General features: G+C 63.7%; 52 protein-coding genes and 2 tRNA genes (2 of these 54 only partly in view). 28 read left to right on the forward strand and 26 right to left on the reverse strand.

The genetic code is table 11. From position 1 onward, the window contains the following. From xerC to hslU, 6 genes are all read left to right on the forward strand, one after another. On the forward strand, window positions 1-605 hold the 3' portion of the coding sequence (xerC, locus tag AC1ECK_RS03125) for a tyrosine recombinase XerC (protein WP_480315771.1). 319 nt of this gene lie to the left of the window's left edge; 605 of the gene's 924 nt are visible here — the last part of the coding sequence; the start codon falls outside the window, past its left edge; the stop codon is at window positions 603-605. Window positions 606-693: 88 nt separating this feature from the next. Beyond that, the gene (locus tag AC1ECK_RS03130; RefSeq protein ID WP_480315773.1) at window positions 694-1896 is read left to right on the forward strand and encodes a class I SAM-dependent rRNA methyltransferase; all 1203 of its coding nucleotides are present in this window, start codon (window positions 694-696) and stop codon (window positions 1894-1896) included. Window positions 1897-2062: 166 nt separating this feature from the next. Beyond that, complete coding sequence (locus tag AC1ECK_RS03135; protein WP_480315775.1) at window positions 2063-3151, forward strand: CobW family GTP-binding protein; 1089 nt, start codon at window positions 2063-2065, stop codon at window positions 3149-3151. Window positions 3152-3861: 710 nt separating this feature from the next. After that, window positions 3862-4281 carry an RNA polymerase-binding protein DksA gene (gene dksA, locus AC1ECK_RS03140; protein ID WP_090680821.1) on the forward strand — a complete coding sequence of 140 codons (420 nt, stop codon included), beginning with the start codon at window positions 3862-3864 and terminating at the stop codon, window positions 4279-4281. Between the two features lie 572 nt (window positions 4282-4853). Beyond that, window positions 4854-5390 carry an ATP-dependent protease subunit HslV gene (gene hslV, locus AC1ECK_RS03145; RefSeq protein WP_074301083.1) on the forward strand — a complete coding sequence of 179 codons (537 nt, stop codon included), beginning with the start codon at window positions 4854-4856 and terminating at the stop codon, window positions 5388-5390. Between the two features lie 9 nt (window positions 5391-5399). After that, a complete protein-coding gene (hslU, locus tag AC1ECK_RS03150) occupies window positions 5400-6746 on the forward strand; it encodes an ATP-dependent protease ATPase subunit HslU (RefSeq protein WP_480315777.1) in 1347 nt (448 codons plus the stop codon). 82 nt (window positions 6747-6828) lie between these two features. Here the strand turns inward: hslU and AC1ECK_RS03155 are convergent, their stop codons facing one another. Both AC1ECK_RS03155 and AC1ECK_RS03160 read right to left on the reverse strand, forming a co-directional pair. Then, complete coding sequence (locus AC1ECK_RS03155; RefSeq protein WP_090680827.1) at window positions 6829-7371, reverse strand: response regulator transcription factor; 543 nt, start codon at window positions 7369-7371, stop codon at window positions 6829-6831. Continuing rightward, window positions 7368-8678 (reverse strand): ATP-binding protein, encoded by a 1311-nt coding sequence (locus AC1ECK_RS03160; protein WP_480315779.1) that lies wholly within the window; start codon window positions 8676-8678, stop codon window positions 7368-7370. The genes AC1ECK_RS03155 and AC1ECK_RS03160 overlap by 4 nt, the downstream gene beginning before the upstream one ends. A 99-nt stretch (window positions 8679-8777) precedes the next feature. On the opposite strand from AC1ECK_RS03160, the gene AC1ECK_RS03165 reads away from it, so the two are divergent. Next, complete coding sequence (locus AC1ECK_RS03165; protein WP_480315781.1) at window positions 8778-10424, forward strand: tetratricopeptide repeat protein; 1647 nt, start codon at window positions 8778-8780, stop codon at window positions 10422-10424. 15 nt (window positions 10425-10439) lie between these two features. On the opposite strand, the gene AC1ECK_RS03170 is transcribed toward AC1ECK_RS03165, so the two are convergent. After that, on the reverse strand, window positions 10440-10670 hold the full coding sequence (locus AC1ECK_RS03170; protein ID WP_480315783.1) for a cysteine-rich CWC family protein: 231 nt from the start codon (window positions 10668-10670) through the stop codon (window positions 10440-10442). Window positions 10671-10984: 314 nt separating this feature from the next. On the opposite strand from AC1ECK_RS03170, the gene argB reads away from it, so the two are divergent. The 7 genes from argB to AC1ECK_RS03205 all read left to right on the forward strand — a co-directional run bounded on the left by argB (window position 10985) and on the right by AC1ECK_RS03205 (window position 18276). Then, window positions 10985-11884: an acetylglutamate kinase gene (gene argB, locus AC1ECK_RS03175; RefSeq protein WP_480315785.1), complete on the forward strand. Its 900-nt coding sequence runs from the start codon at window positions 10985-10987 to the stop codon at window positions 11882-11884. 222 nt (window positions 11885-12106) lie between these two features. Next, window positions 12107-12907, forward strand: a complete 801-nt coding sequence (locus tag AC1ECK_RS03180; RefSeq protein WP_480315787.1) for a pyrimidine 5'-nucleotidase — start codon at window positions 12107-12109, stop codon at window positions 12905-12907. After that, window positions 12874-13572 (forward strand): nucleoid occlusion factor SlmA, encoded by a 699-nt coding sequence (slmA, locus tag AC1ECK_RS03185; RefSeq protein ID WP_480315789.1) that lies wholly within the window; start codon window positions 12874-12876, stop codon window positions 13570-13572. The genes AC1ECK_RS03180 and slmA overlap by 34 nt, the downstream gene beginning before the upstream one ends. Before the next feature lie 303 nt (window positions 13573-13875). Beyond that, entirely contained in the window at window positions 13876-15021 is a 1146-nt protein-coding gene (gene metX, locus AC1ECK_RS03190; RefSeq protein ID WP_480315791.1) for a homoserine O-succinyltransferase MetX, read from the forward strand. Further along, on the forward strand, window positions 15018-15626 hold the full coding sequence (metW, locus tag AC1ECK_RS03195; protein WP_480315793.1) for a methionine biosynthesis protein MetW: 609 nt from the start codon (window positions 15018-15020) through the stop codon (window positions 15624-15626). The genes metX and metW overlap by 4 nt, the downstream gene beginning before the upstream one ends. 14 nt (window positions 15627-15640) lie before the next feature. Next, on the forward strand, window positions 15641-17035 hold the full coding sequence (locus tag AC1ECK_RS03200; RefSeq protein ID WP_480315795.1) for an AmpG family muropeptide MFS transporter: 1395 nt from the start codon (window positions 15641-15643) through the stop codon (window positions 17033-17035). Next, window positions 17032-18276, forward strand: a complete 1245-nt coding sequence (locus tag AC1ECK_RS03205) for a M48 family metallopeptidase (protein WP_480315797.1) — start codon at window positions 17032-17034, stop codon at window positions 18274-18276. Before AC1ECK_RS03200 ends, AC1ECK_RS03205 begins: the two co-directional genes overlap by 4 nt. A 15-nt stretch (window positions 18277-18291) precedes the next feature. On the opposite strand, the gene AC1ECK_RS03210 is transcribed toward AC1ECK_RS03205, so the two are convergent. From AC1ECK_RS03210 to gatC, 5 genes are all read right to left on the reverse strand, one after another. Further along, window positions 18292-19071 carry an exodeoxyribonuclease III gene (locus tag AC1ECK_RS03210; protein ID WP_480315799.1) on the reverse strand — a complete coding sequence of 260 codons (780 nt, stop codon included), beginning with the start codon at window positions 19069-19071 and terminating at the stop codon, window positions 18292-18294. Window positions 19072-19166: 95 nt separating this feature from the next. Further along, complete coding sequence (locus tag AC1ECK_RS03215; protein ID WP_480315801.1) at window positions 19167-20003, reverse strand: PPK2 family polyphosphate kinase; 837 nt, start codon at window positions 20001-20003, stop codon at window positions 19167-19169. A 170-nt stretch (window positions 20004-20173) separates the two neighbouring features. Beyond that, the gene (gene gatB / locus AC1ECK_RS03220; protein ID WP_480315803.1) at window positions 20174-21649 is read right to left on the reverse strand and encodes an Asp-tRNA(Asn)/Glu-tRNA(Gln) amidotransferase subunit GatB; all 1476 of its coding nucleotides are present in this window, start codon (window positions 21647-21649) and stop codon (window positions 20174-20176) included. A 4-nt stretch (window positions 21650-21653) separates the two neighbouring features. Further along, a complete protein-coding gene (gene gatA, locus AC1ECK_RS03225) occupies window positions 21654-23141 on the reverse strand; it encodes an Asp-tRNA(Asn)/Glu-tRNA(Gln) amidotransferase subunit GatA (RefSeq protein WP_480315805.1) in 1488 nt (495 codons plus the stop codon). Window positions 23142-23200: 59 nt separating this feature from the next. Continuing rightward, window positions 23201-23500: an Asp-tRNA(Asn)/Glu-tRNA(Gln) amidotransferase subunit GatC gene (gene gatC / locus AC1ECK_RS03230; RefSeq protein WP_480315807.1), complete on the reverse strand. Its 300-nt coding sequence runs from the start codon at window positions 23498-23500 to the stop codon at window positions 23201-23203. A gap of 378 nt (window positions 23501-23878) precedes the next feature. Here gatC and AC1ECK_RS03235 point away from each other — a divergent pair, with 378 nt between their 5' ends. The 5 genes from AC1ECK_RS03235 (at window position 23879) to rodA (ending at window position 30477) form a co-directional block, all read left to right on the forward strand. Beyond that, window positions 23879-24922, forward strand: coding sequence for a rod shape-determining protein (locus AC1ECK_RS03235; protein WP_004189550.1), 1044 nt, complete (start codon window positions 23879-23881; stop codon window positions 24920-24922). A 152-nt stretch (window positions 24923-25074) separates the two neighbouring features. Beyond that, window positions 25075-26262: a rod shape-determining protein MreC gene (mreC, locus tag AC1ECK_RS03240; protein WP_480315809.1), complete on the forward strand. Its 1188-nt coding sequence runs from the start codon at window positions 25075-25077 to the stop codon at window positions 26260-26262. Beyond that, the gene (gene mreD / locus AC1ECK_RS03245) at window positions 26259-26771 is read left to right on the forward strand and encodes a rod shape-determining protein MreD (protein ID WP_480315811.1); all 513 of its coding nucleotides are present in this window, start codon (window positions 26259-26261) and stop codon (window positions 26769-26771) included. Before mreC ends, mreD begins: the two co-directional genes overlap by 4 nt. Window positions 26772-26918: 147 nt before the next feature. Beyond that, window positions 26919-29318, forward strand: coding sequence for a penicillin-binding protein 2 (mrdA, locus tag AC1ECK_RS03250; protein WP_480315814.1), 2400 nt, complete (start codon window positions 26919-26921; stop codon window positions 29316-29318). Window positions 29319-29328: 10 nt separating this feature from the next. After that, window positions 29329-30477 carry a rod shape-determining protein RodA gene (rodA, locus tag AC1ECK_RS03255; RefSeq protein ID WP_480315816.1) on the forward strand — a complete coding sequence of 383 codons (1149 nt, stop codon included), beginning with the start codon at window positions 29329-29331 and terminating at the stop codon, window positions 30475-30477. A 136-nt stretch (window positions 30478-30613) separates the two neighbouring features. Here rodA and AC1ECK_RS03260 read toward each other — a convergent pair whose 3' ends face one another. The 14 genes from AC1ECK_RS03260 to def all read right to left on the reverse strand — a co-directional run bounded on the left by AC1ECK_RS03260 (window position 30614) and on the right by def (window position 43447). Continuing rightward, on the reverse strand, window positions 30614-31321 hold the full coding sequence (locus AC1ECK_RS03260; RefSeq protein ID WP_480315818.1) for a tetratricopeptide repeat protein: 708 nt from the start codon (window positions 31319-31321) through the stop codon (window positions 30614-30616). Further along, on the reverse strand, window positions 31318-32100 hold the full coding sequence (locus tag AC1ECK_RS03265; protein ID WP_480315820.1) for an HpcH/HpaI aldolase family protein: 783 nt from the start codon (window positions 32098-32100) through the stop codon (window positions 31318-31320). Before AC1ECK_RS03265 ends, AC1ECK_RS03260 begins: the two co-directional genes overlap by 4 nt. 179 nt (window positions 32101-32279) lie before the next feature. Beyond that, complete coding sequence (gene queD / locus AC1ECK_RS03270; protein ID WP_480316459.1) at window positions 32280-32723, reverse strand: 6-carboxytetrahydropterin synthase QueD; 444 nt, start codon at window positions 32721-32723, stop codon at window positions 32280-32282. A gap of 9 nt (window positions 32724-32732) precedes the next feature. After that, complete coding sequence (queE, locus tag AC1ECK_RS03275) at window positions 32733-33365, reverse strand: 7-carboxy-7-deazaguanine synthase (protein WP_480315822.1); 633 nt, start codon at window positions 33363-33365, stop codon at window positions 32733-32735. A gap of 84 nt (window positions 33366-33449) precedes the next feature. After that, a complete protein-coding gene (queC, locus tag AC1ECK_RS03280; protein ID WP_480315824.1) occupies window positions 33450-34184 on the reverse strand; it encodes a 7-cyano-7-deazaguanine synthase QueC in 735 nt (244 codons plus the stop codon). Between the two features lie 388 nt (window positions 34185-34572). After that, window positions 34573-34648, reverse strand: a tRNA-Phe gene (locus AC1ECK_RS03285). A 97-nt stretch (window positions 34649-34745) separates the two neighbouring features. After that, complete coding sequence (gene esaR / locus AC1ECK_RS03290) at window positions 34746-35435, reverse strand: response regulator transcription factor EsaR (RefSeq protein WP_480315826.1); 690 nt, start codon at window positions 35433-35435, stop codon at window positions 34746-34748. Continuing rightward, complete coding sequence (locus tag AC1ECK_RS03295; protein ID WP_480315828.1) at window positions 35436-37853, reverse strand: sensor histidine kinase; 2418 nt, start codon at window positions 37851-37853, stop codon at window positions 35436-35438. After that, window positions 37843-38433 carry a DUF4390 domain-containing protein gene (locus AC1ECK_RS03300; protein ID WP_480315830.1) on the reverse strand — a complete coding sequence of 197 codons (591 nt, stop codon included), beginning with the start codon at window positions 38431-38433 and terminating at the stop codon, window positions 37843-37845. Before AC1ECK_RS03300 ends, AC1ECK_RS03295 begins: the two co-directional genes overlap by 11 nt. Next, window positions 38430-39857 carry a 16S rRNA (cytosine(967)-C(5))-methyltransferase RsmB gene (gene rsmB / locus AC1ECK_RS03305; protein ID WP_480315832.1) on the reverse strand — a complete coding sequence of 476 codons (1428 nt, stop codon included), beginning with the start codon at window positions 39855-39857 and terminating at the stop codon, window positions 38430-38432. Before rsmB ends, AC1ECK_RS03300 begins: the two co-directional genes overlap by 4 nt. 275 nt (window positions 39858-40132) lie before the next feature. Beyond that, entirely contained in the window at window positions 40133-40990 is an 858-nt protein-coding gene (gene htpX, locus AC1ECK_RS03310; RefSeq protein WP_480315834.1) for a zinc metalloprotease HtpX, read from the reverse strand. Window positions 40991-41095: 105 nt separating this feature from the next. After that, window positions 41096-41749, reverse strand: coding sequence for a LysE family translocator (locus AC1ECK_RS03315; protein ID WP_480315836.1), 654 nt, complete (start codon window positions 41747-41749; stop codon window positions 41096-41098). Window positions 41750-41928: 179 nt separating this feature from the next. Continuing rightward, the gene (gene fmt / locus AC1ECK_RS03320) at window positions 41929-42912 is read right to left on the reverse strand and encodes a methionyl-tRNA formyltransferase (RefSeq protein WP_480315838.1); all 984 of its coding nucleotides are present in this window, start codon (window positions 42910-42912) and stop codon (window positions 41929-41931) included. Between the two features lie 31 nt (window positions 42913-42943). After that, entirely contained in the window at window positions 42944-43447 is a 504-nt protein-coding gene (gene def / locus AC1ECK_RS03325; protein ID WP_480315840.1) for a peptide deformylase, read from the reverse strand. Between the two features lie 246 nt (window positions 43448-43693). On the opposite strand from def, the gene dprA reads away from it, so the two are divergent. The 3 genes from dprA (at window position 43694) to AC1ECK_RS03340 (ending at window position 48224) form a co-directional block, all read left to right on the forward strand. Next, window positions 43694-44878: a DNA-processing protein DprA gene (gene dprA / locus AC1ECK_RS03330; protein WP_480315842.1), complete on the forward strand. Its 1185-nt coding sequence runs from the start codon at window positions 43694-43696 to the stop codon at window positions 44876-44878. Between the two features lie 79 nt (window positions 44879-44957). Further along, entirely contained in the window at window positions 44958-45335 is a 378-nt protein-coding gene (locus AC1ECK_RS03335) for a thioredoxin family protein (RefSeq protein WP_480315844.1), read from the forward strand. Window positions 45336-45563: 228 nt separating this feature from the next. Further along, entirely contained in the window at window positions 45564-48224 is a 2661-nt protein-coding gene (locus tag AC1ECK_RS03340; protein WP_480315846.1) for a DNA topoisomerase III, read from the forward strand. Window positions 48225-48383: 159 nt separating this feature from the next. Here AC1ECK_RS03340 and AC1ECK_RS03345 read toward each other — a convergent pair whose 3' ends face one another. Both AC1ECK_RS03345 and AC1ECK_RS03350 read right to left on the reverse strand, forming a co-directional pair. Continuing rightward, window positions 48384-49481 carry a LysR family transcriptional regulator gene (locus AC1ECK_RS03345; RefSeq protein WP_480315848.1) on the reverse strand — a complete coding sequence of 366 codons (1098 nt, stop codon included), beginning with the start codon at window positions 49479-49481 and terminating at the stop codon, window positions 48384-48386. Between the two features lie 351 nt (window positions 49482-49832). Continuing rightward, complete coding sequence (locus AC1ECK_RS03350; RefSeq protein ID WP_480315850.1) at window positions 49833-51689, reverse strand: phosphoenolpyruvate carboxykinase (GTP); 1857 nt, start codon at window positions 51687-51689, stop codon at window positions 49833-49835. Between the two features lie 376 nt (window positions 51690-52065). Between AC1ECK_RS03350 and AC1ECK_RS03355 the strand changes: the two genes are divergently transcribed. Then, window positions 52066-53079, forward strand: coding sequence for a D-2-hydroxyacid dehydrogenase family protein (locus AC1ECK_RS03355; protein WP_480315852.1), 1014 nt, complete (start codon window positions 52066-52068; stop codon window positions 53077-53079). Between the two features lie 64 nt (window positions 53080-53143). On the opposite strand, the gene AC1ECK_RS03360 is transcribed toward AC1ECK_RS03355, so the two are convergent. Both AC1ECK_RS03360 and AC1ECK_RS03365 read right to left on the reverse strand, forming a co-directional pair. After that, a complete protein-coding gene (locus tag AC1ECK_RS03360; RefSeq protein WP_480315854.1) occupies window positions 53144-54010 on the reverse strand; it encodes a patatin-like phospholipase family protein in 867 nt (288 codons plus the stop codon). A 33-nt stretch (window positions 54011-54043) separates the two neighbouring features. Continuing rightward, window positions 54044-54448: a PaaI family thioesterase gene (locus AC1ECK_RS03365; RefSeq protein ID WP_074263033.1), complete on the reverse strand. Its 405-nt coding sequence runs from the start codon at window positions 54446-54448 to the stop codon at window positions 54044-54046. Between the two features lie 199 nt (window positions 54449-54647). Here AC1ECK_RS03365 and AC1ECK_RS03370 point away from each other — a divergent pair. The 5 genes from AC1ECK_RS03370 to AC1ECK_RS03390 all read left to right on the forward strand — a co-directional run. Continuing rightward, window positions 54648-54723, forward strand: a tRNA-Lys gene (locus tag AC1ECK_RS03370). A gap of 171 nt (window positions 54724-54894) precedes the next feature. Continuing rightward, window positions 54895-55857 carry a hypothetical protein gene (locus AC1ECK_RS03375; protein ID WP_480315857.1) on the forward strand — a complete coding sequence of 321 codons (963 nt, stop codon included), beginning with the start codon at window positions 54895-54897 and terminating at the stop codon, window positions 55855-55857. Between the two features lie 497 nt (window positions 55858-56354). Then, on the forward strand, window positions 56355-56636 hold the full coding sequence (locus AC1ECK_RS03380) for a CppA family protein (RefSeq protein WP_480315859.1): 282 nt from the start codon (window positions 56355-56357) through the stop codon (window positions 56634-56636). Between the two features lie 38 nt (window positions 56637-56674). After that, window positions 56675-57088: a DUF2471 domain-containing protein gene (locus AC1ECK_RS03385; RefSeq protein ID WP_480315861.1), complete on the forward strand. Its 414-nt coding sequence runs from the start codon at window positions 56675-56677 to the stop codon at window positions 57086-57088. Window positions 57089-57171: 83 nt separating this feature from the next. Then, on the forward strand, window positions 57172-57671 hold the 5' portion of the coding sequence (locus AC1ECK_RS03390) for a PadR family transcriptional regulator (protein ID WP_480315864.1). It continues 160 nt past the right edge of the window; the window shows 500 of its 660 coding nt (coding positions 1-500); it begins with the start codon at window positions 57172-57174; the stop codon falls past the right edge of the window.

The following is a 57671-nucleotide window of genomic DNA, read 5'->3' on the forward strand; positions in this document are numbered from 1 at the left end:
CCAAGGCGCTCTCGGTCGACGACGCCAACCGGTTGATGGAAGCGCCTGCCGCCGGCAACACCGAAGGGCTGCGCGACCACGCGATCCTCGAGCTGTTCTACTCGTCGGGCTTGCGCCTCGCCGAACTGGTCGGCCTCGATGCGCGCTTTGCCGAGGCCGACGGCTACCGTTCTGCCGGCTGGCTCAAGCTCGAATCCGCCGAAGTCGAGGTGCTCGGCAAGGGCAACCGGCGCCGCGTCGTGCCCGTCGGCAGCAAGGCGCTCGACGCCCTCCACGCCTGGCTCGCGGTGCGCGGCGAATTCGTGAAGCACGACCCGCATCCACTGTTTCTGTCGGCGCGCGGCAAGCGGATGTCGCCGAACGTGGTGCGCGAGCGCGTCAAGCGCATGGCGCTCAGCGCCGGCATTCCCGCCAACGTGCACCCGCACGTGCTGCGCCACTCGTTTGCCACCCACGTGCTCCAATCGAGCGGCGATCTGCGCGCGGTGCAGGAACTGCTCGGGCACGCCAGCATCACCGCCACTCAGGTGTACACCGCGCTCGATTTCCAGCATCTGGCGCACGTCTACGATCAGGCGCATCCGCGCGCCAAGAAACGCAACTAAGACGGCTGTTCCAGGCTTGTTAGTGCCTGCTGTCTCCGGTTTCGCCGCTTTACGCGGCACATTGTTCTGCTGAATACCTCACGAAGTCATGAATACCGTTACGCTCAAACCGTCGAAAGAAAAGTCGCTGCTGCGCCGCCACCCGTGGGTCTACGCGACCGCCATCGAGCGCGTGGACGGCAAGCCGGCCGCCGGCGCCACCGTGCTGGTGCGCTCGCACGACGGCCGCTTTCTCGCCCGTGCAGCCTACAGTCCGCATTCGCAGATCCGGGCGCGGGTGTGGAGCTTCGACGAAGCCGAGCCGATCGATCACGCGTTCTTCAAGCGCCGCGTGCAGCGCGCCGTCGAGCACCGCCGGGCGATGGTGCAGAACACCGGCGCGGTACGGCTGATCTTCGGCGAAGCGGACGGCCTGCCGGGCCTGATCGTCGATCACTATGTCGCCGACGAGGCCGGTCAGCGCAGCCAGTTGGTGTGCCAGTTCATGGCGGCAGGCGTCGAAGCGTGGAAAGAGGCGATCGTCGCGGCATTGACCGCGGCAACCGGCTGCCCGAACGTTTATGAGCGCTCGGACGTGTCGATCCGCGAAAAGGAAGGCCTCGAGCAGATCACCGGCGTACTGGCGGGCGAGCCGCCGTCCGATCCGCTGATCGCTAGCGAAAACGGCGTGCGCTACCACGTGGATGTGCGCAACGGTCACAAGACCGGCTTTTACGTCGACCAGCGCGACAACCGGGCTCTCGTGCAGCAGTTGGCACAGGACCGCGACGTGCTGAACTGCTTCTGCTACACCGGCGGCTTCTCGCTGGCTGCGCTCAAGGGCGGAGCCAGGCGGGTCGTCTCGATCGACTCGTCCGGGGAAGCGCTGGCGCTGGCGCAGCAGAACGTCGCCGCCAACGGCTTCGACCCGCAGCGCGCCAGCTGGCTCGACGCCGACGCGTTCAAGACGCTGCGCCGGTTGCACGAAGAAGGTGAGCGATTCGACCTGATCGTACTGGATCCGCCGAAATTCGCGCCCTCGCGCGAACACGTGGACCGCGCCGCGCGCGCCTACAAGGACATCAACCTGACCGGCCTCAAGCTGCTGCGCCCGGGCGGGCTGCTCTTCAGCTACTCGTGCTCGGGCGCGATCGACGCCGAACTGTTCCAGAAGATCGTCGCCGGCGCGGCGGCCGATGCGCGCGTCGACGCCCGTATCCTCAAGCGCCTCGGTGCCGGAGTCGACCATCCGCTGCTCACCGCTTTCCCCGAAGGCGAGTATCTGAAAGGCCTATTGTTGCAAATTGCCTGATCGCCCATAGTTTGGGGATATTTCCCATGCGGGGGTCGGCGCGGCGGCCCGCTGCCAGCAGCGGCCCGGCAGATATGTTTCAATAACCGACCGGCTCGAACGGCGCGGCGCACGCGCGTCGGCTTCGATTCAAGCATTCCGATTCACGCACCAACAGGCGACCACCATGATTCCCGTCACTATCCTGACCGGCTTCCTCGGCAGCGGTAAAACCACTCTGCTCAAGCGCATCCTGAACGAACCGCACGGCATGAAAATCGCCGTGATCGAGAACGAGTTCGGCGAAGAGAACATCGACAACGAGATCCTCGTGCAGGACTCGAACGAACAGATCATCCAGATGAGCAACGGCTGCATCTGCTGCACGATCCGTGGCGATCTGGCGCGCGTGCTCGGCGATCTGGCGGCGAAAAAGCGCGCCGGCGAACTGGATTTCGACCGCGTGGTGATCGAAACCACCGGCCTCGCGAACCCCGGCCCGGTGGCCCAGACGTTCTTCATGGATAACGAGATCGCCGACGAATTCCTGCTCGACGCGATCATCACCCTGGTCGACGCGAAGCACGCCAATCATCAGTTGGACGAGCACGAAGTGGTGCAGCGCCAGGTCGGCTTTGCGGACCGCCTGTTCATCACCAAGGGCGATCTGGTGGACGCAGCCGCCACGGACGACCTGCGCCACCGCCTGCTGCACATGAATCCGCGCGCGGCGATCAAGGCCGTGAATTTCGGCGACGCCGAGATCAAGGAGATCTTCGACCTGCGCGGCTTCAACCTGAACGCCAAGCTCGAGATCGACCCGGACTTCCTCGCCGAAGACGAGCACGCGCACAGCCACGCTCATGCGCACGACGAGCACGGCCACACCCATGACGATCACGCGAACTGCGACCACGATCATGGCCACTGCGACCATGAAGGCCACGACCACGGCCACCATCACCACGCGCATCACGACGACAAGATCAAATCGTTCGTGTTCCGCAGCGAGCGGCCGTTCGATCCGAACAAACTCGAGGACTTCCTCGGCGGCATCCTTCAGATCTACGGCGAACGGCTGCTGCGCTACAAGGGCGTGCTGTATATGAAGGGCGTCGACCGCAAAGTGGTGTTCCAGGGCGTGCACCAGATGATGGGCAGCGATCTGGCCGCCAAATGGCAGCCGGTGGAAAAGAAGAACAGCAAGATGGTGTTCATCGGCATTGAACTGCCGCAAGACCTGATTACCGACGGGCTGACCGCCTGCCTCGTCTGAGCGCAAGCCGGGCCGGCGCCCCGTGCGCGGGCCGTCAGTAGCCTTTAAGTGGGCCGTTGGCAGAGCGTCAACGGTCCCGCCTGCAAGCGCAGGCGGACCGCAAAGCGGGTGAAAACAGGACTGCCAAGGGCCGGGAACGAAGAATGCTGGCGCAGCGAATATGCTCCGGCCCCGATCGGAAACCCACCGCCAGCACACCACGTGTGAAAAACGCGTGAAAACCCTTGTTGCAGGAATCGTGCGCGGCCATCGCTTTTTAGCCGTTCGCGCGTTATATTTTCAGGATATTGGTGTGCCGCGGCCCGAAATAATCCCGGTTGCGGTGGCGGATTGTGATTCAGTTACAATACGTGCCCACTGGAGAATGAGAACGATTGCCCGGTCAGCGCGTATCCCGCGCCGGGCCTGACACGGCACCGGAAAATCTTGTCCGGGGAGCAGCACGCCGACAAGCTGGCTGGCGCACCGCCTTGGAAGGCGCGCCGCCGGTAAGCAATGCCTCAGGAGCATTTGAAGACCGTTTCCAGAGGAGTTCGGCCCCGCATCGACGCCAGGGCGTGCAGCGCTCAGGCGTCTGACGCTACGGCGTCACGACAGTCCATCGTCCGTGTTCGCCAGCGCTCGTTGAGCGTCTTGCAGCGCCTTTGCGGGCAACACGAAAGTGCGGGCAACATGTACGAGTTTTGCCTCACATTGAAGAAGCAAGCCAGATGACGACGAAACGACTCTTGACCGAAGCCGAAATCCTGAAGATGAGCGACAAGGATTACATGAATGAGGATCAGCTCGCTTTCTTCAAGAACAAGCTTGAACAGCTGCAGGCGGAAATTCTCCGCAATGCCGGCCAGACGACCGAAAACCTGCGCGAAACCGTGATCGTGCCGGACCCGGCCGATCGCGCGACGATCGAGGAAGAGCATGCGCTGGAACTGCGCACGCGCGACCGCGAACGCAAGCTGCTGAAGAAGGTGCAGCAATCGCTCGCGCGCATCGAGTCGGGTGAATACGGCTGGTGCGAAGAAACCGGCGAGCCGATCGGCATTCCGCGTATGCTGGCCCGGCCCACGGCAACCCTGTCGCTCGAAGCGCAGGAACGCCGCGAACTGCGCCAGAAGCTGTTCGGCGACTGACCGCCTGCGGCGCGGCCCAAGGCCCGCCCTGACACGCTGCTTCGTTCAGAGGCGCACGGTGAACTGTGCGCCTTTTTCTTTGCCTCACCTGCCGCCGTGCCCGACGTTTATATAGTTGTGCCGGCGTTTCTCCTGACCTTCTCCGGCGCCGCACACACGCCTCGCAGCCCTTGAATCCAGCGCCCAGTGCCCGCGCTCCAGTCGCCTGGGCGGCCTGACACCTGCATCTTTTACCGCTCCTCCGGGCACCGCCTACGCCGTGCGGCAAGTGCGCTCACGGCAAGCCGTTTCTTTGCTTCGGTTCGGCTTGCCGCCCCATATCCCGCCCCGGCCGCACTTTTCGGGTGTTTTTCGGCCCTATGCCATCCGGCTAGCTCTTGATATGACAGCGCACGCCCTAAAATAAACCGGACATGCGTTGCACGAGCGCGCGGGCCGCTTTCAGCCGGCTATCGGTCGCGCGCCGTCCGCTCTATCGGATTCAGGCGGTGGCGCAGCGGCGCCGCCCGACGCATCGGCGCGACGGCGCACAAGCGCTGCCGCGTCCTACCCGTTTTGCAAAAGGAACGCATATGGAGCAATTTCACGGCACGACGATCGTTTCCGTGCGCCGCGGCGACAAGGTAGCCCTCGGCGGCGACGGTCAGGTCACGCTGGGCAACATCGTCATGAAGGGCGGCGCCAAAAAAGTCCGGCGTATCTACAACGGCCAGGTGCTGGTCGGCTTCGCCGGCGGCACGGCCGATGCCTTTTCGTTGCTCGACCGTTTCGAAGCCAAGCTCGAAAAACATCAGGGCAATCTGACCCGCTCGGCGGTCGAGCTTGCCAAAGACTGGCGCACCGACCGCATGCTGCGCCGGCTCGAAGCCATGCTGATCGCCGCGGACGCGCACACCACCCTCGTGATTACCGGCAACGGCGACGTACTGGACCCGGAAGGCGGCATCTGTGCGATCGGCTCGGGCGGCGCCTATGCGCAGGCGGCAGCCAAGGCACTGGCCGACAACACCGAATTGTCGCCGCGCGAGATCGTCGAGAAGTCACTGCAGATCGCCGGCGACATGTGCATCTATACGAACCACAACCGCGTTATCGAGACGATCGAGTAAGGACCCACGATGAGCACCATGACCCCTGCCGAGATCGTCTCGGAACTCGACAAGCACATCATCGGCCAAGGCCGCGCCAAGAAAGCGGTCGCGGTGGCGCTGCGCAACCGCTGGCGCCGCCAGCAGGTCGGCGAGCCGCTGCGCCAGGAAATCACCCCGAAGAACATTCTGATGATCGGGCCGACGGGTGTCGGCAAGACGGAAATCGCCCGGCGTCTGGCCAAGCTGGCCGATGCGCCGTTCATCAAGATCGAAGCCACCAAGTTCACCGAAGTGGGCTACGTGGGCCGCGATGTGGACAGCATCGTGCGCGACCTGATCGAAATCTCGGTCAAGCAAACCCGCGAAACGGAAATGCGCAAGGTACGCACCAAGGCTGAAGATCAGGCGGAAGACCGGATTCTCGACATCCTGCTGCCGAGCGCGCGGCCGGTCGGTTTCGGCGCCAGCTCGAGCGCCGCCGACACCGCGGACGAAGGCAGCACGACCCGCCAGACCTTCCGCAAGCGTCTGCGCGAAGGCCTGCTCGACGACAAGGAAATCGAACTGGACGTCGAGCTGCCGCAAGTCGGCATGGACATCATGGGGCCGCCGGGCATGGAAGACATGACCGAACAGATCCGCTCCATGTTCGCCAACCTCGGCGGCGGCAAGAAGACGCGCCGCAAGCTGAAGGTCAAGGAAGCGCTGAAGCTGCTGACGGATGAAGAAGCAGCCAAGATGCTCAACGACGAGGAAGTGAAAACCAAGGCGGTGCAGAACGTCGAGCAGAACGGCATTGTGTTCCTCGACGAAATCGACAAGATCGCTTCGCGCAGCGAAGCGGGCGGCGGCGAGGTGTCGCGCCAGGGGGTGCAGCGCGACCTGCTGCCGCTGGTCGAAGGCACGACGATCAACACCAAGTACGGCATGGTGAAGACCGATCACATCCTGTTCATCGCCAGCGGCGCCTTCCACCTCGCCAAGCCGAGCGACCTGATTCCTGAACTGCAGGGGCGTTTCCCGATTCGCGTCGAACTGGATTCACTGTCGGTCAACGATTTCGAATCGATTCTGGTGTCGACCGACGCAAGCCTCGTCAAGCAATATCAGGCGCTGCTCGCGACCGAAGACGTGCACCTCGACTTCGCCGACGACGGCATTCGCCGTCTTGCCGAAATCGCCTTCTCGGTCAACGAGAAGACGGAAAACATCGGCGCGCGGCGCCTGTACACGGTGATCGAGAAGCTGCTTGAAGAAGTGTCGTTTGCGGCCGGCAATCATGCGGGCACGAACGTCAAGATCGATGCAGCGTATGTGGACCGCGCGTTGAACGAAGTCGCGGACGACGAAGACCTGTCGCGGTACGTGCTGTAACTGCGCCACGCGGTGCGCTGCGACGTGGTTTGTCGCAGCGCTTTGCGTACGGATTGGCGCGCGGTGTTTGCCGCGCTGACGTTTATTGCTTCACCGGCCGCTTGGCCAGCTTGCGCTGCAGCGTGCGCCGATGCATGTTCAATGCACGAGCCGTCGCGGAAATATTGCCGCCGTGCTCGGCCAGCACACGCTGAATGTGCTCCCATTCGAGCCGCGCCACGGATAGCGGCGTGGGATGCTCGAGCGCCTCTTCCGCCTGCAGCGCGCTCGCTTCGCTTTGCAGTGCCGAGAGAATCGTCTCCACGTTGGCCGGTTTCGCCAGATAGTTATCGGCGCCGTCCTTCACCGCCTGCACCGCCGTCGCAATGCTCGCGTAGCCGGTCAGCACCAGCATCCGTGCGTCCGGTTGCAGTTCGCGCAGCGGCGCCACCAGCGTGAGCCCCGAATCGTTGCCCAGGTGCAAATCCACCGTGATCTGCCCGAACTTCTGCTGATTCGCGAGCTTGATCGCTTCCTCCGCGTTGTGTGCTTCGGCCACCGTATAACCGCGCCGCGTCAGACCGCGCGCGAGGATGCCGGAGAACACTTCGTCGTCGTCGATCACCAGAAAATTCATGTCGCTCATGCCTGTTTCTCCGTATTGGATGACGCGGCGCCGCTACGGCCCGCGCCGGATGATTGACGGCCCGCCACGGGTAGCCGCAGCACCGCGCGGGTGCCGCGGGGCCGGGTCTCCTTGACGTCGGTCAGCTCGATCGAGCCGCCGAGCCGCGCCGCCGCCGAAAACGCCAGGTACAAGCCGACGCCATGACCACCCTGGGTGCTGTCGACCGGCATCGCGCCGAGCGAGCCACGCAACGACGCTGGAATGCCGGGTCCAGCGTCGCAAACTTCGAATTCGATACGATCGCCCTCGCGCGTCAGCGTAGCCGCGAGCGTGACATGATCGCGACTGGCCCGCGCTGCGTTGTCGAGCAGGATCGTGAGAATCTGGCTAACCGCGACGGTATCGTCAAGATCGGGTTCGGCGGGCGGCGTGCCGAGCCGCTCGAGCTTGACATACGGATGGCGCAGACGCCATTGCTGGGCAAACGACTCGAGCCATTCGCCGACCGGCTGGCGGCTGCCCGGCTCCGACGCCCGCGAACGCAGCCGGGCGAGCGCCGAGGTGCAGAGCGACATCTGCTGTTCGAGCAGTTCGAGATCGGCGCTGTAGGGCGCGAGGCCCTTGTCGGTACGCGCGGCGTCGCGCAACTCTTCGGAGAGCATCGCAATGGTCGACAGCGGCGTGCCGATTTCGTGCGCGACGGTCGCCGCCTGCACCCCGAGGGCCACCGCCCGCTCGTCGCGCAAGAGGCGCTGCTGGGCATCGCCGAGCGCCGCGTCGCGCTGGCGCAGTGCGCGCGACATACGTGCGACGAACCACGCAATCAGACCGACGCTGACCGTGAAGTTCACCCACATGCCGGCGCGGTAGTAGTCGAACAGGTTCGCGGGATTATCGAGATTAAGCGGCACCGAGTCGAAACCGAGCAGCGCGTAGCACACCACCGCGAACGCAGCGAGCCACAGCATCAGATGCCACGGCAACACGGCCGCCGCGATGGCCAGCGAAGGCAGGTAAAGCGAGACAAATGGATTGGTCGTGCCGCCCGAGAGGAACAGCAAGGCCGACAAGGCGCCGAGATCGACCCACAGTTGGCCGAACAGTTCGAGATTGGATTCGGGCCGCTGGCGCGAGACGCGCAGCCAGGTGAGACAGTTAAAGAGGGTTTCGAGGCCGATGACGAGCAACATGGCCGGCAGCGGCAGGTGTACGCCGACAAAGGTCTGCACGACCGCAATCGTGACCAGTTGGCCGATAATCGCGAGACAGCGCAGCCAGAACAGATGTCCCAGGTTGACCCGGCCAGTGTTGGTTATACGATGCATGACGCCAGTTTACCTGTTCGGAGTTCTCCGAGACACTGCGTTGGGGTTCGACGGTACCATCGACCGCTTGACAAAAATCGCCACCGCCAGGACAGATTTGTGCTGCCTCTGATTTCCGACCCCGGCCACCCTGCGTGGCCCGCCTTCCTGACGTTTTTACAGCGCGCGGCGCAGGCCCAGCAAAACGGCCAGGCCGAAGCGCGCGCCATCTGGCTCGAGGCCGCCGGCCACCTGCAGGACTTCGGCGACGAAGCCATCGGCCAGCTCACCATCGCTCTGCTCGAACAGCGCCGCCACGACGACGCCATCGCAGTCGCCGCCATTATTGCCCAACTCCATCCCGAGGATGCCGCCGCCAGCTTCCGGCTAGGGTACGCGCTGCAAATGGCGAACCGCCACCGCGACGCGCTCGCACCGTATCGGCACGCCCTCGCCCTCGATCCGCATTTGCCGCAACTGCGCACCAATCTGGCCGGCGCGCTCGCGCTCAGCGGCGGCGACGTGACCGAGCAGGTTACGTTGCTGGAAAGCGCCCTCGCCGACGACCCGCACGACAGTAATGGCTGGACCAATCTCGCCCAGGCGAGCCGTTTCGCGATGAATCTGCCGCGCGCGCTGGAAGCGGGCGCCCGGGCCGTCGAACTGGCGCCCGGCAGCCCACTGGCGCTGAACAACTATGCGCTGGCGCTCAAGGAAGCACAACGCTGGGACGAAGCCGTCCAGCTTGCCCAGGCCGCCTGCGAACGCGCTCCCGGCGACCCGGCGATGCGCTCCAATCTGGCGATGCTGCATCTCGTGCGCGGCGACTACGCGCATGGGTGGCCCGCTCACGAGGCGCGCTGGCAAGGATCGCTGGAACTCGGCGGCAACCGGCCCGCCATGCCGGCGCCGCAATGGCAGGGCGAGCCGCTCGCCGGCAAGACCCTGCTGGTCTGGGGTGAGCAGGGCATGGGCGACCTGCTGCAATGCTGCCGCTATATTCCGTTGCTGGCCGAGCGGGTTCATGCGCAAGGTGGCCGCATCCTCTGGAACTCGTTCCCGCAGATGGGCGAATTGCTCGCGCGCAGCCTGGGCAGCCACGTGGACGGCTACTCGGCCGGCGGCGGTGTCGAAACGCTGCCGCCGTTCGACTATGAAATCCCGCTGATGAGCGTGCCGCTGGTGCTCGGCACGCTCGGCGACACCCTTTCCGGCACGGTGCCTTACCTGCATGCGGACGCCGCCGCCAGCGCAGCCTGGCGCGAACGGCTCATCGTGGACAAACCGCACCAGAAGCAGCTCAAGGTCGGACTGGCATGGACCGGCAGCCTCAATCATCAGCGCAATCCGTTCCGCGCGGTAGGCTGGGAACGCTATGCAGCGGCCTTTGCCGGCATCGACGGCACGGCGTTCTATTCCCTGCAGCCGGGCGCCGCCGCAGAGGTGGCCGCCGCGCAAGCTGCCGGACTGACGATCGTCGATTACACGGCCGAACTGTCGAGCTTCGACGACACCGCGGCCTTCGTCAGCGCGCTCGATCTGGTCATTACCGTCTGCACGTCGGTCGCCCATCTGAGCGGAGCAATCGGTCAGCGCACCTGGGTGCTGCTCGACGTCAATCCGCACTGGACATGGCTGCTCGAACGGCGCGACAGCCCTTGGTATCCAGGCGCGACGCTGTACCGGCAACGCGAGTTCGGCGACTGGAATCCGGTGCTGGATGAGGTGGCGCGGGATCTGGATACGCTAGCCGGCCAGCACCGATAGAAAGCGCTCCGGCGCTCAGCCCTCCTGACCACCCGCAGCGCCTCGCACCCGCGCACGGGCAATTTCCGCCGCGAGACACTCCGGGCACAGACAGCGGCCGCCCGGTTCCAGCCGGTCGGCGGGCAGGGCGGGCATGGACTTGCACCAGCAGTCGAACGGTTGCCCATGCATCGCGCAGTCGAAAGCGCTGCCGCAGCGCGGACAGCGCGCACTCTTTGCATGCGCCTGGGGAGCGGGTGGATTCATGGCGATCCAGAATGAACTACCGGATATCCGGTCAGGAAATGATGCCACGCTAGGCAAGGCGCTTGAAAGCCCCACCCTGCTGCGCCCACCGCCCACGCCACCGCAGTTGCTGCCGCAGCCCGAAAATTTAAGCGCAAATTCCTCCGCAAAAACCCCCTCAACCGGGGCATCAGTGGCGTGCGCGCAACGTCGATTGCGCACTGCGGCAGCATCGCGGCGTACACCGCCAGAACAAGCGTCGAAAACCCTGTTGCAGCGCGCCAGTCCTGTACAATTCGCCGTGTTTCAACTGTCCTGTGCCAGAGCCTGCCGCCATGTCCGAGATTCCCGACCTTTCGCAGATCGCGCCCACCCTGAAGGCTGAAATTCTGGCCGAGGCGCTGCCCTACATTCGCCAGTATCACGGTAAGACCGTGGTCATCAAATACGGCGGCAACGCGATGACCGAAGAGCGTCTGAAGCAAGGCTTCGCGCGCGACGTGATTCTGCTGAAGCTGGTCGGCATCAATCCGGTCATCGTGCACGGCGGCGGTCCGCAGATCGACCAGGCGCTCAAGAAGATCGGCAAGCAAGGCACCTTCATCCAGGGCATGCGCGTCACCGACGAAGAGACGATGGAAGTCGTCGAATGGGTGCTCGGCGGCGAAGTGCAGCAGGACATCGTCACGCTGATCAATCACTTCGGCGGCCACGCCGTGGGCCTGACCGGCAAGGACGGCGGCCTGATCCACGCGCGCAAGCTGCTGATGCCGGATCGCGACATGCCGGGCCAGTACGTGGACATCGGCCAGGTTGGCGAAGTCGAGTCGATCAATCCGGCGGTCGTGAAGGCGCTGCAGGACGACGCGTTCATTCCGGTGATCTCGCCGATCGGCTTCGGTGAAGACGGCCTGTCGTACAACATCAACGCGGATCTGGTCGCGGGCAAGCTGGCGGTCGTGCTGAACGCCGAGAAGCTCGTGATGATGACCAACATCCCCGGCGTGATGGACAAGGAAGGCAATCTGCTGACCGATCTGTCCGCCCGCGAAATCGACGCCCTGTTCGCAGACGGCACGATCTCCGGCGGCATGCTGCCGAAGATCTCCTCCGCGCTGGACGCGGCCAAGAGCGGTGTGCGCTCGGTGCACATCATCGACGGCCGCATCGAACACTCGGTGCTGCTGGAAATCCTGACCGAACAGCCGTTCGGCACGATGATCCGCTCGCACTGAGCATGCAGCGGCAGGCAGCGCGTCCCGCGGATGAGCTGCCTGTTTTCTTTGCGGTTTCTCCTCGGCTCGCGGCATCCGCCCAAGCCTTGGGCGCTTGGCCTCGCATCCGCCGTGGCGCCGCACGCTTTCCTTTTTCTCACGCCGCACGCATGATGGACTGCAGGCACCCGCCCGTTCATTTCATGCAGCGCCGGCACGAACCCGGTTTGGTTTCCCGTCACCATGCGCACCTTCCCGTCCAGACACGCTAAACGCCGCCGGCCCCACGTTGCAGGCGGCAGTCCGGTATGGCTGTTCGATCTGGACAACACGCTGCACCACGCGTCGCACTCGATTTTCCCCGCGATCAACGAGGCAATGACGCAGTACATCATCGACACGCTCGAGGTGAACCTCGACGAGGCGAACCGCCTGCGCGTCGGCTACACCCAGCGCTACGGCGCGGCGCTGCTCGGTCTGGCGCGTCATCATCCGGTCGACCCGCACGACTTCCTGAAGGTCGTACACACGTTCGCCGATCTGCCTTCGATGGTGCACGGCGAGCGCGGTCTCGCACGCCTCGTCGCCGCCTTGCCGGGCCGCAAAATCGTGCTGACCAACGCGCCCGAAGCATACGCACGGGAGGTGCTGGCCGAGCTGCGCATCGAGCGGCTGTTCGAACGTGTGATCGCCATCGAACACATGCGCGATCGCCGCGGCTGGCGCGCCAAGCCCGACGCCGGCATGCTGCGCCGGGCGATGCGCGACGCCCACGTGCCGCTCGCCGACGCCATCCTCGTAGAAGACACGCGCTCGCATCTGAAAAACTACCGCCGGCTGGGGATTCGCACGGTGTGGATCGTCGGCCACCTGCCGAGCCGGGCCGGCGCAGACGGCGCGCCGGGCCGCTTGCCGGGCACCGGCCGGCCGCACTATGTCGACCGGCGGATCCGTTCGTTAAAATCGCTGAGATTGGGCACCCGCTCAGTGCGACCGAAGGGACGACACACATGCAACCGGATCACAAGCATGACGAGGCCGTAGCCGAAGACCTGCCAGCCACGGGCAGTACCAGTACCCGCGCCACTCGCCTGAAACCGGGCGAGCGCCGCGTGCATATCCTGCAGACGCTCGCCAGCATGCTGGAAGCGCCGAAGAACGAGAAGATCACCACAGCGGCGCTCGCCGCGCGGCTCGGCGTATCGGAGGCCGCGCTATACCGGCATTTCGCCAGCAAGGCGCAAATGTTCGAAGCGCTGATCGAATTCATCGAGCAGTCCATCTTCGGGCTCATCAACCAGATCGCCACGAAAGAGCCCAACGGCGTGCTGCAGGCCCGCACGATAGCCTTGATGCTGCTCAACTTCTCCGCGAAAAATCCCGGCATGACCCGCGTGCTGACATGCGAGGCGCTAGTGGGCGAACACGAACGGCTGACCGAGCGCGTCAACCAGTTGCTCGAGCGCGTCGAAGCGTCGCTCAAGCAGTGCCTGCGCCTCGGCCTGATGGACGCCAACGTGCAGGCCAGCGCCAATCCTCCGCACGCGCAAGGCAGCGCCGTGCCGCTGCCGGCGGACTACGATCCCGGCGTGCGGGCCAATCTTTTGCTCAGCTATATCGTCGGCCGCTGGCACCGGTATGTGCGAAGCGGCTTTGCGCGCAATCCGGCCGAACACGCCGACGCCCAGTTGCGATTGATCCTTCAGTAATTCAGTAGTCCACTGGAGTCATGCGGCATCGCCTGACTCTACGCTGCGCGCCGGCGCATCGCGAGCGCCGCGACCGACGCTGCCACACAGAATTTTCCGCTATACTTTGCGCCTGACTGTTGTTGCCAAAGCCAATGGTCATGGACGCGCCGATTTGCTGACTCGATTGCGGGCGCGCGAACCTTCCGGAAGCTGTTCCGGCGGTTCACTATAAATGCGGCTAAAGAGGTCGTCAGCCGCGCACACAGTCGCTCTCCGTGCCTTGCCGACACCATTTAGCCGCCCCTGTTGAAGGCGGAATGAATGGAATCGATCGGTATCGTCGCTCCCCAGAAAATGCATTTCTCCGAGCCGCTGCTCATGCAGAACGGCAGCTCGTTGGCCGGTTTCGACCTGATGGTCGAAACCTACGGCACGCTCAACGCCGCGCGCAGCAATGCCGTGCTGGTCTGCCACGCGCTCAATGCCTCGCACCATGTGGCGGGGGTCTACGCGGACGACCCGAAGAACGTCGGCTGGTGGGACAACATGGTCGGCCCCGGCAAGGCGCTCGACACGAACCGATTCTTCGTCATCGGCGTCAATAACCTCGGCTCGTGTTTCGGCTCGACCGGCCCGATGAGCCTCAATCCGGCCACCGGCGTTCCCTATGGCGCGAGCTTTCCGGTGGTGACGGTCGAAGACTGGGTGAACGCCCAGGCGCGCGTCGCCGACGCCTTCGGTATCGAACGTTTCGCGGCCGTGATGGGCGGCAGCCTCGGCGGCATGCAGGCGCTCGCGTGGAGCATGATGTATCCGCAGCGCGTCGGCCATTGCATCGTGGTGGCGTCCACGCCGAAGCTTTCCGCGCAGAACATTGCCTTCAACGAGGTCGCGCGTTCGGCGATCCTGTCCGACCCGGACTTCCACGGCGGCAACTACTATGCGCACGGCGTGAAGCCGAAGCGCGGGCTGCGTGTGGCGCGCATGATCGGCCACATCACGTATCTCTCGGACGACGACATGGCCGAAAAATTCGGCCGCTCGCTGCGCCGGGCGGAAGGCGCCGTCGACGCGTACAACTTCAATTTCGACGTCGAATTCGAGGTGGAGTCGTATCTGCGCTATCAGGGCGACAAATTCGCCGACTACTTCGACGCCAATACTTATCTGTTGATCACGCGCGCGCTCGACTACTTCGATCCGGCCAAGGCCTTCGACGGCGACCTGACCGCGGCGGTGGCGCACACCACGGCGAAATACCTGATCGCCAGCTTCACGACCGACTGGCGCTTCGCGCCGGCGCGCTCGCGCGAACTGGTGAAGGCGCTGCTCGACCACAAACGCACGGTTACGTACGCGGAAATCGACGCGCCGCACGGTCACGACGCCTTCCTGCTCGACGACGCGCGCTATCACAACCTGATGCGCGCCTATTACGAACGCATTGCCAACGAGGTGAACGCATGAACCAGCGCGCTCTCGATTATCTTGCGCTGCGGCCCGACTTCCGCGCCATCGCCCGCTGGGTCGAACCGCGCGCGACGGTGCTCGATCTGGGCTGTGGAGATGGCTCGTTGCTGTCGACCCTGACCGAGGAACTCGAAGTCACGGGCTACGGCATCGAGATCAACGACGCCGGCGTGCTCGCCGCCACCCAGAACGGCGTCAACGTGATCCAGCAGAACCTCGAAGACGGCCTACGGCTTTTCGAAGACGGCAGCTTCGACTTCGCGATCCTGTCGCAGACGCTGCAGACCATTCACCAGACAGCGGCGATCCTGCGCGAAACGGTGCGGGTCGGCAGGGAATGCATCGTGTCGTTCCCGAATTTCGGCTACTGGGTGCACCGGCTCTCCGTGTTGCGCGGCCGTATGCCCGTGTCGAAATCGCTGCCTTATCAGTGGCACAACACGCCGAACGTGCGGGTGCTGACGATCAAGGACTTCGAGGCGCTGGCGCCCGAAGTGGGCATCGAAATTCTCGACCGGGTCGTGCTGCACGGCGGTCAGGCGGTGCAGTGGGGCGCGAACTGGCGTGGTAGTCTTGCGGTCTATCGCGTCAAGAAAAGCTAACGCCACACATCCAAATGTCGAACCCGCCGCACGAGGCGCCCGCACTTACCGCTCACGTCGAACACGCTGGCTGGCGTGCGTTTCTCAATACGCATATGCTGATCTGCGTCTTTCTCGGCTTTACGTCGGGATTGCCGCTGTTCACGCTCGTCTACCTGGTGCAGGCGTGGTTGCGCTCCGAGGGCGTCAATCTGAAGGAAATCGGCCTGTTCGCGCTGATCCAGTTTCCCTATACGTGGAAATTCGTCTGGGCGCCGCTCATGGACCGCTACGTGCCGCGCCTGCCGGGCTGGCGGCCGGGCCGCCGGCGCGGCTGGATGCTGGTCACGCAGATTCTGGTGGCGGGCGCGATCGCCGCGCTCGGTTTCGTCTCGCCGCGCGATTCGATCTGGACGGTCGCCGCGCTTACCGCGCTGGTGGCCTTCTTCGGCGCGAGTCAGGACATCTCCATTGATGCCTACCGGCGCGAGTTGCTCGCCGATACCGAGCAGGGGCTCGGCAACGCGGTGCACGTCAACGCGTACAAGATTGCTGCGCTGGTGCCGGGTTCACTGGCGCTGATCCTGTCCGATCATCTGCCGTGGACCACCGTGTTCATCGTCACGGCTGCGTTCATGGTGCCGGGCATGCTCATGACGCTCGTCGTGCGCGAACCGAAGGTGCACGGCGCGCCGCCGCGCAACCTGCGCGAAGCGATCGTCGAACCGTTCCGCGAATTCATCCTGCGCGACGGCTGGCGCGGTGCGCTGTTCGTGCTCGGCTTTATCTTCCTGTACAAGCTCGGCGATACGATGGCGACCAACCTGTCGACCTCGTTCTTTCTCGACATCGGCTACTCGCGCACGCAGATCGGCGTGATCGCCAAGACCACCGCGTTCGGCGCCAGCCTCGCCGGCGGCATCGTCGGCGGCATCTGGATGATGCGCATCGGCATCGGCCGCGGGCTGTGGGTGTTCGGCATCCTGCAGATGCTCTCGACGCTCGGCTTCGCGTGGCTCGCGCACCTCGGCCCGGCGTCGCCCGGGCTCACCGCGATCTACGATTTCGCCGTGTTCATGAGTCATGCCGTAACGAAGCTGCTCTCCGTGTTCGGCGTCGACTGGACGGTCCAACTCGATCCACGCTCGGTGGCCCTGGCACTCGTCTACGGCCTCGAAACCTTTGCGACCGGCCTGACGATGGCCGCATTTACCGCCTACATCGCCAGCACGACCGATCCGCGCTACACCGCCACCCAGTTCGCGCTCTTCACCAGCCTCGCTTCGGTGCCGCGCACGCTGGCCTCGGCGGCGAGCGGTTATGTGGTCGCGCAGATCGGCTGGTTTGATTATTTCCTCGCCTGCACCGCGCTGGCGCTGCCCGGCATGCTGCTGTTGCTGCGGATCGCGCCGTGGAGAATCCGCTCGTGAACGGGTCCGCTGTGCGCCGTGCGCTCCGTGCCACGCTTGCGCTGCTCTGCGCCGGCATCAGCACGCTGGCGACGCCGTGGAGCGCTTACGCCGGCGCGCTGCCGGCGGTCGCGGCCAGTACCGTTGTGCCGGCCAGCGCGCCTGCGGCGAAATCGGCGCCGGGCGCCGCTCTACCGGAAAGTCCGGCGGCCACGGCAACGGCCTCCAGCGTCACGGAAAGCCCGAACGCCAGCGCGCTAGGCTCGGGCACCAGCAGCACGGGCACGGCAAGCGCTGCGCGTGGACCATCGACCCCATCAGCGGCATCGGCTGCCTCCGCCCCCGCGGCAACCTCGGCTCCCGCGGCCGCTCCAACTACCGCGAAACAACCCGCTCGAACCGGTACGCCCAGCGCCACCGACAACCGCCCGCCGCCGTACACGCCGCCCGCCCAGCAACTGCGCTTCGGCAGCTACGCCGTATTCCGCAATCTGATTCCGTCGCAGCAACTGGAGGCCCAGGCCGCCGACGAGTTCGAGCAGATCGTCTACGGCGCCCAGCACGCCAACCGTCTCTATCCCGACAGCGACGCCCGCGTGATCCGCGTGCATACGATCCTCGACAAGCTGATCCCGTATTCGCTGAAGTGGAACGAGCGGGCAAAAAACTGGAAGTGGCAGATTGCGGTGGTCCGCTCGCCGGACATCCGCATGTACTGCCTGCCGGGCGGCAAGATCGTGATTTATAGCGGCATCCTCGATCGCGTGCGTCTGAACGACAACGAACTCGGCATGCTGCTCGGCCACGAGATCGCGCATGCGCTGCGCGAGCACGCGCGCGAACGGCTCGGCGAGCAGCAGGCGGGACAACTCGACTCGTCCGGCACGATTCCGCAGCTATTCGGGCTGGCCGATCTGGGCGTGGCGCCGCTTGGCATCGGCTCGCAACTGCTCGAGATGAAATACACGCCCACCGACGAAACCGAAGCCGACGTGATAGGCAGCGATATCGCCTCGCGCGCCGGCTACGATCCGCGCGCCGCGATCACGCTGTGGGACAAACTGGCCGCGGCGACCCGCAGCAATCGCGATCAGGGCTATATCTACGTGCACCCGTACCCGCCCTCGCGCCGGCAGGACATCATGAAGCGGTTGCCGGACATGCTGCAGCTCTACGCCAAGGCGAGCGGCACGACGGTTGATGAACTGCCCGACTACGCGGGCATCGGCCGTCCGCGCCGCATCCCGGTTCGCGGCGACTGACGGACCGAGCTACGCTTACTTCTTGAGCTTGTGGTCGTAGTCGACCGTCAACGGCGCGTGGTCGCTGAACTTGATGTCGCGGAACACTTCGGTGCGCTTGGCCTTGCCGGCAATCCCGGCCGTGGCGATCTGATAGTCGATTCGCCACCCGACGTTCTTTGCATACGCCTGGCCGCGATTGCTCCACCACGTATACTGCTCGGGCCGCTGGTCGAGCGTCCGGAACACGTCGACGTAACCGACTTCGTCGAACAGCTTCGTCAACCACGCACGCTCTTCCGGCAGACAGCCTGAGTTCTTCTGGTTGCTCTTCCAGTTCTTGATGTCGATTTCCTTGTGGACGATGTTCACGTCGCCGCACACGATCACTTCGCGCTCCTGGCTCAGCTCGGTGAGGTGCGGCATGAACTCGTCCATGAAGCGGAATTTGGCCTGCTGACGATCTTCGCCGCTCGAGCCCGACGGCACATACACCGAGATCACCGAGAGCTTGCCGAAGCGCAGTTCGACATAGCGCCCTTCCGGGTCGAACTCTTCGCTGCCGAAGCCGATCACCACTTCGTCCGGCTCGTGCCGCGTATACACGCCGGCGCCGCTATAGCCCTTCTTCACCGCATGCTGGAAGTAGCCGGTGAAGTTGTGCGGGGCGAGAAACTCGGGGGTCATGTCGTCCTGCGAGCATTTGATTTCCTGCACGCACAGCACGTCCGCTTTCTGCTCACCGAACCAGTCGAAAAAGCCCTTGCTCGACGCAGAGCGGATGCCGTTCAGGTTGGCGGTAATCACACGCAACATGTCGTTCCTTTGTTTAGATTCGTTGTTGGGTCTTGCTTGCTCTTGCTGAGTTCTGCTGAATCCAGATTAGGCCGAGGCCGCAGACAACCCGGCGTTCATTCGACCTTCACGCCCTTGAGCGATTCCTTCGCAGGCGGATATTCGAGCTTCATTGCTTCGAAGATGCGCAGCAGCAGTTCGGCGACCATCAGGTTGCGATGCGTCTTCGAATCAGCCGGGATGATGTACCAGGGCGCGTAGGGCGTCGAGGTTGCAGCCAGCGCGTCGTGATACGCCGCCTGATATTGCTCCCACCGCTTGCGCGCTTCCAGATCCGAAACGTCGAACTTCCAGTGCTTGGTCGGATCGTCGATGCGCGCCTGCAAGCGCGAACGCTGCTCGTCCTTCGAGATGTGCAGCATACACTTGACGATCATCGTGCCGCTGTCCGCCAGCAACGCTTCGAAATCGCGAATGTGGCCGTAGCGCCGCTCACGCGCAGCCTCGTCAAGCTGACCGAGCACGACCGGCACCAGCACATCCTCGTAGTGGCTGCGATTGAAAATCGTCAGTTCGCCGGCGGCGGGCGCCTGCGAGTGCACGCGCCAGAGGAAATCATGCGCCAGCTCGGTCACGGTCGGCGCCTTGAACGGCACGATGCGCAGACCGAGCGGATCCACCTCGTGAAACACCGCCCGGATCGTCCCGTCCTTGCCGCTCGTGTCCATGCCCTGCAGCACCAGCAACACGCGCTGCAGGCGCTGCGCATGCAGGCGTTCCTGCAAGCCATCGAGCCTCGCGCCGATCTCGGCAAGACGGTCGCGGTCGCCATCTTTCGAGCCCGTCGAAAACGGCTTCGCGCCGGGGTCGAAATCGGCGAGCGCGAATTTCGCGACCTTCTTGCCGTCGAAGTAAGGCACGCGGAAATCGTCGAGTTCCGGCTGTTTCGCCATGCATTGTCTCCAGAGGCGCTTAAAGGCGGCGCCAACAAAAGGAAACGGGCCGCTGCCCCACTTTCGTCCGGCAACAGCCCGTTATGACCGCAGCCGCGCGCTGCTCCAGACACGCGCGGTTCGGCATTTGCATCACCAAGGCCTGTCCACGCTTCTAACAGGCCCTGGCGTCAGGATAGCTTTTTCTTCAGCAGCTCGTTCACCTGCTGCGGATTCGCCTTGCCCTTGGTGGCCTTCATCGCCTGGCCGATTAGCGCGTTGAACGCCTTTTCCTTGCCGGAGCGGAATTCCTCCACCGATTTCTGGTTGGCCGCGAGCACCTCGTCGATAATCGCTTCCAGCTCGCCGGTATCGGAAATCTGCTTGAGACCCTTCGCTTCGATGATGCGGTCAGCAGCAGCTTCGTCGGTGGCCTTCTCGTCCCAGATGGCAACGAAGATTTCCTTAGCGATCTTGTTCGAGATCGTGCCGTCGGCGATGCGCTGCAACAGCAGCGCGAGTTGTGCGGCCGAAACCGGGCTGTCGGCAATCTCAAGGTCTTCGCGGTTCAGCAGCGACGACACTTCACCCATCATCCAGTTTGCCGCCACCTTCGCCTGGGCGGCGCCGACCTTGGCAACCACCGCTTCGTAGTACGCGGCCATCGCCTTGCTCGAGGTCAGCACGCCTGCGTCGTAAGGCGTCAGGCCGTACTGTTCGACAAAGCGCTGCTGGATCGCCACCGGCAGTTCCGGCATTTCTGCCTTCACGCGCTCGACCCACGCCGCGTCGATCACCAGCGGCATCAAATCCGGATCGGGGAAATAGCGGTAGTCGTGTGCGTCTTCCTTGCTGCGCATCGAACGCGTTTCACGCTTGTCCGGATCGTAGAGACGCGTTTCCTGCACCACCGTGCCGCCGTCTTCGATCAGTTCGATCTGGCGGCGCACTTCGTACTGGATCGCTTCTTCGAGGAAGCGGAACGAGTTCAGGTTCTTGATCTCGGCGCGCGTGCCGAATTCCTGTTGCCCGACCGGCCGCACCGATACGTTCGCATCGCAACGGAACGAGCCTTCCTGCATATTGCCGTCGCAGATGCCAAGCCACGTGACGAGCGTATGCAGCGTCTTTGCATAAGCGACCGCTTCCGCCGCGCTGCGCATTTCCGGCTCGGTCACGATTTCGAGCAGCGGCGTGCCGGCGCGGTTCAGGTCGATCCCGGTCATGCCCGCGAAGTCTTCATGCAGCGACTTGCCCGCGTCTTCTTCGAGGTGAGCGCGCGTCAGGTTGATGGTCTTCTCGTACGCGTCCTTGCCGGCCTTCTCGTTGGCCGGCACCTGAATCGTGACCTGGCCGCCCTGCACGACAGGAATCTCGTACTGGCTGATCTGATAGCCCTTCGGCAGATCGGGGTAGAAGTAGTTCTTGCGCGCGAAGATGCTGCGCGGCGCAATCGTCGCGCCGATCGCGAGGCCGAACTCGATCGCCCGCTGCACCGCGCCGCGGTTCATCACCGGCAGCGTGCCCGGCAAGGCCAGATCGACGGGGCAGGCTTGCGTGTTGGGTTGCGCGCCGAACTGCGTGGCGGCGCCCGAGAAAATCTTCGAGACGGTCGACAGTTGCGTGTGCGTCTCGAGGCCGATCACGACTTCCCATTGTTTGGTCATGTGTTCACACTCCTGCCGGCGCCTGGCGATGCCAGTCGGTCGCGCGCTGGAACGCATCCGCAACCTGCAGCATGCGAGCTTCGTTGAAATAGTTGCCGATGATCTGCAGACCGACCGGACGCTGCGCATTCGCGCCCGCGCCGAAGCCGCACGGCACGCTCATGCCGGGCAAACCGGCGAGGCTCACCGACAGCGTGTAGATATCGGCCAGATACATCTGCACCGGATCGTCGCCCTTGGCGCCGAGATCCCATGCCACCGACGGCGCGACCGGCCCCATGATCACGTCGCACTGCTTGAACGCTTGCTGGAAATCCTGCGCGATGATGCGGCGGATTTTCTGCGCCTGCAGGTAGTACGCGTCGTAGTAGCCGTGCGACAGCACGTAGGTGCCCACCAGAATGCGGCGCTTCACTTCCGGGCCGAAGCCTTCGGCGCGCGACTTCTTGTACATGTCGAGCAGATCGCGGTACTCCGCGGCACGGTGGCCATAGCGCACGCCGTCGAAACGCGACAGGTTCGACGAGGCTTCGGCCGGTGCGATCACGTAGTACACGGGGATCGACAGTTCGGTCTTCGGCAGCGAAACCTCGACCAGGGTGGCGCCGAGCGCTTCGTACTGCTTCAGGGCGGCATCGATGGCGGCGCGCACGTCGTCCGCGAGACCCGCGCCGAAGTATTCCTTCGGCAAGCCGATGCGCAGGCCGGCGAGCGGCTTGCCCGCGGTGTCGGCCGACCATGTCTTGCCCAGATAGCGCGTGTAGTCTTCGTCGTCGCGCACGAGGCTGGTGGAATCGCGCTCGTCGAAACCGGCCATCGCGTTGAGCAGCAGCGCGCAGTCCGTGGCGCTGCGCGCCATCGGGCCGCCCTGATCGAGCGACGAGGCGAACGCGATCATGCCGTAGCGCGACACGCGGCCGTAGGTCGGCTTGATGCCGGTGATGCCGGAAAACGAGGCCGGCTGGCGAATCGAGCCGCCCGTATCCGTGCCGGTTGCAGCGGGCGCGAGGCGCGCGGCCACGGCCGCAGCGGAGCCACCCGACGAACCGCCCGGTACTGCCTTGGTGTCCCACGGGTTCTGCACCGGACCGAAGTACGAATTCTCGTTGGACGAGCCCATCGCGAACTCGTCCATGTTGGTCTTGCCGACGCACACCATGCCGGCGTGCTTCAGACGCTCGACCACGGTCGCGTCGAACGGGCTCGCGTAATTGGCGAGCATCTTCGAGCCGGCGGTGGCACGCCAGCCGCGTGTCACGAACACGTCCTTATGGGCGATCGGCAGGCCGGCCAGCGGACCGGCGTGGCCGCTATGGAGCAGCGCGTCGGCGGCTTTGGCCTGCTCGAGCGTGAGATCGGCGTCGACATGGACGAAGGCGTTCAGGCCGTTGGCTGCGTCGATCCGCTTCAGATAGAGCTGCGCCAGTTCGACGGCCGAGCATTCCTTCGCAGCGAGAGCAGCACGCAGTTCGGTCAAGCTTTTTTCATGCATTGCGTTTTTTCCTGAATGGCGCGGCAGCGCAGCAAACGCGGCGCACCGAGCCCATGTTTTTATTCAATGACCTTCGGCACCAGGTAGAGCCCGTCCTGCACCGCAGGCGCGGGGCGCTGGAATTCGTCGCGCTGGACGGTTTCCGTCACTGCGTCGCCACGCAGACGCAGTGCAACATCCTCGATCTGCTCGATCGGATGGGCGAGCGGTTCAATGCCCGTGGTGTCGACGGCCTGCATCTGCTCGACAAGGCCGAAGAAATCATTGAGCTGGACAAGCGTGTGCTCAGCTTCGGCGTCGGCCAGTTCGAGCCGCGCGAGATGCGCGATGCGCTTAACATCGGTCAGGGTCAGGGCCATGCAGTCACCGGAAAATGTGGTGGACTGTCACATTGCGGAAAAACAAAGCTGTGACAGCGGGTTACGACACTGGAGGCGGCCCTCGAAAAAGGGGCCAGCGGCGGCAAAAAGTGCCAACCGTTTCCTTCAAATCAAGCAAAATTATAAGGTATCATTACGCGTTCGACCCAAACCCGGACCGTCTTACCAAGGCCTTTCTGGTCATTTCCCACAAATGAGTCAGAGACAGAAGCCGGCCTTGTGCCAGCCTCCGGTAGATTCCCCCGAAGCTTCAAGCCGCTGTGGCGCAGTATCCGCCCGGGGTTGAAGCTGTTATTTTTCCGCTGCCGCCCTGCGCATTGTTTGCGAGGCCCGGCCCCCAGCGAGACAGGATTTTGAATGTTCGGTTTTTTGCGCAGCTACTTCTCCAACGATCTGGCGATTGACCTCGGCACCGCCAACACGCTCATCTACATGCGTGGCAAGGGCATCGTTCTCGACGAACCGTCGGTCGTTTCCATCCGCCAGGAAGGCGGTCCCAACGGCAAGAAAACCATCCAGGCAGTCGGCAAGGAAGCCAAGCAGATGCTTGGCAAAGTGCCGGGCAACATCGAGGCGATCCGCCCGATGAAAGACGGCGTGATCGCCGACTTCACCGTCACCGAGCAGATGATCAAGCAGTTCATCAAGACGGCTCACGAGTCGCGTATGTTCTCGCCGTCGCCGCGCATCATCATCTGCGTGCCGTGCGGTTCCACCCAGGTGGAACGCCGCGCCATCAAGGAAGCGGCTCACGGCGCCGGCGCTTCGCAGGTTTACCTGATTGAAGAGCCGATGGCCGCCGCTATCGGCGCGGGCCTGCCGGTCTCGGAAGCCACCGGTTCGATGGTGGTGGACATCGGCGGCGGCACCACGGAAGTCGGCGTGATCTCGCTTGGCGGCATCGTCTACAAGGGTTCGGTGCGCGTCGGCGGCGACAAGTTCGACGAGGCGATCGTCAACTACATCCGCCGCAACTACGGCATGCTGATCGGCGAACAGACCGCCGAAGCGATCAAGAAGGAAATCGGCTCCGCGTTCCCGGGCTCGGAAGTCAAGGAAATGGAAGTGAAGGGCCGCAACCTGTCGGAAGGCATTCCGCGCAGCTTCACCATCTCCAGCAACGAAATCCTCGAAGCCCTGACCGATCCGCTGAACCAGATCGTGTCGTCGGTGAAGATCGCGCTCGAACAGACGCCGCCGGAACTCGGCGCGGACATCGCCGAGCGCGGCATGATGCTCACGGGCGGCGGCGCACTGCTGCGCGACCTGGATCGTCTGCTGGCGGAAGAAACCGGCCTGCCGGTGCTCGTCGCCGAAGACCCGCTGACTTGCGTCGTGCGCGGCTCGGGCATGGCCCTCGAGCGCATGGACAAGCTCGGCAGCATCTTCTCGTACGAGTAAGCGAGAGCCTGGCTCCATGTCAGCAGCGCGGATCGGACGGCTAGCCTTGATCGGGCCGGTCTGTCTCAGGCTGGTCCATCCAGCCGCCGCGCGCTGAGCGCGCGCTTTCGCGCCGCAGTTACACCCAACCGCTCACGCCCCCGGCGCCGACCATGGAATACAGTCCGCCGCCTCTGTTCAAGCAAGGCCCGTCCGCACTCGCACGGCTTATCTTCTTCGTGCTGCTGGCGCTCGTCCTGCTGGTCTCGGATGCGCGCTTCAAGACGCTCGAGATCGTTCGCGGCGTGTTGGGAGCCGGTCTTTATCCGTTGCAGCGCGCCGCGCTCGTGCCGCGCGACATCGTCATGGGCGCCGCGGATCTGGCCGTGACCAGCGCCACGCTGCGCGGTCAGAACGACGCCCTGCGCAAGAAGAACCTGCAACTCTCGCTGCAAGCCAACGCGGCGGCCGAACTGGGCGCCGAGAACGAGCACCTGCGCGCGCTGCTGCAACTCTCGCAGCGCATGACCACCCAATCGATCCCCGCCGAAATCCAGTACGACACGCGCGATCCGTTCACGCAGAAGGTCATCATTGGCCGTGGCGCGCAGCAAGGCATTCAGAACGGTTCGCCGGTCGTCAATGAAGACGGCGTGATCGGCCAGGTGACCCGCGTGTTCCCGATGCAGGCCGAAGTGACGCTCCTGACCGACAAGGATCAGGCCGTGCCGGTGCAGGTGCTGCGTACCGGTCTGCGCAGCGTCATCTACGGCACGCCCAAGGGCGATTCGCTCGATCTGCGCTTCGTGCCGATCAGCGCGGACGTGCAGGCCGGCGACGAGCTCGTCACGAGCGGCCTCGACGGCACCTATCCGCCGGGGCTGCCGGTGGCGAGGGTGGTACGGGTCGACAAGCAGGCCGATACCGCATTCGCACGCGTGATCTGCCTGCCGGTTGCGCCGGTACGTGGCGCGCATCAGTTGCTGGTGCTGCATTATCTGAACACCGTACCGCCGCGTCCGGCTGACGAACCGGATGCAGCCAGCACGGCGAAAGAAGCGAAGGCGAAGAAAGGGGCAAAGGCTGCTGCGGATAAAGCCGCGGACAAGAACGCCAAGGCGGCTGCTCCGGCGTCCGCTCCCGCAGCCGCTGCAAAGCCGGCCTCGGCAGCAACGCCGGCTTCCGCAGCAGCGGAAAAGAAAGATACCGACGCGAAGCAGGCCAGAGAGAAGAAAGCGGCCGCCGAACGGCTGGCCGCTATAAGGGCCGCCACAGGGCGGTCGGCGTCAGGCACGCCGGCCGACGGAAAGGCACCCGCAGGCGCCACGAAACAACCAGCCACGGGGGGGATCGACGAGTGAACCGCCCTCAATACATCCTGCAGCCGGTCAACCCGTACTTCATCGCGTTCAGCCTCGCGGCGGCCTTCCTGCTGAACCTGATGCCGTGGGGACGCCTGCTCGGCATTCCTGACTTCGTCGCGCTCGTGCTGCTGTTCTGGAACGTGCACCAGCCGCGCAAGGTGGGCATGGGCATCGCCTTCCTGCTCGGCATCCTGATGGACGTGCACAACGCCAGCCTGCTCGGCGAGCACGCACTCGCGTATACGCTGTTGTCGTACGGCGCTATTACCATTCACAGGCGTGTATTGTGGATGCCTATGGGCGTGCAAACCTTCGCGGTGATGCCGTTGTTCGTCATCGCGCAACTTGTGCCGTTCGTCATCCGTCTGCTGATGGGCGCCGCCTTTCCGGGCTGGGGCTACCTGATCGACGGGTTCGTCGAAGCCGCCCTGTGGCCCATTGCAAGCGTGCTGCTGCTGATGCCGCAGCGCCGTCCGGCCGATCCGGACGACACCCGCCCCATTTAGCGCCGTGCGCGCGTCGAGTCCTTCCGTGAACCCGCTGAACCAGGCTTCGCCCGCTCCGCCCGACCCGCACCGCCCCCGCCTCCCGGCTCTCGCCGCCGGCTGGACACTGTTACCTGACGGCCGCTTCGCGGCCTTTTGACCAAGCGCATGACCGAATTCAAGGACACTCAGCAACAGCTCTCGAAGTTCCGCCTGCGGGTTGCGGCGGCGGGCCTGTTCGTGTTCGTCTGCTTTGGGCTGATCGTTTTCCGCTTCCTGTTCCTGCAGGTCTGGCACTACAGCAAATACTCGCTGCAGGCCGACGAAAACCGCATTTCGGTGGCGCCGATCGTCCCCAACCGCGGCATCATCATGGACCGCAACGGTGTCGTGCTGGCGAAGAACTACTCCGCCTACACGCTGGAAATCACGCCCTCGAAGCTCAACGACACGCTAGAAAACGTCATCGACAACCTCGCGACCGTCATTTCCATCGACGCCCGCGACCGGCGCCGCTTCAAGAAGCTGCAGGAAGATTCGAAGAACTTCGAAAGCCTGCCGATCCGCACCCGCCTCACCGACGACGAAGTCGCGCGCTTCACGGCACAGCGCTTCCGCTTCCCGGGCGTCGAAGTGCGCGCGCGCCTGTTCCGTCAGTATCCGCTCGGGCCGACAGCGGCACACGTGATCGGCTATATCGGGCGGATTTCGCAGCGCGACCAGGACCGCATCGACGCAGCCAGCGACCAAAACGACAGCGACCCGGACCACTACGATCCGCGCCTCGACGCCAACAACTACAAGGGCACCGACTATATCGGCAAGATCGGCGTCGAGCAGAGCTACGAGACCGAGCTGCACGGCCAGACCGGCTTCGAAGAAGTCGAGGTCACCGCCGGCGGACGTCCGGTGCGCACCTTGTCGCGCACCCAGGCGACGCCGGGCAACAACCTCGTGCTGTCACTCGATATCGGTCTCCAGCAGGTCGCCGAACAGGCGTTCGCGGACAAGCGCGGCGCACTGGTGGCCATCGAGCCGTCAACCGGCGACGTGCTCGCGTTCGTCTCCGCGCCGAGCTTCGATCCGAATTCGTTCGTGGACGGCATCGACCAGCAGACCTGGGACGACCTGAACAACTCGCCCGATCATCCGCTCCTGAACCGGCCGCTGCACGGCACCTATCCGCCGGGTTCCACCTACAAGCCGTTCATGGCGCTCGCCGCGCTGACGCTGCACAAGCGCACGCCGAGCTGGGGCTTCCAGGATCCGGGCTACTACACTTTCGGCGGTCACACGTTCCGCAACGACGTGCGTTCGGGCCAAGGCTGGATCGACCTGAACCGCGCGATCGTGGTGTCGAACGACACGTATTTCTACATGCTGGCGCACGACCTCGGCGTCAACGCGATCGCCAGCTTCATGAAGCCGTGGGGCTTCGGCCAGATCACCGGCATCGACATTGCCGGCGAAGCCAAGGGCATTCTTCCGTCCACCGAATGGAAGCGCAAAGCGTATCGCAAGCCCGAACAGCAGCGCTGGTATGAGGGCGAAACGATCAGTCTCGGCATCGGCCAGGGCTACAACTCGTTCACGATCCTGCAGCTCGCGCACGCGGTCGCCACGCTCGCCAACAACGGCGTGGTGATGAAGCCTCACCTGGTGAAGGAAATCGAAAATCCGCTCACCAAGGACACGCGTCTGACCGTGCCGAAGGACAATGGCCGCATCGACGTGTCGCAATCGGACATCAATATCGTCAAGCAGGCGATGGTCGGCGTGGTGACCAACGGCACGGCCTCCAAGCTGTTCATCGGCGCGCCGTATCAGGCGGCCGGCAAGACCGGTACGGCTCAGGTGTATTCGCTGCAGGGCGCGAACTACAAGGGTCACGCCGTTGCCGAGCGTTTGCGCGACCACGCGCTCTTTATCGCCTTCGCACCGGCCGACAACCCCAAGATCGCGCTCGCGCTGATCGTCGAAAACGGCGGCTGGGGCGCAGAATCGGCCGGTCCGATCGCGCGCCGCGTGCTCGACTACTACCTCGTCGACCGGCAGAAGCCGGGCGCCGAGGCGGCGGCGGTCGCCGCAGCGGCCTCGGCAACCGCAGATGCGTCGGCGCCGGTGATCGGCACAGCGCCCACCACCATCGAGATCACGCAGCCGGCTTCCGTGGCCGCGGGCTTCACCGCGTTGCCGATGCCTGGCGCCGCATCGAATGCGGCCGGCGCCTCGGCGCCGTCTGCGGCATCCGCTGCCTCCGAGGTTGCGCCCGCGGCGCCGGTTGGCCCCGTGGTCGCAGCACCGGGAGCCAAAGGCGAAACCAGGGCGGCAGATAAGGCGGCCGACGCGGCGGCAACCGGCGCCTCTGCTCCGTTCGTCGCCACCACCGTACTCGCGGATCCGGCTTCTGCCCCAACGCCCGCCAAGACGCTCGTGCCGCGCAAATCCGGCCCGCACCACCCGCGCCCGGGCAGCGAGCCGGTTCCAACCGCCGCTGCGCCGTCGCGCGAAGACAGCATTCAGCCCACGTCACCCAGCCAGCCGGTTTCCGGCGGCATCGACGAGTAAGGAGAAAGGCATGCAATTCGACAAGCGCGCCTGGCTCGACCGCATCAAGAAGATGTTCATCGGCTTCGACCGCCCGCTCGCGCTCGCGGTGTTTCTGCTGATGTGCGTCGGCATCGTCACGCTGTACAGCGCCACGCTCGACATGCCGGGCAAGGTGGAAGACCAGTTGCGCAACATCATGCTCACCTTCGTGCTGATGTGGGCGCTGGCCAACGTACCGCCCACCACGCTGATGCGCTTCGCGGTGCCGCTCTATACCTTCGGCATCGCGTTACTGGTGGCGGTGGCGCTCTTCGGCCTCACGCGCAAGGGGGCCAAACGCTGGATCAATGTCGGCGTGGTGATCCAGCCGTCCGAGATCATGAAGATCGCCACTCCGCTGATGCTCGCCTGGTACTACCAGCGCCGCGAAGGCGTGATGCGCTGGTACGACTACCTGGTGGGCCTCTTGATCCTCGCCGTGCCGGTGGGCCTGATCGCCAAGCAGCCCGACCTCGGCACCGCCGTGCTGGTGTTCGCGGCGGGCCTGTTCGTCATCTATTTCGCAGGTCTGAGTTTCAAGCTGATCGTGCCGGTGCTGATCGCGGCGGTGATCGCGGTCAGTTCGATTGCGGTGTTTCAGGACAAGATCTGTCAGCCCGAGGTGCAGTGGCCGCTGATGCACGATTATCAGAAGCACCGCATCTGTACGCTGCTCGATCCCACCTCCGATCCGCTTGGCAAAGGCTTCCATACGATCCAGGCGGTGATTGCGATCGGCTCCGGCGGCCCGCTTGGCAAGGGCTGGCTGAAGGGCACCCAGGCGCACCTGGAATTCATTCCTGAAAAACACACCGACTTTATTTTCGCGGTGTTCTCCGAGGAGTTCGGGCTGGCGGGCGGGGTGGTGCTGCTGGTCCTATATATGGCGCTGATCGCGCGCGGGCTTTATATAGCGGCGAACGGGGCCACGTTATTCGGCCGGCTATTGGCCGGCTCGCTGACGATGGCCTTTTTCACCTACGCGTTCGTCAATATCGGCATGGTGAGCGGGATCTTGCCTGTGGTCGGTGTGCCGCTGCCGTTCATGAGTTACGGAGGCACAGCGTTGATTACGCTTGGGATCGCAACTGGCCTCATCATGAGCGTCGGGCGACAGAAGCGCTTGATGCAGAGCTAGAACAAACAAGGGGCGCGGATGCGCCCCTTGTTTGTTTGCGGGCCCGGAAGCTGTTGCCGCGGGCGGCGCGGCCGAGTCACCGGCCAAGTCACCGGTGCCAGGCCACCGGCCAGGTCAGCCGCCCTATCAGCCCGCGTTACTGCGGCTTCGCCTCGTGCTCATCGCGCAACTCCGTGCTCAGTTGCTGAAATTTGAGCTTGGCCGCCGGATCGCCTTGCGCCGCCGCGGCCGCATAGTAAGCACGCGCCACGTTCAGGTTCTTGTCCACGCCGTCGCCACCGCGCTCGTAGAACGAGCCGGCCACGTACTGTGCCGTCATGTCGCCGCCTTCCGCGGCCTTCTTGTACCAGAAGAAGGCCTGACGATTGTCGCGGGTGGTGCCCCGGCCATCGAGGAACTGGTTGGCGAGCGCAAGCTCGGCTTGCACATGGCCTTGCTGCGCGGCCTTCAGAAACCAGCGATGCGCTTCGACCGGATCGCGGCCCACGAAATCTCCATCGTCGTACATCTTGCCGTACACATACTGCGCGTGCGACATGTTCGCGTCGGCAGCCTTGCGCAGCCATTTCTTGCCTTCGTCGACATTGGCGGCCGTGCCTTCACCGTTGAGCAACATCATCGCGTAGTTGAATTCGGCAAGCCGGCTGCCATGCTCGGCCGCCTTATGGAATTCGCTGAGCGCGGAACTCAGGTTGCCCGCGTTGTAGTCGGCAACAGCCGTCTGCGTCTCGGGGTCTGCCTGGGACGGCTTGTCCTGCGCGTACACCGTGGCAGATGCCGCCAACGCAATCCAGGCGGCGACACCCACCGCGACGCGCACGGCATACTGCGAAATACCCTTCATGACCGCACCTCCTGCAGCGCTTGACGCGTCGCGCGCAACAGCCACATGACATCGGCCGCAAGCGCGATAAAACGAAAACCAGCGTCGCGGTACTGGCGCGCGCCGGCCGAATCCATGGCAAAAATGCCGGTCGCAATACCGGCCTTGTCGGCTGCCGCCACCACGTGGGCCATTGCCGCCTGCACCTCCGGATGCTTCGAGTCGCCCAGATGGCCGAGGCTCGCAGCGAGATCGGCGGGCCCGATGAACAGGCAGTCCAAACCCGGCGTGGCTGCAATCTTCTCGACTTCCTGCACGGCCCGCGCGGATTCGATCTGCACGATCGTGGCAATCTGTGCGTTGGCGCCCTGCACGTAGTCGCGCCGCATGCCGTACGAAGCAGCACGAACCGCACCCGCGACACCGCGCCGGCCATCGGGCGCCTCGGCCGTCGGATATTGGGTCAGGCGCACGGCGTCGGCCGCTTCCTCGGCGGATTCGATGTTCGGGAACATCAGCGTGCGGGCGCCCGCGTCGAGCACGCGCTTGACGAGCCAGCCTTCGCTCGCCGGCACGCGCACCACCGGTTCGCTCGGCAGATGCGCCGCAGCAATCGCGCGTAGCTGGCCGGTGACGTCGCCACTGTCGTTGGGCGCATGTTCCATGTCGATCAGCAACCAGTCGAAGCCGGCGTGCGCGAGCGCCTCGGCGGCGCTTTCGCTGCCGAGCGAGAGCCACAGTCCGAAGAGCGGCTCAGCTTCGGCGAGACGTTGTTTGAGGGGATTCGTAAAGGTGCTCATCGCCGTACTCCGTCGCGGCGCACAAGGCCGCCTGAGGCACGGGAGAGGTGGCTGGCGCCGCGGGTTTGGCGCCCGTTTCGCAGTACGGTGACCGGCATGTCTCGCTCCGAGTGGTTATCGAAACGATCATACCGTGACAATAACGGAGATGCTGAGGTGAGCCGCAGTCTGCGTCGCGCTCAATCGCGCACCACGTCCGCCCAGCAATTCGGCGTCTCATAGAGACGCACCTTGTGCAGACGCAGATTCACGCCGTAGTGAGCGTCGTAGACGTTCGCCAGCAGGTCGAACGCGATCGCCGCGAGGTTTTCCACGGTAGGAATGCGGTCGAGCACGACCGTCTTGTGGCCGGGCATCGAATCCAGAAAGCCGCGCACCTGCGCGTCGCCTTCATAGACGAGAAACGCGTGATCCCATTTGTCGACGAGGTGTTCGACAGCGAGCGATTTCACATCCGCAAAGTCCATCACCATGCCGCGATCCGGCGCGCCTTCCGTTTCGACCAGATCGCCTTGCAGCGTGATTTCGAGCACATAGCGATGCCCGTGCAGATTCCTGCACTGGCTACGGTGATCGGGAATGCGGTGGCCCGCATCGAATTCGAGTTTTCGGGTAATCGTCAGCACGGCAAATCAGGGAATGTTCAGGTACTTGTGGGTCTGCATCGACAGGCGCCATTGCGGATGGCGTTTGCACCAGTCGATCGCGAGTCTGGTATTGATGTCGCGCGACGGGCCGTCCATCGGCTGGACGAGGAAATATTCGAAGTCGAGCGCCGCATACTCGGAAAGGCGCTGATTGTCCTGCGGAATCACGACTTTCAGTTCGTTGCCTTTGGTGACGACCAAAGGCGCATCGGCCTTCGGGCTCACGCAGATCCAGTCGATCGTCTCGAGCACCGGCAGCGAGCCGTTGGTTTCGATCGCGATCTCAAAGCCGGCCGCGTGCAACGCATCGACGAAGGGCTGATCGATCTGCAGCATCGGCTCGCCGCCGGTACAGACGACAAAGCGCTGGTTCTCACCTTCCGGCCACTGCGAGGCGATCATCGCCACCAGCTCTTCGGCCGTGCGGTACTTGCCGCCGTTCTCGCCGTCGGTGCCGACAAAGTCCGTATCGCAGAAGCGGCAGACTGCCTCCGCCCGGTCTTCCTCGCGGCCCGACCACAGATTGCAGCCGGCGAACCGGCAAAACACCGCCGGGCGACCGGCATTCGCACCCTCGCCCTGCAATGTGTAGAAGATTTCCTTGACCGCGTACGTCATGCTGCTTTCTGCCTGGCACCGCTGGGTGCCTGATTAAGGTTGCCGCCGCCCCCTGAGCCACGACGGGCTCAAGGGGCGAGCGGATCAAACGGGTGCTTCTGTGACCTTCTCGCCGCTCAGATAGGCTTCATAGCCGCGCTTGCGCAGACGGCACGCCGGGCATTCGCCGCAACCGAAGCCCCACGCATGCAACTCGGCGCGCTCGCCGACGTAGCACGTATGCGTCTCGACCCGGATCAGCTCGACCAGCTCGTCGCCGCCCAACTCGTGCGCGAGGCGCCACGTATCAGCCTTGTCGAGCCACATCAGCGGCGTTTCCAGCAGGAACCGCTGATCCATGCCGAGATTGAGCGTCACCTGCAGCGCCTTCATGGTGTCGTCGCGGCAATCGGGATAGCCCGAAAAGTCCGTCTCGCACATGCCGCCCACCAGCACCTGCAGGCCGCGCCGATAGGCGATTGCCGCAGCGATCGTCATGAACATCAGGTTGCGGCCCGGCACGAAGGTATTCGGCAGACCGTTGGCCGCGGCCTCGATCTGGATCTCGCGCGTCATCGCGGTATCGCTGATCGAACCGAGCACCGACAGGTCGATCATGTGGTCGTCGCCGAGGCGCTCGGCCCACTTCGGAAAGGTCCGTGCGAGCGCATCGCGAAAGCCTTCACGGCACTCCAGCTCGACCCGGTGCCGCTGCCCGTAATCGAAGCCGAGTGTCTCGACCGTTTCGTATCGTTCGAGCGCCCAGGCGAGGCACGTGGCCGAGTCCTGACCGCCGGAAAACAGCACCAGAGCGCTACTCTTAGCGTCTTTGCGGATCACCGTGAAACTCCGTGAATGATGAGTGCCACGTCGCGCTGCGCGGTGTGCGCCATGCAGCAACGCGGCGCGACGCGTGCCGGCGTGTCGGCCAGCTCATGCAGTATAGGCCGCGCCATCCTTCTCCAGAGTCGCTGGCGCTTATACCGCTGATCGTCGGGCGCAGGGGTTCATGCGCGGTGCGGCGTGACCGGCATGCCGTGCCGGAAACCACCCCTGAAAAAACCAAAGGACTTGTCAGGCGAGCGCGGCAAGTCCTTGAACTGGCGCGATTTTATCACGCGCCGCATAATGCCGCCGTCACCGGAATACCGCCCCACGAGGCGCTTCTCATTGCCGGCCGGAAAAGGAAAAGCCCCAGGGATCTTGCGATTTTCCTGGGGCTAAATTCTGGTGGCCTGGGACGGAATCGAACCATCGACACGCGGATTTTCAATCCGCTGCTCTACCAACTGAGCTACCGGGCCAACGAAGAAGCGAGAGTATAACAAAGGGTTTTCGACTGCTCAAGCCCCATCCCTCAATTTTTTGCGGGGGCCGCCGCATGCCTGCCGGCGTGCCGCCTTACTCCCCTTTGTTCTTGCCGAGATCGACGCCGAGCTGCTTGAGCTTGCGATACAGGTGAGTGCGTTCGAGCCCCGTCTTTTCGGCCACTCGCGTCATGCTGCCGTTCTCGCGGGCGAGGTGGTACTCGAAGTAGGCGCGCTCGAACGCGTCGCGCGCGTCGCGCAGCGGGATGTCGAACGAGATCGAAGCGGTCTGCGCCGCCAGCGTGCCGCTGCCCATGCCGTCGCTGGAAAGCATCGGCAACGAAGCCGCCGAAGCCACCGCCGATGAACTCGACGGCAACGCCGGCTTCACCGCCGCACCGGGCACCGCGGGTGCGGGGTTACCGCGTGCGAGCCCTTGTTCGACCGCCTTCAGCAGCTTCTGCAACGCAATCGGTTTCTCGAGAAAGTTGAGCGCGCCGATCTTGGTGGCTTCGACTGCGGTGTCGATGGTCGCGTGGCCCGACATCATGATCACCGGCATCGTCAATTGCCCCTGCGCGGCCCATTCCTTGAGCAACGTGACACCATCGGTGTCGGGCATCCAGATGTCGAGCAGCACCAGGTCGGGCGCCTGACGCAGCCGGAACTCGCGCGCTTCCTGCGCGTTCTCCGCCGCCTCCACGACATGCCCTTCGTCGCTCAGGATCTCCGAGAGCAATTCCCGGATGCCCATTTCATCATCTACCACCAGGATGGTTGCCATTTACGCTGCCCTTGTCTGCACTGTTGCTTTTGTCGTTCCCTGCGACGCCTTGCCATGCGCCGCCTGCGGCCCTGCTCCGGGTGCCGCAGCCTCATCGTCTGCCAATTGAAGAAAGAGGATCGAAATCTGCGCGCCCTCGATTACATCGCCGGCCTTCAGACGGTTGCGAATGTCGATGCGCGCGCCGTGTTCGTCGACGATCTTCTTGACCATCGCAAGGCCAAGCCCTGTCCCTTTGGCCTTGGTCGTCACGTAAGGTTCGAATGCACGCGTCAGAATGCGTGCGGGGAAGCCCGGTCCGTTGTCCGATACGGTCAGACGCACCGCGACGCGCACTTTACCTTCCGCGTCGGGATCGCCATATTCTACTGTCCTCGTCTCGAGCAGCACACGTGGATGCTCGACCTCCGACACCGCATCCTGTGCATTCTGCAGCAGGTTGTGGATCACCTGGCGCAATTGGGTCGCATCGCCGCGAATCACCGGCAACGCGGCGAGCTCGACGTGGATCGCGCTCTTGCCTTCTTCAATACCGTACAGCGTGAGCACTTCGCTCACCAGCTCATTCAATTGCAGGTTGGCCAGCACCGCCGGCGGCGTGCGCGCGTAGTCGCGGAAACTGTCCACCATCTGCTTCATCGCCGCCACCTGATTGACGATGGTGGTCGCGCCGCGCTTCAGCACATCGGCGTCGGACGGCGCGAGCTTGTCGGCCAGCTTCATCTGCAGGCGCTCGGCCGACAACTGGATCGGCGTGAGCGGATTCTTGATCTCATGCGCGAGACGCCGCGCCACTTCGCCCCAGGCGATCGAGCGCTGCGCGGAGATCACGTCGGAGATGTCGTCGAACACCACCACATAGCCGGACGTCTGCATGTCCTGCGCATCGCGCTCCGTGGCGGAGACGAGGCGCGCGCCGCGCACCAGCAACGTCAGCGGTTCGGTTTCGCCGGGCACCTGAACCGAGAACTGCTGCTGCCAGTGGCCGCCGTCGTCGTGACCGTCGCCGCTCGCCGCTTCGCGATCGGCGAAGGCCTTGCGCACCATCGCGCCAAAATCGCTGAGCACGGCAATGCGGTCGAGCGCGGAGCCGAGCACCGACTGAAACTGCTGGCGGAAGATCCGTTCTGCGCCGCGGTTCGCCGTGGTAAGGCGGAACTGCCGGTCGAACACGAACACGCCCGCGGTCAGGTTGGCGAGAATGCTCTCCAGATAGGCCTTCGAATGCTCGAGCGCGATCCGGTTGTTTTCGACCGCTGCGCGCGCCTCGGAGAGCTGCCGCGTCATCGCGTTGAACGACTGGGTCAGGAAGCCGAGCTCGTCGCGCGACTTGATTTCACGCTTCGGCGTGTAGTCGCCCTCGGTCACTTCCTTCGTGCCCTGGGCAAGCAGGAACAGCGGCCGGGCAAGCTGGTTGCCGAGCGCGAGCGCGAGCATCATCGCGATGAAGGTGGCGAGGAACAGCGCCAGCGTCAGCGTGCCGATATACATCTTGCGTAGACCGGTGCGGCCGAGTGCCTTTTCCTGGTACTCGCGATACGCGCGCTGCACCGCGTCGGCGTTGCGCGCGAGCGTGGGCGAGACCGGTTGCGTCAGTTGCAGGAAGCGCTCGGCGGGCTGCAGCAACGCCGCGTTCGAATCCGGAATGCGCTGCACGATACGCAGTCGCAATACGCCCTTGCCGCCATTGACGTGCGGATCGCCATCCACTTCGCCTTCGATGGCAGCAAAACCGTGGCCACGCGCCTGATCGATCATCAAGGGCGTCGGCAAGTCGTTCGGCACGAGCGTCACGTAGTTGCCCGAGGCCTGCGCCACCACGTGCATCTCAGGCGCCGCGCCCGACATGCTGCGCACCGGTTCGACGATGGTCGCATCCTGCACGCCGAACTGATCGCGCAGCCGCAACAGCGTGAGCGTCGTGCCCGCCGCGTCGGCGCTGGCGAGCTGCTCGGCCATCAGACGGCCCTTGGTCTGCAGGTCCGACAGCGAGGCGTCGAGCATGCCGCGCCCGAGGTTCAGCCCCGAGGTGAGCGCGGTCTCGACGTTCACGTCGAACCACGATTCGATGCTGCGCGAGACGAACTGATACGACACGATGTAGATGATGCCGCCCGGCACGACACCGACCAGCGCCATGAAGAACGCGAGCTTGGCGAGCAGGCGCGTGCCGAATTTGCCCTTGCGCAGCCGGTAGATGATGATCAGGACGAGCGCCGTCACGACCATCAGGAAGATCAGCGCTACCGCAACGTTGGCTGCGTACAGCCATTGATAGTAACGGTCGAAGAACTCGGTGTTCGCGCTCGCCGCAGCGAGCAACACCAGAAGCAGGACGGCCGTGACCGCCACCGTCGACACCAGCACGCGCACGACGATGCTGCTGACGCTGGTGGTGCCGCGTACTTTATTTAGCACGTTCGGTCACCGTGAAAGTAAAACGCTTCCAGTCGGAAGAGAGATTCCAGTCGCGGTTGTTCACAGCGTCGATCTGGAATGGCTTGGGCATCAGTGCGATGTCGAGCTGCATGCGCACGGAGGCGGTATAGGTCTCGCCGTTTTGCACCTGATTGCGATCGATCACATGCCACGAGGTGACATGCTGGATCACCGCGAGCGCGTCTTTCAGCGTGCTGAAGCCGAGTTGCAAACCACCCGTCGACACCCGGTATTCGCGCGTGAGCGGCTGAAACGACAGGCGGATGCTCTGCGACACGCTCACCGGTTGCTCGTCGAACCAGTACCAGCGCGGCCGGCTGAGTTCGAAATCGGTGGTGAAGTAGAGCGGAATGCCTTTGTTGACGGCATCCTCAAGGTTGCTGTTCAACTCGAAGTCAAAGCGCGCGTCGAGACTCCAGCCGCCGCCGTCCGACTGCAGCGACGCGCGCTGCACCGCAATCGAATCGGCATGCGCCATGTCTGGTGCGCTGAGCCAAATGGCCAGCACGATCCAGAGCACGGCCGCGAGCCGAAGCGGGAAGAAGCGTTTGATGGTCACCGTTTCTGAAAGCGCGCGTAGAAAAATCCGTCGTGGTCTGGGTTCGAGCCGGTGCCTGGTCCGGCACGGGAACCCTCCGGGGCGTCGGCAGGCGCGCGGGCCGCTGTGGGCAACAGTTGCCCCGGCGCGTCCAATCGTACCGCATCCTGGTAGTTGTTTCCAAACCACTGCGCCTGCAATTCGCCCTCATCGGGAAAGATCGAGCACGTAACGTAGAGCAACTCGCCGCCTGGCTTCACGAGCGGCCAGAGCGCCGCCAGAATGCGCCGCTGTTCGGCGACGAGCGCCGGGATATCGGAGGTGCGGCGCAACCAGCGGATATCCGGATGACGGCGGACGATGCCCGAGGCTGAACAGGGTACGTCGGCCAGAATGCGGTCGAAGGGGCGATCAAGCGGGTCGTGCCACTTCGCGGGATTGCCCGCGTCGCCGATGCGCACTTCGGCGGTGAGACCGAGGCGCTGCAGGTTTTCGCCGATACGGCGCGCGCGGGTCGGGTCGCTTTCGAGTGCGATCAATTCGAGATTGGCCACTTCGAGCAGATGGCCGGTCTTGCCGCCGGGCGCAGCGCAGGCATCCAGCACGCGCATGCCGTCGCGCGCGCCGAGCCATTGGGCGGCGAGTTGGGCGCCGGCGTCCTGCACGGAGACCACGCCCTCGTTAAAACCGGGGATGCGGTCGACCGGCATCGGTGTGGCGAGGCGTACCGCGTCGTCACCGGCGCGGGTAGCGTCGATATGGTGGTTGTGCAAGACCTGCAAGTAGGCGTCGACAGTCGAGTGGCGTGCGTTGACGCGCAGCGTCAGCGGCCCTTGCGTGTTGCCGGTTGCGAGCACGTCTTGCCAGTTGTCGGGCCACGCGCTTCGGACCGCGTCGATCCACCAGGCCGGGTAGTTCCAGCGCGCGACCTCGTCGGCCTGCGCGTCATTCAATAGCGTGTCGCGCTCGCGCAGGAAGGTGCGCAGCACCGCGTTGACGAGACCCTTCGCGAAGGCGAACTCGCGGCGTGCCGCGATTGCATTGACGGCCTGATCGACCACGGTGAACGGGGCGTAAGCGGCTTGCTCTTCAACGTCCGCCAGCAAGGCCAGCGCGCAGGCGAGCAGGTTGGCGACGTGCGGCGGCGGGGCCTTCTTGACCAGCTTCGCGATCAGCCAGTCGGCCGTGGCCAGACGGCGCATGGTCCGGTACGAGATGTCCTGCACCGCGCCGCGCGCTGCGGCAGCGCTGCCTTCAGGTGCGGATACGAAGACCGACTGCAGCGCAGCGGGGAGCGCCGAGCCGAGGCGCACCGCACCGACCGCCTGAGCCGCGCAGTCGAGCGCAAAACCCAGCGATTCGGGCGCGAGATGCAGCGTCGACAGGCGTGATTCGCGCGGACGCGGCGGAGGCGGAACGGAACGCGTGGAAGGCTTTGAAGTCATGAACAAGGCAAAAGCAGGCCGCACGGTGCGCGCGGCGCAAACAGCGCTCATTGTAGCTTGGCCGGCGCGGTGAGCCGCCGGACGGTGGACGGGACGCGTTGAGTGTCGAGACTCGTGCCCGGCTCCAGACTCGCCTCGCCAGCAAAAAGGGCGAGCCCCGGTGGAGCCCGCCCTACTCGACCACTAAGTGGCAAATGCCTGGCAAACGTCGCAGCGCAGTGGGACCACGCCGGGACACGGCCAGGACGCACCGGCACAACGGCCGGCGAAGCGGCTTACTCGAAGCGCCCGGTGCGCGCCATTTCCATGAGCCGCGCGATGCGCTCCTCGGTGGCAGGGTGAGTCGAAAACAGATTCGCGATGCCGCCGCTCGCAAGCGGATTCATGATCATCATCTGTGCCGTTGCCGGGTGCGCTTCCGCCGCCGGGAACGGAATGCCGCTGGCATAGCGATGGATCTTGTCGAGCGCCGACGCCAACGCCTGCGGGTCGCCGGAGATCTGCGCGCCGCCGCGGTCGGCTTCGAACTCGCGCGCACGGGAGATTGCCATCTGGATCAGCGCGCCGGCGATCGGTGCGAGCAACGCGACCGCAATGCTCGCGATCGGATTCGCCGGGCGGCCGTTCTCGTCGCGGCCGCCGAAGAACATCGCGAAGTTCGCCAGTGCCGAGATCGCACCGGCCATCGTGGCGGAGACGGTCGAGATCAGAATGTCGCGATGCTTCACGTGCGCGAGTTCGTGCGCCATCACGCCGCGCATCTCGCGCTCGGACAGCACGCGCAGGATGCCGGTGGTCGCCGCTACCGCCGCATTTTCCGGATTGCGGCCTGTAGCGAACGCGTTAGGCGCATCTTCGTTGATCAGGTAGACGCGCGGCATAGGCAGATTGGCGCGCGTAGCCAGCTCGCGCACCATCCGGTAAAACTGCGGCGCGCTGCTCTCGTCGACTTCCTGCGCGTTGTACATGCGCAGGACCATCTTGTCCGAAAACCAGTACGAGAAGAAGTTCATGCCGAGCGCGATCAACAGCGCGATCATCATGCCGCGCGAGCCGCCGATCATGCCGCCGATGACGATGAAGAGGGCCGTGATCGCGGCCATCAACATCGCGGTTTTGACCCAGTTAAACATGTTCACCACTCCTTGCCCCGAATGCGGGTTCATATCCTGTACCGCCTGATGGCGGGATCTGACTGTAAGAGTTTTGTTAGATATGGGCGAGCAAGGAAAATTCAATCACCGCGATGCCGTGGCGAGCTTGACGCCAAGTCCAACGAATGCGCTGCCGACGCCGCGATCCAGCCACCGCTTGATGCCCGGCTTGCCGGAAAAACGCTGCGTGACGCTGCCCGCGATGTACGCGACGAAGCTGTTCCACACCATGCTCATGAGCACGAACACGGCGCCGAGCGTCAGGAAGGCCAGGGTCTTGTGATCGCTGCCCGCGGTGACGAACTGCGGGAAAAAGGACACGAAGAACAGCACCACTTTCGGGTTCAGCACGTTGGTCCAGAAGCCCTGCAAAAACAGTTGGCGCAACGACTTCGGCGCGCCGGCGACGCGCGGCGTTGCCGCGCTCGCTGCTGCGTCGGCTGCAGCCGCCGGTTTGGCGAAAATCAGCCGCGCGCCGAGATACATCAGGTAGAGCGCGCCAACAAACTTGATGACGGTGAACGCGGTTGCCGAGGCAGCGAGCAGCGCGGTCAAACCGAACGCACAAGCAAGCGAATGCACGCAGCAGCCAGCGGAAATGCCCAGCGCCGACATCAGGCCAGCGCCACGTCCTTGTGCAACGCTGCGCCCGACGATATACGCCGTATCCGGTCCCGGCGTAACGTTGAGCAGGAAAACGGCGACGACGAAAAATCCGAAATGGGTGATACCGAACATCGAATCCTCACAAGAAAACGCCGCTGCGCCCCAAGATTTCCTGGCCGGCCGGGGTTCCGCGCAATGCGACGGATTGGCGGGCGCCCGCAAGTTTGCACGCAGCACGAGCGATTCTAACGCGCTCCGGCATGCGGCGTGAGTCAGCCAAACGGCCTATGGCAAGCACGCTGCCACGCCTGTTACTGTGCTTCAGCCAAGAGGAAACGCTGCCCTGCGGCAAGCGTCGAGCCGGCCAGGAATTCGCGCACCGGCAAGCGCTTGCCGCCGGGCTTTTGCAGCTGCGTGAGACAGAGCGCACCTTCGCCGCAAGCCACGACCACGCCTTCGGGGGAGACGTCGACGATCGTGCCTGGTTCCACATGACCCTGCGCCTCTACGGGCACGGCCGACCAGATTTTCAGCGCAGTGCCGTCGAGCGTCGCCACGCCGCCCGGGAACGGGTCGAACGCACGCACCTGACGCGCCAGCACGGCAGCAGGACGCCGCCAGTCGAGCGCCGCTTCGTGCTTGCCGATTTTCTCGGCGTAGGTGAAGCCCTCCGCCGGCTGCGGAGTCGCGTCGAGCTTGCCGTTGCGCTCGAGGTTCACCAGCGCCTCGACGATCAGGCGCGCACCGGCTTCGGCCAGACGGTCGTGCAGCGTGGCGGTGGTGTCGTCGGCATGAATCGGCGTGCGTGCTTCGGAGATCATCGCGCCCGTGTCGAGGCCCACGTCCATCTGCATCAGCGTGATGCCGGTTTCCGTATCGCCGGCTTCGATAGCGCGGTGGATCGGCGCGGCGCCGCGCCAGCGCGGCAGCAACGATGCGTGAATGTTGATGCAGCCGTGCGGCGCGATATCGAGCACTTCCTGCGGCAACAGCAAGCCGTAGGCGGCGACCACCATGACGTCGTGCGGAGTGGCGCGCAGTAAGTCGATCGCAGCCGTCGCTTCGGCCGGGTATTTGCCGCTACGGCGCAGCGAAGGCGGCTGGGCGACGGTAAGGCCTTGCTCTTCGGCGTAACGCTTGACCGGGCTGGCCTGCAGCTTCATGCCGCGGCCGGCCGGGCGATCGGGCTGCGTCAGCACGAGCGGCACCGGGAAACCGGCCTTGTGAATAGCCGCCAGCGCCGCGGCGGCGAATTCCGGCGTACCGGCAAAGATGACGCGCAACGAATGACTCATGTACGGGGGCGGTAGTCGGAATGGACGCGCATTACATCGCGTGTGCGAGCTTCTTCATCTTGCTCTTGATGCGCGTCTGCTTGAGCGGCGACAGGTATTCGACGAACACGCGGCCCATCAGGTGATCCATTTCGTGCTGTATACACACCGCGAGCAGGCCTTCACAGTCGAGCTCGAAGGTTTCGCCCTTTTCGTTGAGTGCGCGCACGCGCACTTTTTCGGCGCGCTCGACGTTGTCGTAAATGCCGGGCACCGACAGGCAACCCTCTTCGTTGATCTTCTTTTCGTCACTCGACCAGATGATCTCGGGATTGATGAACGCATGCAGTTCGTCGTGCGCGTCCGACACGTCGATCACCACGACGCGCTCATGCACGTCGACCTGGGTGGCCGCGAGGCCCACGCCGGGTGCAGCGTACATCGTCTCGGCCATGTCCGCGACCAGCTTGCGGATGCGCTCGTCGACCACTTCGACCGGCTTGGCGATCTTGTGCAGCCGTTTGTCCGGGTAGTTGAGGATATTCAGTAAAGCCATGATCTTGAAGTTGATTTTAGGCGCCGCGCACGGGGTGGAAAGTCGCGCATTGGCCATCCGGCCAGCTTGTCGGGCAGTCGCGTTACGCAGAGGATAGGTGGTGTCGAACCGGTTCGATTCAACGCGCCGATTTTGCGCAAACGACAAGCCCGCGCGGGTGGGCGCGGCGCTGCAGTTATTTCGGATGATGAAAATTTTAGCATGGCGCCCGCCTGCCCGCTGGCCGTGCTCAAGGATGGATACGTAATGCAGACCCTACCCACAACCGATGACGAACTTGCCGCCTGGCTGCGCCTTTCGATGGCGCCGGGGCTAAGGCCCGGCGCGCTGCGCGCCATGCTCGACGCGTTCGGCCTGCCGGCAGCGATACTTGAGCAGCCGTTTGCGCTGCTCGCCTCCACCACAGATGAGGCCTCCGCCCGCGCAGCGCTCGCCCCGCCCGGCGCCGGGTTTGCAGGCTATCTGGACGCCGTGTTCGCCTGGCGCGAACTGCCCGGCAACACTATCGTGACGCTTGACGATCCGGCCTATCCGCCCGCCCTGCTGACCATGCCCGATCCACCCGCGCTCTTATATATAAAGGGCAGACTGGACCTGTTGCATGCCAACGGCGTCGCTGTGGTCGGCAGCCGCAGCGCCACGCCGCAAGGTGTCGAAGATGCCGAACGGTTCGCCCGCGCACTCTCGGCCGCAGGACTAGCGGTTGTCTCAGGGCTCGCTCTCGGCATCGACGGCGCTGCGCACCGCGGTGCGCTGAGCGGCCGCGGCGGCACGATCGCGGTGATCGGCACCGGTGCCGACCTCGTCTACCCGTCCGCCCATCAACTGCTTGCACGGCAGATCGCGGCCGAGGGCGCGATCGTCTCGGAATGGCCGCTCGGCACGCCCGCACGCGCCGCCAACTTCCCGCAGCGCAACCGGCTGATTGCCGGGCTGGTCGGCGGAGTGCTGATCGTCGAGGCGGCGATGCGCTCCGGTTCGCTGATCACCGCGCGCCTCGCCAACGAAATGGGGCGAGATGTGTTCGCTCTGCCCGGCTCAATCCATGCGCCGCTGTCGCGTGGCTGTCACAGGATGCTCAAACAAGGTGCCAGGCTGGTCGAAACGCCCGAGGAAATACTGGAAGAGCTAGGCTTCGTCGCGCCGCCGGCTGCCGGGGCCGCCGGCGCCACGTTGTGGAACGGCGTGCCGCCACGTCCCACGCCGGCGCCAGTGCATAGGTCCGGGCCTGCGGCCAGCGAGCCGGAACTCGCGCCCGAAGCGCAAAAGCTGCTTGCCGCCCTCGGCCACGCCCCGGCCACGCTTGAAATTCTTGCCGCCCGCACCGACATGCAGGACGCGGCGTTACAAAGCACGCTGCTGCAACTCGAACTGGCCGGTCATGTGACGGTTCTGCCGGGCGGCCGCTTTGCCCGCGCGAGTCACGGCTGAGCATGGTCAATCACGGCACCCTGCGCGCCATGCTACATTCGCGCCAAAGAGCACCCAACACAGTACGCAAGGAACCCACATGCCCGCGCTGAACCTCGACACCGACCAAGACCGGATCGCAGAGCGCGTCAACGACCACAACACACTGTTCGTGGCCTGTCTGTGCGCGGAATGGTGCGGAACCTGCCGGGAATATCGGGATGCTTTCAACCGCCTGGCGGACAAGCATCCGGAAATCTGTTTCGCCTGGATCGATATCGAAACCCACGCTGATCGCTTCGACGACCTGGACGTAGAAAATTTTCCTACGATCCTGATCGAAGACAGCGTGACCACCCGCTTTTTCGGCACCGTACTGCCGCAGGCGGCCATCGTCGAACGGATGCTGGCCGATCTGACCGCGCTACCCGGCGTGACCGGCGCGCCCAAGTTAAGGCCGGCTCTGGCCGTCGCCTGAAGCCCTTATTTTGACCGGCAGGCCAGCGGCACAGGCGTTGCGCATAGACTGCAACGCGTCCGCCGCCGCTTGCTGCATATATCGACACGCAATTATGATGAGCCGCTTTTTATGGCACTTGACACGTCCCCACGGCGCCGTGTGCTATAAAGCGGTCGTTAATGGGTCGCAAACCTAGGGGTCGCAAACCCAAGGCCTAAACCCGGATCTACCAACTCATATCCAGTCATGTCCAAAGCACTGATCATCGCCGAAAAGCCTTCCGTCGCGAACGACATCGCGCGGGCTTTGGGCGGTTTTACCAAGCATGACGAATACTACGAAAGTGACGATTACGTCCTTTCCTCGGCAGTCGGCCACTTGCTGGAAATCGCCGCGCCCGAAGAATACGAAGTCAAGCGCGGCAAGTGGAGTTTCGCCAATCTGCCCGTCATCCCCCCGCATTTCGACCTGAACCCGATTGCAAAAAGCGAATCGCGTCTCAAGGTGCTGACCAAACTGCTCAAGCGGAAAGACGTCGAGCGCCTGATCAACGCATGTGACGCGGGGCGCGAAGGCGAGCTGATTTTCCGCCTGATCGCGCAGCACGCGAAAGCCAAACAGCCGGTCCAGCGCCTGTGGCTGCAATCGATGACGCCCGCCGCGATCCGCGACGGCTTTGCCCGTCTGCGCAGCGACGAGGAAATGCAGCCGCTCGCCGACGCCGCGCGCTGCCGCTCGGAGGCCGACTGGCTGGTCGGCATCAACGGCACGCGCGCCATGACGGCGTTCAACAGCAAGGGCGGCGGCTTCTTCCTGACCACGGTTGGCCGGGTGCAGACGCCGACGCTGTCGATCGTGGTGGAGCGCGAAGAAAAGATTCGCCGCTTCGTGCCGCGCGACTATTGGGAAGTGAAGGCGGAATTCGTCTGCGCAGCGGGCTTCTACGAAGGCCGCTGGTTCGACCCGAAGTTCAAGCGCGACGAGTTCGACCCGGAAAAGCGCGATTCGCGCCTGTGGGCCCTGCCCGCCGCCGAAACGATCGTCGCGGCTTGCCGCGGCCAGATCGGCACGGTGACGGAAGAGTCCAAGCCGACGACGCAACTCTCGCCGGCGCTGTTCGACCTTACCAGCCTGCAGCGCGAGGCAAACGGCCGCTTCGGCTTCTCCGCGAAGAACACGCTGGGTCTGGCTCAGGCGCTGTACGAAAGGCACAAGGTGCTGACGTACCCGCGTACCGACGCGCGTGCGCTTCCGGAAGACTATATGGAGACGGTCAAGCAGACGCTTGGCATGCTCAAGGAAAGCAACAACTACCTGCCGTTCGCCAAGCAGGTGCTCGACAAGGGTTGGGTGAAGCCGAACAAGCGCATCTTCGACAACTCGAAGATCAGCGACCACTTCGCAATCATCCCGACGCTGCAGGCGCCGAAGAACCTGTCCGAGCCGGAACAGAAGCTCTACGACCTGGTCGTGAAGCGCTTCCTGTCGGTGTTCTTCCCCGCTGCCGAATACCGGGTGACGACGCGGATCACGGAAGTGGTCGGCCATCACTTCAAGACCGAAGGCAAGGTGCTGGTCGAGCCCGGCTGGCTGCAGGTCTATGGCCGGGAAATCAGCGGCGAAGACGCCAACCTCGTGCCGGTGCAGAAAGACGAGAAGGTCAAGACCGACAAGATCGCGGCCCAGCAACTGGTCACCAAGCCGCCGGCCCGCTACAACGAAGCGACCTTGCTGTCAGCCATGGAAGGCGCGGGCAAGCTGGTCGAAGACGACGAACTGCGCGAGGCGATGGCTGCCAAGGGCCTCGGTACACCGGCTACGCGCGCCGCGATCATCGAAGGGTTGCTTGGCGAAAAGTATCTGATTCGCGAAGGCCGCGACCTGATTCCAACCGCCAAGGCGTTCCAGTTGATGACGCTGTTGCGTGGCCTCGACGTCAAGGAATTAACCGCGCCTGAGCTGACCGGCGAATGGGAATACAAGCTGTCGCAGATGGAGCGCGGCAACCTGCACCGCGACGCGTTCATGCAGGAAATCGCCCGCATGACGCAGACCATCGTCAAGCGCGCGAAGGAATACGATTCGGACACGATCCCCGGCGATTACGCGACGCTGCACACGCCGTGTCCGAATTGCGGCGGTCAGGTGAAGGAAAACTATCGCCGCTTTGCATGTTCGAAGTGCGAGTTCTCGATCTCGAAGATTCCGGGCGGCCGGCAGTTCGAAATCGAGGAAGTGGAAGAGTTGCTCAAGAACAAGACCATCGGACCGCTGTCGGGCTTCCGCAGCAAGATGGGCCGGCCGTTCTCGGCAATCCTGAAGCTGTCGCTCGACGACGAGATCAAGAACTACAAGCTCGAGTTCGACTTTGGCCAGGATTCGGGCGGCGAAGACGGCGAGGCACCTGACTTCTCCGAACAGCATCCGGTGGGTGCCTGCCCGAAGTGCAAGGCGCGCGTGTTCGAGCACGGCATGAGCTATGTCTGCGAGAACTCGGTCGCCAATCCGAAGACCTGCGACTTCCGCTCGGGCAAGGTGATTCTCCAGCAGGAAATCACGCGCGAGCAGATGGGCAAGCTGCTCGAAGAAGGACGCACCGATCTGCTGACGAACTTCAAATCGTCCCGCACCGGCCGCAACTTCAAGGCGTTCCTCGTCAAGCAGAATGACGGGAAGATCGGCTTCGAGTTCGAGAAGAAGGAGCCGTCGGCGAAAACCGCTGCCAAAACAACGGCGGCCAAAGCCGCGCCGGATACGGACGACGAAGACGGCGCGTCGGCAGAGGCTGTGCCGGCAAAGAAGGTGGCAGCGAAAAAGGTCGCAGCGAAGAAGGCTCCGGCTACGAAGACGGCAGCGGCCAAGAAAGCGCCGGCCAAGAAGGCTGCTGTGCGCAAGACGGGCTCGTAGTAGGCAATCTCTCAAGCTCGTCTAACGCACGCCCCAAAAGCGCGGCAACCTCTACCGCGCACGCCAAAAGCAAAAAGGCACAGCCCCTATCAGGCGGCTGTGCCTTTTTGCTATCAGGCGGCGCGAACCGCCGCCTGATCCCTATCTCATTTCACAGCGTCACAGCGGCGACAACGCCGCCGTCCGGGCCCGCGAAGACGGCGTCTTGGCCGGCAGCTTCGGCGAAAGTTCGCTATCGAGCAGACGCGACAGGGGCTCAGCACCGTCGAACGCTTCCGGCGGCATGATCTCCGACGAATCCAGGTTCGACATCAAGGCAGGACGCCCCTGGCCGTCCTTGATCCACTGTTCGCCGAGCAGGCTATTCGGCGTCTGGCTGAAATGCTCGACCAGATGGTCGATAAACGTGCGCACCTTGGCCGGCAGGTGACGGCGGCTCGGATACGCGATGTTGATCTCGACCTGCGGCAGGCGGTATTCACCCAGCAGACGCACCAGACGGCCACGCGTCATGTCGCGGCCAATCAGGTAGCTCGGAAGAATCGCGATACCCATGCCCAGCAGCGCAAACTGACGCAGCATTTCCGTGTTGTTAGCGACGATCACATTGGTGGGGCGCACCCGCACTTCGCCTTCCGGACCCGTGAAGACCCGCTCGTCGCCCCAGTACTCGGACGGCAGCGACAGGCACGGATGCTCGAGCAGGTGCTCAGGACGCGTCGGTGTGCCGTGCTTCTCCAGATAGGCCGGCGTCGCGCACACGGTCATGCAACCTGTGGTCAGACGCCGCGTGACGATGCTCGCGCTGCGCATCTGCCGCGCAATCACCACGCCCACATCGAAACCTTCTTCGACCAGATCGACCTGGCGGTCGACCAGCGTGACATCGGGAATGACTTTCGGGTAGCGCTCGGCGTAGGTTTGCAGCACCGGCGCCAGATTGTGCAGTCCAAACACCACAGGCGCGACAATCCGCAAGGTGCCGACGGGTTCGTGATTGCGCGCCACCACCATCTGCTCGACGTCTTCCAGTTCGTCGAGAATCTGGCGGGCGCGTTCCAGATAAACCTGGCCTGATTCGGTCAGCGAAAGGCTTCGGGTTGTGCGGTTGAGCAGACGGGTGCCGAGACGGCCTTCGAGATCGGCTACATGGCGGGTGGCCACTGCGTTTGAAATATCCATTGCGCTGGCCGCGCGGGCAAAACTGCCGAGATCCGCCACTTTGACGAATACTCGCATCGACTGCAAATGATCCATGAGACAACTCCTGCCGTGTTCCAGCTTCCTGACAAACCAGTTTGGCCAGTGAAGCGAACTTGGAATTCTCCTACGACTCGATAAATCGTGCAGAAGTTGCTCAAGAAGGCGGTTTTTTATTAGGTTTCATATCACCGTACTCTCTAGTGCTGTACATGCGGGTCTATTGTTCCGGTTAAGGAAACAATATGCTGCAGCGCAGCTTGCACTGTGTTTATTGTTGGAACAGCGAGCACTATGCAATAACGTCTGAAGATAGACCTGAAAATCAGCAGCCCACTTCGAAAATACAAAACAACACAAAAAAACCGCCCGAAGGCGGTCTTTAATGCAGAGTGAGTACTCACGTGACTAGCTTGTGAGCCGCCCCTCAAGTGCCGTTTTGGCATCGCGCAGGGCCGGCGGCAGGTTGTGCTGCAGTGTGTCGAACAGCTCCGCATGCAAAGCAAGCTCCGCGCGCCAAGCCGCATCGTCGACGGAGATCACCTGGTCGAACTGTGCCTTGGTGAAGTCGAGACCGCTCCAATCGATATCCTCGTAATGCGGCGAGATGCCAAAGGCATGCTCTTCGCCTTGGGCCACGCCTTCGATACGGCCCACCATCCAGCTCAGTATGCGCATGTTTTCGCCAAAGCCCGGCCAGACGAACTTGCCGTCCGCGCCTTTGCGAAACCAGTTCACACAGAAGATCTTCGGCAGCCTGGCGTTCAGTTGCTCGAGCCGCTCCCCGGTTTTCAGCCAGTGAGCAAAGTAATCGCTCATGTTGTAGCCGCAGAACGGCAGCATCGCGAACGGGTCGCGCCGCACCACGCCCTGCTGGCCGGCCGCCGCGGCGGTGGTCTCCGAGCCCATGGTCGCCGCCATGTAGACCCCTTCGACCCAGTTGCGCGCCTCGGTGACGAGCGGCACCGTGGTCGAGCGGCGGCCGCCGAAGATAAACGCATCGAGCGGCACGCCGGCCGGATTTTCCCAATCCGCATCGATCGACGGACATTGCGACGCCGGCGCTGTAAAGCGTGCGTTCGGATGGGCCGCCTTGCGGCCGGTTTCCTTCGCGATGGCCGGCGTCCAGTCCTTGCCTTGCCAGTCGGTCAAATGGGCAGGCGCCGCGTCGGTCATGCCCTCCCACCAGACGTCGCCGTCGTCGGTCAGCGCCACATTGGTGAAGATGACGTTTTCCTTGAGCGTGGCCATTGCGTTGAAGTTCGTCTTCTTGCTGGTGCCCGGCGCAACGCCGAAGTAGCCGGCCTCCGGATTGATAGCGTAGAGGCGGCCATCCTTGCCAGGCTTGATCCAGGCGATGTCGTCGCCGATCGTCGAGATTTTCCAACCGTTCAGGCCCTCCGGCGGAATCAGCATCGCGAAGTTGGTCTTGCCGCACGCGGACGGAAACGCCGCCGCGACGTGGTGCTTGCGCCCTTGCGGCGAGGTCACGCTGAGAATCAGCATGTGTTCGGCAAGCCAGCCTTCGGCACGGCCCATTGTTGACGCGATGCGCAGCGCGAAGCACTTCTTGCCGAGCAGCGCGTTGCCGCCGTAACCGGAACCGTAGCTCCAGATTTCACGTTGCTCGGGGAAATGCACGATGTATTTAGTGTCGTTGCATGGCCACGGCACGTCTTGCGCCCCCTCGGCGAGCGGTGCGCCCACCGAATGCACGCACGGTACGAAGTCGCCGTCGGCGCCGAGCACGTCGTACACCTCGCGGCCCATGCGCGTCATGATGCGCATGTTGGTGACCACGTACGGGCTGTCGCTCAACTCGACGCCAATATGGGCGATCGGCGAACCGAGCGGACCCATCGAGAACGGCACCACGTACATCGCGCGGCCGCGCATCGCACCGTCGAACAGGCCGTCGAGCGTCGCACGCATCTCCGTGGGCGCGATCCAGTTGTTAGTGGGGCCTGCATCCTCGCGACGCTGCGAGCAAATGAAAGTCCGGTCTTCCACACGGGCGACATCCGAGGGATCGGACCAGGCCAGGTAGGAATTCGGATGTTTGGCTGGATTGAGCTTTCTCAGCGTGCCGGCCGCGACCATCTGCGCGCACAGCCGGTCATATTCTTCCTGCGAGCCGTCGCACCAGACGATCTGATCTGGCTTGGTCAACGCGGCAACGCGCTCCACCCAGTCGATCAGTTTGCGATTTTTGACCCAGCCAGGCGCCTCAATGGCCGGGTGTCCTGCAAAGGCGGGATGATTCATCGAGCTGTCTCCGTTTCGTTTGTAAGCAAAAAGAAAAACGGTACGAGCCCAACGACGCTGCTTGCGAGAGGCGTCAATCCAGTCGCGCCGGCCAACCGGCGCACGATTGTGCAGGTCGTGATGGGCCATCCAGCCTGTTGCGCGGCGCCGTCTGCAAGCAGCCCTCTGAAACCGTCTGTAAAGCGGCTTGCATCGACACGCAACAAACTGTTAAAAACGTTCTCAACTCTTGTCTTTGCGTTGTCATGCCATCTATGTGGCACTTTCTACGATAAGACATCCATCCAGACCAGCATGTGATTTACCTCACATGGTGGGACAGTAAGCTTAACACTCCGTTCCGCACCGTGATGGTGCGTCGCAAAACACCAAGACTATGAAGATTGCCATCCTCGACGATTACCAGGACGCCGTCCGCAAGCTCGACTGCTTTCAACTGCTCGCCGACCACGACGTCAAGGTCTTCAACAACACCGTCCGTGGTCTCGGGCAACTTGCAAGCCGTCTGTCGGAAGTCGACGCGCTGGTGTTGATCCGCGAACGCACCCGCATCAACTCGCAACTGCTCGACAAACTCCCTCATCTGCGCATGATCAGCCAGACAGGCAAGGTGTCGAGCCATATCGATCTGGCCGCCTGTACCGAACGCGGCATCGCCGTGCTGGAAGGCAGCGGCTCGCCGATCGCGCCGGCCGAACTGACCTGGGCTCTTATCATGGCGGCGCAGCGGCGCATTCCACAATACGTGGCAAACCTTAAGCAAGGGGCCTGGCAGCAGTCGGGATTGAAGACCTCCGCCCTGCCGCCGAACTTCGGCCTGGGCCAGGTGTTGCGTGGTCAAACCCTCGGTATCTGGGGCTACGGCAAGATCGGCCGCCTTGTCGCGGGGTATGGCAAAGCGTTCGGCATGGAGGTTCTGGTCTGGGGGCGCGGCAGTACGCTCGAAGCGGCGCGCGCCGACGGTTACAGCGTGGCCGAAAGCCGCGAAGCGCTGTTCGAACAGAGCGATGTGCTGTCCTTGCACCTGCGCCTGCACGACGACACGCGCGGCATCGTCAAGCAGGAGGACCTGCTGCGGATGAAGCCGACCGCGCTGCTGGTCAACACGAGCCGGGCCGAACTGCTGGAAGAAAATGCGCTGGTGAATGCGCTCGCGCGCAACCGGCCGGGGATGGTTGCAATCGACGTCTACGAAAGCGAACCGATTCTGCAGGGCTACAGCCTGCTGCGGATGGAAAACGTGATTTGCACGCCGCACATTGGGTATGTGGAGCGCGAAAGCTACGAGCTGTATTTCGGCGCGGCGTTCAGGAATATCCTGGCGTTCGACAGTGGCGATACGTCGAGTGTGGCGAATCCCGAGGCGTTGCAGGGCGGGCGGCGGCGCTAAGGGTTGAGGCGGCGCTGCGCAAGGCCGCTTCCCGCTTATCGGTCAGCAGCCCACTCGTTTCGTCTCAGCCGTGCAAGGCGGCTTCGAGCAACTGCGGCATGTGCTGCAGGAACTGCTCACCGTCCGAGCGGCCGAGATTGTAGGCGTGCTGCATCTGCGACGGACTCGTGTAATCCCAGCTCGAAATCGGCACCTTGCGCGACGGCTGCACATACAGCCGTTGCTGCGCGCCATGCGGCACGACGAACATCTGCGGACGCGGATAGAGACGCGTGACCATCACGAGCACGTTGCCGGGCGTTTCGTCGAGCGCGCCGACCGGCACGTTGTCGACCATCCCGCCGTCGAGCACCGGCCGGCCGTTGCGCCGCAGAACCGGCGTAAACGGCGGCGTCGAGGACGATTGCAGGATCAGGTCGGCGAGATCCTCGACGCTCGCGCAATCCTGCGCACGCACGAACTCCGGATGAAAACCAAGCGTCTGGCCGAGCGTGGGATGCAGCGTCTTGCGCACGTACTTTTCGATGTTGTACGCGATCAGCCCCGCCGCGACCGCACTGCGTGCGCCGAGCCAGCGCGGCAGGTGCGATACACCGATGCGGATTTCCGGCGCCTGCGCGAGCGCCGCGAACTTCTCGCCGTAGATGTCGAGCAGCGCCTTGCGGTAGATCCGATAGTGAGGAAACACCGATTCGCCGCGCAGCAGATTGCCCCAATAGGCGTTCCTGGTGTTGTGGCGCAGCGCGTCTTCGTAATAGCGCATAACCCAGTCGGAATCGCGCGTGTAGAGCATGCACGCAGTGGCTGCGCCCGCCGAGATGCCGGTAATCACGCGCGGCCGGATCTTCAGTTCCGGCTGCACGATGTCCCAGAAGCCCGCCTGCCACCAGCAGCGATTGCCGCCGCCCGCGAATACGACCTGATCGAACATTGTTCCTTTCCCTTGGGATGCGACGCGCGACGCTTACGAGAGCAGTGCGTAGGTGGTGGTGGCGTGGACCGCCATCTTGCCGTCCTCGTCGAACAATTCGACTTCGCCGAATACCAGGTTGCGGCCCATCCGCAGCACGCGCGCTGTGATCAGCACGTCGCCTTTGCGTACCGCGCGCATGAAGCTGATGTTCAGCGATACGGTGGTCATCGGCTTGAAGCCGTCGAGCGCTGCGGAGATGGCGACGATCATCGCCGTATCGGCCGCCGCCATGAAGACCTGGCCGCAGATCACGCCGCCCGAGTGGCGCAGTTCGCCGGAAAACGGCAGCCGCATCGTGGCGCTCTCTTCGTCGACCTTCACCGGGGTCAGCGCGAGCGTGCGCACCCACGGCGCCAGCACGCGGTCGAGCAGCTCTGCAATCGCTTTGTCATCCATCGTTCGTCCCCGTTGAGCCGCATGAGGCTTCTCGCGGCGTGGTGTGGCGACATGATACCGGGACGGTAGAAATTGCGTGATTTTGGGGGCGGCGAGGCGCTGGCAGGGGCGGGAGGTCGGGGTGGCAAAGTTTTTTTAAGAAATCTGCGAAGGGGGCTTGGCAAGGACGGAAAACTCCTTCATAATTCGCAGTCTGTTGGGGGCGTTAGCTCAGTTGGTAGAGCAGCGGACTCTTAATCCGTAGGTCGAGTGTTCGAGTCACTCACGCCCCACCAAAGAATTCGAAGGGCTACAAACGAAAGTTTGTAGCCCTTTTTGTTTTCTTGCGCCCCTTCCGCCAAAGCCCCGAATTGTGAGATTCGGTAAGCAGCCCCGCGTCGTCTCCCTTGCTCGATATCCGTACAATCGCCCCAGAATAGAACTCGGGCGGCTGCCAGGTGAAAGAGATGCGAGCGCACATCCGGCTTTGTTTTCAAGTTTTTCGATGCCTGTCCGTACTCGCCGCCATTTGCGTCGGCGGCGTCCAGTCCGCGTATGCCGATTGCGTCTCCAACAGCGCCAATCTGCCGCTTGATCTCACGTTGCCAGCAACGAATATTTCCGTATCGCCGAACCTGCCACTAGGCGCCACGCTCGGGTCTGCCCACGTCGCGGCGCCGCAAGATATCCCTTTTGTCTGTAGCGGGAAGTCGAACGCGCGCGAAGTGCGATTGGCAGTGGCTGGGACACCCGTTGCCGATTTCGCAGGCGTCTATCCCACCAATATCGCCGGCGTCGGCATGCGCATCACCGCCAGCGGCGGAAGTTTTGCCGGAATCGACGACGGCCCGCGGCTAGCGCCCTACAAAATCCCGCTGCAGCAGGAGGCAAGCCATCTAACCGGCTTCGCGCTGCAGGTCGACTTTATAAAGACCGGGAACGTGCAGAACGGAACCTTGGCCGCAGGCAAGCTGGTGACTGTGCTCGTCGGCGGGGCCGAGCTCATCGATGTTGCGATCCCGAGCAGCACCGTCCTGTTTGCGACGAATCAGTGCGACGCTGTGCATGTTGGAGGCGTGGTCGGAACAGGCATCAGCACGGCGGGGGCGTTTAGCTACGAAAGCATCGCCGTAGGTACCGGCTGTAATCCTGGAATCGGCGTCATGCTGCAATTGGATCAGGGCTACGTATATGGTCGCGGGGCGCCATTGATTTCGCCGGACTCGAACAACAAGAAGGTTCCCGCAGTACATGACGCCGCCGTCGCCGTTCATTCGCCGAGGAACTACCGGGACCCCAACTCGATCGACGCCTCGGACAGCGGCACCAGCTTCGGCTCCAGTGCTTTCGGTTCGTCTACTAACGGCGCGGGCACATTCGGCGCCAGCGCTTTAAGCGGCAGTGGATTCGGCGGCAATTTTCGCCGGTAAGCAAAGGCTACACGAAGCACGATCAGGGAGTTCTCATCGCCCAGGCCAACTCCTTCTCGTCACAAGATAAAAAAAGGCCCACTTGGAACGGTGGGCCCGATAGAGGAGTGTGTCCATGAAATCGCCTCTCGCAGGAGGCCAAGTCAGTGTAGGCCGCATGGCTGTAGCCTAGGTTTCGAGGCGACTTACACGTTTTACGACAGGTTTCAGGCGTCAGATAGATGAGCGAATGACCAGTTCGTCCGCCGCCACCAAAAACCTGCAAACGCATTTTTCTACAGTTGGCCAGCCGGTCTGAACAGCGGGAAAGGTCTAGTTTTCTCACGCGGGCAGCCTTTCGCCGCCCTGCCAACCACGGCCCCGCATCAACCCGCCATCTGAACGCGGCGTCCGTTTATTTCTCCCTCTCTTCTTCGCAAACCTCACGCCCCACTTGCATCTCCCCAAAATACTGTATAAATTCACAGTATGTATGTTCATACAGTGGGAGTCAGGCCATGAACCAGCTTATCCGCATCTTGAACGACGATGACCGCGAGACGCTTGCCTGGTTGTGCAAGCATGCCGGCGATGCACGCGTGGCGGCCGCTGCGCGGCATCTGGGAGGCAACGGCAAGCCGTACCTGTCCGCGGTCTGCCGCTACCTGGGCGTGCGCCCGCCTATGCCGCGTCAGCGCATCCGGCCCATTGAGGACTGCACCGTCGGCGATAGCCACCTCGCCAAGATCCGCCAGTTGCTCGCCCAGCGAAGCCCGGCTCCATCGAAACATCACCTTTAACGCAATGCGTCGCCCCGATCTCCAAGGAAGATAAGACCATGATCAACGCCACGGCCTTCGATGCGGATGTCCGCGACATCGATCCCATTGCCCTCGAACGCGCACTCCGGAGCGCGTCGCTCGACCTCCAGCAGGTCATCGTCACCGTCGCAAGGCGCTACCTCGATAGCGGTCGTCGCGCTTACCCGATCGGGGGGCGGGTGCCGACCTGGCGCACGCTGCAAACGATCGACGAACAGGTGTTCGAGAACCCCGGCTTCCGGGCGAGACACAAGGAGCACGTCCGGGAGATGTTTGTCCGGTTTGGCGACAGCCGTCTTTCTTCCGGAGCAGATCTTGACGAACCGGTTGACTGGCGTCGTGACGACGATGACCTGCCGGTGGTCTATCTAACCGTACGCGCGCTGCTCCAGGCCGGCTCGACCAACGCCGGCGGATCGGACTCGGACTAACGAATCGGATTAGAAACGTCTGCTTGCCAGCCGAATTGCGATAGTTATATTATGACTAGATACATCCACACTAGTCATAAGCCATGGTCCGTCACTCGCCCCTCGCCCTTGCCGTTCTCGCGATGCTCACCGAAGCGCCGCTGCATCCCTACCGGATGCAGCAGCTCATCAAGGCGCGCGGCAAGGACGAGGTAATCAACGTCGGCCAGCGCAACAGCCTCTACCAGACCATCGACCGTCTGCTGCGCGGCGACCTGATCGCGATCCGCGAAACCGAGCGCGACGGCGCGTTCCCCGAGCGCACGGTCTACGAAATCACCGAAGCCGGTCGCGATACCGCCCGGCTTTGGCTACGCGAGCAGCTTGCGCAACCGGCGCGCGAATTCCCGGCGTTCCCGGCCGCGCTCTCGTTCCTGCCGCTGCTGTCGCCCGACGATGTGCGCCGGCAACTCGAAACCCGCATTAGCGCACTCGACCGCGAACTGGCGCGCTTCGACGCCGCCACCGAAGAAGCCACCTCGATCGACGTCCCGCGCCTGTTCCTGCTGGAAGGCGAACTGGTGCGCGCGCAGCTCGTGGTGGA

Source organism: Paraburkholderia sp. SSBN10T, from assembly GCF_056619545.1.

Bases quoted from the DNA above. Each gene is read 5' to 3' on its own strand.
- AC1ECK_RS03130 (WP_480315773.1), top strand. From the start codon at position 694: ATGAATACCGTTACGCTCAAACCGTCGAAAGAAAAGTCGCTGCTGCGC.
- AC1ECK_RS03135 (WP_480315775.1), top strand. From the start codon at position 2,063: ATGATTCCCGTCACTATCCTGACCGGCTTCCTCGGCAGCGGTAAAACC.
- dksA (WP_090680821.1), top strand. From the start codon at position 3,862: ATGACGACGAAACGACTCTTGACCGAAGCCGAAATCCTGAAGATGAGC.
- hslV (WP_074301083.1), top strand. From the start codon at position 4,854: ATGGAGCAATTTCACGGCACGACGATCGTTTCCGTGCGCCGCGGCGAC.
- hslU (WP_480315777.1), top strand. From the start codon at position 5,400: ATGAGCACCATGACCCCTGCCGAGATCGTCTCGGAACTCGACAAGCAC.
- AC1ECK_RS03155 (WP_090680827.1), bottom strand. From the start codon at position 7,371: ATGAGCGACATGAATTTTCTGGTGATCGACGACGACGAAGTGTTCTCC.
- AC1ECK_RS03160 (WP_480315779.1), bottom strand. From the start codon at position 8,678: ATGCATCGTATAACCAACACTGGCCGGGTCAACCTGGGACATCTGTTC.
- AC1ECK_RS03170 (WP_480315783.1), bottom strand. From the start codon at position 10,670: ATGAATCCACCCGCTCCCCAGGCGCATGCAAAGAGTGCGCGCTGTCCG.
- argB (WP_480315785.1), top strand. From the start codon at position 10,985: ATGTCCGAGATTCCCGACCTTTCGCAGATCGCGCCCACCCTGAAGGCT.
- AC1ECK_RS03180 (WP_480315787.1), top strand. From the start codon at position 12,107: ATGCGCACCTTCCCGTCCAGACACGCTAAACGCCGCCGGCCCCACGTT.
- slmA (WP_480315789.1), top strand. From the start codon at position 12,874: ATGCAACCGGATCACAAGCATGACGAGGCCGTAGCCGAAGACCTGCCA.
- metX (WP_480315791.1), top strand. From the start codon at position 13,876: ATGGAATCGATCGGTATCGTCGCTCCCCAGAAAATGCATTTCTCCGAG.
- metW (WP_480315793.1), top strand. From the start codon at position 15,018: ATGAACCAGCGCGCTCTCGATTATCTTGCGCTGCGGCCCGACTTCCGC.
- AC1ECK_RS03200 (WP_480315795.1), top strand. From the start codon at position 15,641: ATGTCGAACCCGCCGCACGAGGCGCCCGCACTTACCGCTCACGTCGAA.
- AC1ECK_RS03210 (WP_480315799.1), bottom strand. From the start codon at position 19,071: ATGTTGCGTGTGATTACCGCCAACCTGAACGGCATCCGCTCTGCGTCG.
- AC1ECK_RS03215 (WP_480315801.1), bottom strand. From the start codon at position 20,003: ATGGCGAAACAGCCGGAACTCGACGATTTCCGCGTGCCTTACTTCGAC.
- gatB (WP_480315803.1), bottom strand. From the start codon at position 21,649: ATGACCAAACAATGGGAAGTCGTGATCGGCCTCGAGACGCACACGCAA.
- gatA (WP_480315805.1), bottom strand. From the start codon at position 23,141: ATGCATGAAAAAAGCTTGACCGAACTGCGTGCTGCTCTCGCTGCGAAG.
- gatC (WP_480315807.1), bottom strand. From the start codon at position 23,500: ATGGCCCTGACCCTGACCGATGTTAAGCGCATCGCGCATCTCGCGCGG.
- AC1ECK_RS03235 (WP_004189550.1), top strand. From the start codon at position 23,879: ATGTTCGGTTTTTTGCGCAGCTACTTCTCCAACGATCTGGCGATTGAC.
- mreC (WP_480315809.1), top strand. From the start codon at position 25,075: ATGGAATACAGTCCGCCGCCTCTGTTCAAGCAAGGCCCGTCCGCACTC.
- mrdA (WP_480315814.1), top strand. From the start codon at position 26,919: ATGACCGAATTCAAGGACACTCAGCAACAGCTCTCGAAGTTCCGCCTG.
- rodA (WP_480315816.1), top strand. From the start codon at position 29,329: ATGCAATTCGACAAGCGCGCCTGGCTCGACCGCATCAAGAAGATGTTC.
- AC1ECK_RS03260 (WP_480315818.1), bottom strand. From the start codon at position 31,321: ATGAAGGGTATTTCGCAGTATGCCGTGCGCGTCGCGGTGGGTGTCGCC.
- AC1ECK_RS03265 (WP_480315820.1), bottom strand. From the start codon at position 32,100: ATGAGCACCTTTACGAATCCCCTCAAACAACGTCTCGCCGAAGCTGAG.
- queE (WP_480315822.1), bottom strand. From the start codon at position 33,365: ATGACGTACGCGGTCAAGGAAATCTTCTACACATTGCAGGGCGAGGGT.
- esaR (WP_480315826.1), bottom strand. From the start codon at position 35,435: ATGGCAACCATCCTGGTGGTAGATGATGAAATGGGCATCCGGGAATTG.
- rsmB (WP_480315832.1), bottom strand. From the start codon at position 39,857: ATGACTTCAAAGCCTTCCACGCGTTCCGTTCCGCCTCCGCCGCGTCCG.
- htpX (WP_480315834.1), bottom strand. From the start codon at position 40,990: ATGTTTAACTGGGTCAAAACCGCGATGTTGATGGCCGCGATCACGGCC.
- AC1ECK_RS03315 (WP_480315836.1), bottom strand. From the start codon at position 41,749: ATGTTCGGTATCACCCATTTCGGATTTTTCGTCGTCGCCGTTTTCCTG.
- fmt (WP_480315838.1), bottom strand. From the start codon at position 42,912: ATGAGTCATTCGTTGCGCGTCATCTTTGCCGGTACGCCGGAATTCGCC.
- def (WP_480315840.1), bottom strand. From the start codon at position 43,447: ATGGCTTTACTGAATATCCTCAACTACCCGGACAAACGGCTGCACAAG.
- dprA (WP_480315842.1), top strand. From the start codon at position 43,694: ATGCAGACCCTACCCACAACCGATGACGAACTTGCCGCCTGGCTGCGC.
- AC1ECK_RS03335 (WP_480315844.1), top strand. From the start codon at position 44,958: ATGCCCGCGCTGAACCTCGACACCGACCAAGACCGGATCGCAGAGCGC.
- AC1ECK_RS03340 (WP_480315846.1), top strand. From the start codon at position 45,564: ATGTCCAAAGCACTGATCATCGCCGAAAAGCCTTCCGTCGCGAACGAC.
- AC1ECK_RS03345 (WP_480315848.1), bottom strand. From the start codon at position 49,481: ATGGATCATTTGCAGTCGATGCGAGTATTCGTCAAAGTGGCGGATCTC.
- AC1ECK_RS03350 (WP_480315850.1), bottom strand. From the start codon at position 51,689: ATGAATCATCCCGCCTTTGCAGGACACCCGGCCATTGAGGCGCCTGGC.
- AC1ECK_RS03355 (WP_480315852.1), top strand. From the start codon at position 52,066: ATGAAGATTGCCATCCTCGACGATTACCAGGACGCCGTCCGCAAGCTC.
- AC1ECK_RS03360 (WP_480315854.1), bottom strand. From the start codon at position 54,010: ATGTTCGATCAGGTCGTATTCGCGGGCGGCGGCAATCGCTGCTGGTGG.
- AC1ECK_RS03365 (WP_074263033.1), bottom strand. From the start codon at position 54,448: ATGGATGACAAAGCGATTGCAGAGCTGCTCGACCGCGTGCTGGCGCCG.
- AC1ECK_RS03375 (WP_480315857.1), top strand. From the start codon at position 54,895: ATGCGAGCGCACATCCGGCTTTGTTTTCAAGTTTTTCGATGCCTGTCC.
- AC1ECK_RS03380 (WP_480315859.1), top strand. From the start codon at position 56,355: ATGAACCAGCTTATCCGCATCTTGAACGACGATGACCGCGAGACGCTT.
- AC1ECK_RS03385 (WP_480315861.1), top strand. From the start codon at position 56,675: ATGATCAACGCCACGGCCTTCGATGCGGATGTCCGCGACATCGATCCC.